Source organism: Aeromicrobium phragmitis, assembly GCF_003674095.1.
Lineage (GTDB): Bacteria > Actinomycetota > Actinomycetes > Propionibacteriales > Nocardioidaceae > Aeromicrobium > Aeromicrobium phragmitis.
This window is the reverse complement of the sequence record NZ_RDBF01000013.1, coordinates 1-54,964: the sequence shown is the minus strand read 5'-3', so window position 1 is coordinate 54,964 and position 54,964 is coordinate 1. Positions and strand designations below refer to the sequence as shown.

Annotated in this window: 57 protein-coding genes and 3 tRNA genes; 20 read left to right on the top strand and 40 right to left on the bottom strand. The window is 69.1% G+C overall.

All coding sequences use genetic code 11. The features are described from left to right. The first annotated feature begins 36 nt into the window (after positions 1 to 36). Positions 37 to 222, top strand: coding sequence for a 50S ribosomal protein L28 (gene rpmB / locus D9V41_RS14600; protein WP_087624033.1), 186 nt, complete (start codon positions 37 to 39; stop codon positions 220 to 222). 66 nt (positions 223 to 288) lie between these two features. Continuing rightward, positions 289 to 1,710 (top strand): amidase, encoded by a 1,422-nt coding sequence (locus tag D9V41_RS14595; RefSeq protein ID WP_121795315.1) that lies wholly within the window; start codon positions 289 to 291, stop codon positions 1,708 to 1,710. A gap of 1 nt (position 1,711) precedes the next feature. On the opposite strand, the gene D9V41_RS14590 is transcribed toward D9V41_RS14595, so the two are convergent. From D9V41_RS14590 to D9V41_RS14570, 5 genes are read right to left on the bottom strand one after another with little or no spacing between them, the layout of a single operon-like run. After that, complete coding sequence (locus D9V41_RS14590) at positions 1,712 to 2,338, bottom strand: alpha-ketoglutarate-dependent dioxygenase AlkB (protein ID WP_121795314.1); 627 nt, start codon at positions 2,336 to 2,338, stop codon at positions 1,712 to 1,714. 32 nt (positions 2,339 to 2,370) lie between these two features. Next, the gene (locus D9V41_RS14585) at positions 2,371 to 2,661 is read right to left on the bottom strand and encodes a hypothetical protein (RefSeq protein ID WP_121795313.1); all 291 of its coding nucleotides are present in this window, start codon (positions 2,659 to 2,661) and stop codon (positions 2,371 to 2,373) included. Further along, entirely contained in the window at positions 2,658 to 4,076 is a 1,419-nt protein-coding gene (locus tag D9V41_RS14580; protein WP_121795312.1) for a wax ester/triacylglycerol synthase family O-acyltransferase, read from the bottom strand. Before D9V41_RS14580 ends, D9V41_RS14585 begins: the two co-directional genes overlap by 4 nt. A gap of 1 nt (position 4,077) precedes the next feature. After that, positions 4,078 to 5,220, bottom strand: a complete 1,143-nt coding sequence (locus tag D9V41_RS14575) for a CpaE/TadZ family protein (protein ID WP_121795311.1) — start codon at positions 5,218 to 5,220, stop codon at positions 4,078 to 4,080. Then, on the bottom strand, positions 5,217 to 5,852 hold the full coding sequence (locus D9V41_RS14570) for a hypothetical protein (protein WP_133434206.1): 636 nt from the start codon (positions 5,850 to 5,852) through the stop codon (positions 5,217 to 5,219). Before D9V41_RS14570 ends, D9V41_RS14575 begins: the two co-directional genes overlap by 4 nt. Before the next feature lie 91 nt (positions 5,853 to 5,943). Here D9V41_RS14570 and D9V41_RS14565 point away from each other — a divergent pair, with 91 nt between their 5' ends. Further along, on the top strand, positions 5,944 to 6,186 hold the full coding sequence (locus D9V41_RS14565; protein WP_121795309.1) for a helix-turn-helix domain-containing protein: 243 nt from the start codon (positions 5,944 to 5,946) through the stop codon (positions 6,184 to 6,186). On the opposite strand, the gene D9V41_RS14560 is transcribed toward D9V41_RS14565, so the two are convergent. Then, positions 6,140 to 6,631, bottom strand: a complete 492-nt coding sequence (locus D9V41_RS14560; RefSeq protein WP_121795308.1) for a hypothetical protein — start codon at positions 6,629 to 6,631, stop codon at positions 6,140 to 6,142. The two genes, D9V41_RS14565 and D9V41_RS14560, sit on opposite strands and share 47 nt — an antisense overlap. A gap of 98 nt (positions 6,632 to 6,729) precedes the next feature. Between D9V41_RS14560 and D9V41_RS14555 the strand changes: the two genes are divergently transcribed. Both D9V41_RS14555 and D9V41_RS14550 read left to right on the top strand, forming a co-directional pair. Continuing rightward, entirely contained in the window at positions 6,730 to 7,284 is a 555-nt protein-coding gene (locus tag D9V41_RS14555; RefSeq protein WP_121795307.1) for a LysM peptidoglycan-binding domain-containing protein, read from the top strand. Continuing rightward, a complete protein-coding gene (locus tag D9V41_RS14550) occupies positions 7,284 to 7,739 on the top strand; it encodes an Rv3235 family protein (protein WP_121795306.1) in 456 nt (151 codons plus the stop codon). Before D9V41_RS14555 ends, D9V41_RS14550 begins: the two co-directional genes overlap by 1 nt. Before the next feature lie 3 nt (positions 7,740 to 7,742). On the opposite strand, the gene secA is transcribed toward D9V41_RS14550, so the two are convergent. From secA to D9V41_RS14500, 10 genes are all read right to left on the bottom strand, one after another. After that, positions 7,743 to 10,505, bottom strand: a complete 2,763-nt coding sequence (gene secA, locus D9V41_RS14545; protein ID WP_121795305.1) for a preprotein translocase subunit SecA — start codon at positions 10,503 to 10,505, stop codon at positions 7,743 to 7,745. Positions 10,506 to 10,525: 20 nt separating this feature from the next. Then, positions 10,526 to 11,743: a winged helix-turn-helix domain-containing protein gene (locus D9V41_RS14540; RefSeq protein WP_121795304.1), complete on the bottom strand. Its 1,218-nt coding sequence runs from the start codon at positions 11,741 to 11,743 to the stop codon at positions 10,526 to 10,528. A gap of 3 nt (positions 11,744 to 11,746) precedes the next feature. Further along, positions 11,747 to 12,409: a response regulator gene (locus D9V41_RS14535; protein WP_243697287.1), complete on the bottom strand. Its 663-nt coding sequence runs from the start codon at positions 12,407 to 12,409 to the stop codon at positions 11,747 to 11,749. Positions 12,410 to 12,501: 92 nt separating this feature from the next. Next, the gene (gene hpf, locus D9V41_RS14530) at positions 12,502 to 13,134 is read right to left on the bottom strand and encodes a ribosome hibernation-promoting factor, HPF/YfiA family (protein WP_121795303.1); all 633 of its coding nucleotides are present in this window, start codon (positions 13,132 to 13,134) and stop codon (positions 12,502 to 12,504) included. Between the two features lie 46 nt (positions 13,135 to 13,180). Beyond that, positions 13,181 to 13,873 carry a ComF family protein gene (locus D9V41_RS14525; protein WP_121795302.1) on the bottom strand — a complete coding sequence of 231 codons (693 nt, stop codon included), beginning with the start codon at positions 13,871 to 13,873 and terminating at the stop codon, positions 13,181 to 13,183. Between the two features lie 70 nt (positions 13,874 to 13,943). After that, positions 13,944 to 15,617 carry an LpqB family beta-propeller domain-containing protein gene (locus D9V41_RS14520; RefSeq protein WP_121795301.1) on the bottom strand — a complete coding sequence of 558 codons (1,674 nt, stop codon included), beginning with the start codon at positions 15,615 to 15,617 and terminating at the stop codon, positions 13,944 to 13,946. Beyond that, positions 15,614 to 17,140: an MtrAB system histidine kinase MtrB gene (mtrB, locus tag D9V41_RS14515; RefSeq protein ID WP_121795300.1), complete on the bottom strand. Its 1,527-nt coding sequence runs from the start codon at positions 17,138 to 17,140 to the stop codon at positions 15,614 to 15,616. The genes D9V41_RS14520 and mtrB overlap by 4 nt, the downstream gene beginning before the upstream one ends. Next, a complete protein-coding gene (mtrA, locus tag D9V41_RS14510; protein WP_121795299.1) occupies positions 17,140 to 17,856 on the bottom strand; it encodes an MtrAB system response regulator MtrA in 717 nt (238 codons plus the stop codon). The genes mtrB and mtrA overlap by 1 nt, the downstream gene beginning before the upstream one ends. Before the next feature lie 3 nt (positions 17,857 to 17,859). Further along, the gene (ahcY, locus tag D9V41_RS14505; protein ID WP_121795298.1) at positions 17,860 to 19,290 is read right to left on the bottom strand and encodes an adenosylhomocysteinase; all 1,431 of its coding nucleotides are present in this window, start codon (positions 19,288 to 19,290) and stop codon (positions 17,860 to 17,862) included. A gap of 49 nt (positions 19,291 to 19,339) precedes the next feature. Then, complete coding sequence (locus D9V41_RS14500) at positions 19,340 to 20,497, bottom strand: PrsW family intramembrane metalloprotease (protein WP_121795297.1); 1,158 nt, start codon at positions 20,495 to 20,497, stop codon at positions 19,340 to 19,342. A 195-nt stretch (positions 20,498 to 20,692) separates the two neighbouring features. Here D9V41_RS14500 and D9V41_RS14495 point away from each other — a divergent pair. The 3 genes from D9V41_RS14495 to D9V41_RS14485 all read left to right on the top strand — a co-directional run bounded on the left by D9V41_RS14495 (position 20,693) and on the right by D9V41_RS14485 (position 21,494). Beyond that, positions 20,693 to 20,769: transfer RNA gene (locus tag D9V41_RS14495), tRNA-Arg, on the top strand. Between the two features lie 24 nt (positions 20,770 to 20,793). Next, positions 20,794 to 21,159: a fluoride efflux transporter FluC gene (locus D9V41_RS14490; RefSeq protein WP_208006880.1), complete on the top strand. Its 366-nt coding sequence runs from the start codon at positions 20,794 to 20,796 to the stop codon at positions 21,157 to 21,159. Continuing rightward, positions 21,156 to 21,494 carry a fluoride efflux transporter FluC gene (locus D9V41_RS14485; RefSeq protein ID WP_121795296.1) on the top strand — a complete coding sequence of 113 codons (339 nt, stop codon included), beginning with the start codon at positions 21,156 to 21,158 and terminating at the stop codon, positions 21,492 to 21,494. Before D9V41_RS14490 ends, D9V41_RS14485 begins: the two co-directional genes overlap by 4 nt. A 61-nt stretch (positions 21,495 to 21,555) precedes the next feature. On the opposite strand, the gene D9V41_RS14480 is transcribed toward D9V41_RS14485, so the two are convergent. Then, positions 21,556 to 22,323, bottom strand: a complete 768-nt coding sequence (locus tag D9V41_RS14480) for a DsbA family protein (RefSeq protein WP_121795295.1) — start codon at positions 22,321 to 22,323, stop codon at positions 21,556 to 21,558. Positions 22,324 to 22,408: 85 nt separating this feature from the next. Here D9V41_RS14480 and orn point away from each other — a divergent pair, with 85 nt between their 5' ends. From orn to D9V41_RS14455, 5 genes are all read left to right on the top strand, one after another. Then, positions 22,409 to 23,026: an oligoribonuclease gene (gene orn, locus D9V41_RS14475; protein WP_121795294.1), complete on the top strand. Its 618-nt coding sequence runs from the start codon at positions 22,409 to 22,411 to the stop codon at positions 23,024 to 23,026. A 46-nt stretch (positions 23,027 to 23,072) separates the two neighbouring features. Further along, positions 23,073 to 23,145: transfer RNA gene (locus D9V41_RS14470), tRNA-His, on the top strand. A gap of 208 nt (positions 23,146 to 23,353) precedes the next feature. Beyond that, the gene (locus D9V41_RS14465; RefSeq protein ID WP_121795293.1) at positions 23,354 to 23,716 is read left to right on the top strand and encodes an ArsR/SmtB family transcription factor; all 363 of its coding nucleotides are present in this window, start codon (positions 23,354 to 23,356) and stop codon (positions 23,714 to 23,716) included. Next, positions 23,713 to 24,183 carry an SRPBCC family protein gene (locus D9V41_RS14460; protein ID WP_121795292.1) on the top strand — a complete coding sequence of 157 codons (471 nt, stop codon included), beginning with the start codon at positions 23,713 to 23,715 and terminating at the stop codon, positions 24,181 to 24,183. Before D9V41_RS14465 ends, D9V41_RS14460 begins: the two co-directional genes overlap by 4 nt. 3 nt (positions 24,184 to 24,186) lie before the next feature. Continuing rightward, entirely contained in the window at positions 24,187 to 24,624 is a 438-nt protein-coding gene (locus D9V41_RS14455; protein WP_121795291.1) for a VOC family protein, read from the top strand. Positions 24,625 to 24,649: 25 nt separating this feature from the next. Here D9V41_RS14455 and D9V41_RS14450 read toward each other — a convergent pair whose 3' ends face one another. The 4 genes from D9V41_RS14450 to D9V41_RS14435 form a co-directional block, all read right to left on the bottom strand. Beyond that, positions 24,650 to 25,852, bottom strand: coding sequence for an MFS transporter (locus tag D9V41_RS14450; protein WP_121795344.1), 1,203 nt, complete (start codon positions 25,850 to 25,852; stop codon positions 24,650 to 24,652). 63 nt (positions 25,853 to 25,915) lie between these two features. Then, positions 25,916 to 26,320, bottom strand: coding sequence for a MerR family transcriptional regulator (locus D9V41_RS14445; protein WP_208006879.1), 405 nt, complete (start codon positions 26,318 to 26,320; stop codon positions 25,916 to 25,918). A gap of 309 nt (positions 26,321 to 26,629) precedes the next feature. After that, positions 26,630 to 27,502 carry a saccharopine dehydrogenase family protein gene (locus D9V41_RS14440; RefSeq protein ID WP_121795290.1) on the bottom strand — a complete coding sequence of 291 codons (873 nt, stop codon included), beginning with the start codon at positions 27,500 to 27,502 and terminating at the stop codon, positions 26,630 to 26,632. 155 nt (positions 27,503 to 27,657) lie between these two features. Further along, the gene (locus D9V41_RS14435) at positions 27,658 to 28,461 is read right to left on the bottom strand and encodes an aminoglycoside adenylyltransferase domain-containing protein (RefSeq protein WP_121795289.1); all 804 of its coding nucleotides are present in this window, start codon (positions 28,459 to 28,461) and stop codon (positions 27,658 to 27,660) included. Positions 28,462 to 28,612: 151 nt separating this feature from the next. On the opposite strand from D9V41_RS14435, the gene D9V41_RS18615 reads away from it, so the two are divergent. Continuing rightward, positions 28,613 to 30,343 carry an Ig domain-containing protein gene (locus D9V41_RS18615; protein WP_166376057.1) on the top strand — a complete coding sequence of 577 codons (1,731 nt, stop codon included), beginning with the start codon at positions 28,613 to 28,615 and terminating at the stop codon, positions 30,341 to 30,343. Between the two features lie 9 nt (positions 30,344 to 30,352). Further along, complete coding sequence (locus tag D9V41_RS14420; protein WP_208006878.1) at positions 30,353 to 31,687, top strand: APC family permease; 1,335 nt, start codon at positions 30,353 to 30,355, stop codon at positions 31,685 to 31,687. Here D9V41_RS14420 and D9V41_RS14415 read toward each other — a convergent pair. From D9V41_RS14415 to D9V41_RS14395, 5 genes are read right to left on the bottom strand one after another with little or no spacing between them, the layout of a single operon-like run. Continuing rightward, positions 31,675 to 32,211: a nucleosidase gene (locus tag D9V41_RS14415; protein WP_121795288.1), complete on the bottom strand. Its 537-nt coding sequence runs from the start codon at positions 32,209 to 32,211 to the stop codon at positions 31,675 to 31,677. The genes D9V41_RS14420 and D9V41_RS14415 overlap by 13 nt on opposite strands. Further along, entirely contained in the window at positions 32,208 to 33,935 is a 1,728-nt protein-coding gene (locus D9V41_RS14410) for a glycerol-3-phosphate dehydrogenase/oxidase (RefSeq protein WP_121795287.1), read from the bottom strand. Before D9V41_RS14410 ends, D9V41_RS14415 begins: the two co-directional genes overlap by 4 nt. Positions 33,936 to 33,987: 52 nt before the next feature. Next, a complete protein-coding gene (locus D9V41_RS14405; RefSeq protein WP_121795286.1) occupies positions 33,988 to 34,800 on the bottom strand; it encodes a MerR family transcriptional regulator in 813 nt (270 codons plus the stop codon). Between the two features lie 45 nt (positions 34,801 to 34,845). Continuing rightward, positions 34,846 to 36,360 carry a glycerol kinase GlpK gene (gene glpK, locus D9V41_RS14400; RefSeq protein WP_121795285.1) on the bottom strand — a complete coding sequence of 505 codons (1,515 nt, stop codon included), beginning with the start codon at positions 36,358 to 36,360 and terminating at the stop codon, positions 34,846 to 34,848. A 29-nt stretch (positions 36,361 to 36,389) separates the two neighbouring features. After that, positions 36,390 to 37,667, bottom strand: a complete 1,278-nt coding sequence (locus D9V41_RS14395) for an Nramp family divalent metal transporter (protein ID WP_121795284.1) — start codon at positions 37,665 to 37,667, stop codon at positions 36,390 to 36,392. A 120-nt stretch (positions 37,668 to 37,787) separates the two neighbouring features. Here D9V41_RS14395 and D9V41_RS14390 point away from each other — a divergent pair. The 5 genes from D9V41_RS14390 to D9V41_RS14370 all read left to right on the top strand — a co-directional run bounded on the left by D9V41_RS14390 (position 37,788) and on the right by D9V41_RS14370 (position 41,384). Further along, a tRNA-Lys gene (locus tag D9V41_RS14390) sits at positions 37,788 to 37,863 on the top strand. A gap of 198 nt (positions 37,864 to 38,061) precedes the next feature. Further along, positions 38,062 to 38,382 (top strand): DUF503 domain-containing protein, encoded by a 321-nt coding sequence (locus D9V41_RS14385; RefSeq protein ID WP_121795283.1) that lies wholly within the window; start codon positions 38,062 to 38,064, stop codon positions 38,380 to 38,382. A 73-nt stretch (positions 38,383 to 38,455) separates the two neighbouring features. Further along, positions 38,456 to 39,361: an aldo/keto reductase gene (locus D9V41_RS14380; RefSeq protein ID WP_121795282.1), complete on the top strand. Its 906-nt coding sequence runs from the start codon at positions 38,456 to 38,458 to the stop codon at positions 39,359 to 39,361. 89 nt (positions 39,362 to 39,450) lie between these two features. Then, complete coding sequence (locus tag D9V41_RS14375; protein ID WP_121795281.1) at positions 39,451 to 40,500, top strand: HpcH/HpaI aldolase/citrate lyase family protein; 1,050 nt, start codon at positions 39,451 to 39,453, stop codon at positions 40,498 to 40,500. A gap of 11 nt (positions 40,501 to 40,511) precedes the next feature. Continuing rightward, entirely contained in the window at positions 40,512 to 41,384 is an 873-nt protein-coding gene (locus D9V41_RS14370) for an HpcH/HpaI aldolase/citrate lyase family protein (RefSeq protein ID WP_121795280.1), read from the top strand. 71 nt (positions 41,385 to 41,455) lie between these two features. Here the strand turns inward: D9V41_RS14370 and D9V41_RS14365 are convergent, their stop codons facing one another. The 14 genes from D9V41_RS14365 to D9V41_RS14300 form a co-directional block, all read right to left on the bottom strand. Then, entirely contained in the window at positions 41,456 to 42,652 is a 1,197-nt protein-coding gene (locus tag D9V41_RS14365; protein WP_121795279.1) for an ABC transporter permease, read from the bottom strand. Next, positions 42,652 to 43,566: an ABC transporter ATP-binding protein gene (locus D9V41_RS14360; protein ID WP_121795341.1), complete on the bottom strand. Its 915-nt coding sequence runs from the start codon at positions 43,564 to 43,566 to the stop codon at positions 42,652 to 42,654. The genes D9V41_RS14365 and D9V41_RS14360 overlap by 1 nt, the downstream gene beginning before the upstream one ends. Before the next feature lie 33 nt (positions 43,567 to 43,599). Then, positions 43,600 to 44,256 carry a helix-turn-helix domain-containing protein gene (locus tag D9V41_RS14355; protein ID WP_121795278.1) on the bottom strand — a complete coding sequence of 219 codons (657 nt, stop codon included), beginning with the start codon at positions 44,254 to 44,256 and terminating at the stop codon, positions 43,600 to 43,602. Positions 44,257 to 44,290: 34 nt separating this feature from the next. Further along, a complete protein-coding gene (locus D9V41_RS14350; RefSeq protein ID WP_208006875.1) occupies positions 44,291 to 45,394 on the bottom strand; it encodes an FAD-dependent oxidoreductase in 1,104 nt (367 codons plus the stop codon). Then, positions 45,384 to 46,721 carry an FMN-binding glutamate synthase family protein gene (locus D9V41_RS14345; protein WP_121795277.1) on the bottom strand — a complete coding sequence of 446 codons (1,338 nt, stop codon included), beginning with the start codon at positions 46,719 to 46,721 and terminating at the stop codon, positions 45,384 to 45,386. Before D9V41_RS14345 ends, D9V41_RS14350 begins: the two co-directional genes overlap by 11 nt. 11 nt (positions 46,722 to 46,732) lie before the next feature. Continuing rightward, on the bottom strand, positions 46,733 to 47,437 hold the full coding sequence (locus D9V41_RS14340) for a protein glxC (protein WP_121795276.1): 705 nt from the start codon (positions 47,435 to 47,437) through the stop codon (positions 46,733 to 46,735). Continuing rightward, a complete protein-coding gene (locus D9V41_RS14335) occupies positions 47,425 to 48,321 on the bottom strand; it encodes a class II glutamine amidotransferase domain-containing protein (protein ID WP_121795275.1) in 897 nt (298 codons plus the stop codon). Before D9V41_RS14335 ends, D9V41_RS14340 begins: the two co-directional genes overlap by 13 nt. Positions 48,322 to 48,332: 11 nt before the next feature. Beyond that, positions 48,333 to 49,649 (bottom strand): type III glutamate--ammonia ligase, encoded by a 1,317-nt coding sequence (gene glnT, locus D9V41_RS14330; RefSeq protein WP_121795274.1) that lies wholly within the window; start codon positions 49,647 to 49,649, stop codon positions 48,333 to 48,335. A gap of 196 nt (positions 49,650 to 49,845) precedes the next feature. After that, a complete protein-coding gene (locus tag D9V41_RS14325) occupies positions 49,846 to 50,184 on the bottom strand; it encodes a P-II family nitrogen regulator (protein ID WP_121795273.1) in 339 nt (112 codons plus the stop codon). Positions 50,185 to 50,194: 10 nt separating this feature from the next. Next, positions 50,195 to 51,403: an ammonium transporter gene (locus tag D9V41_RS14320; RefSeq protein WP_208006874.1), complete on the bottom strand. Its 1,209-nt coding sequence runs from the start codon at positions 51,401 to 51,403 to the stop codon at positions 50,195 to 50,197. Between the two features lie 97 nt (positions 51,404 to 51,500). After that, positions 51,501 to 52,016: a dimethylamine monooxygenase subunit DmmA family protein gene (locus tag D9V41_RS14315; protein WP_133434205.1), complete on the bottom strand. Its 516-nt coding sequence runs from the start codon at positions 52,014 to 52,016 to the stop codon at positions 51,501 to 51,503. 102 nt (positions 52,017 to 52,118) lie between these two features. Next, the gene (gene eutC, locus D9V41_RS14310; protein WP_121795270.1) at positions 52,119 to 52,847 is read right to left on the bottom strand and encodes an ethanolamine ammonia-lyase subunit EutC; all 729 of its coding nucleotides are present in this window, start codon (positions 52,845 to 52,847) and stop codon (positions 52,119 to 52,121) included. Continuing rightward, complete coding sequence (locus tag D9V41_RS14305) at positions 52,844 to 54,256, bottom strand: ethanolamine ammonia-lyase subunit EutB (RefSeq protein WP_121795269.1); 1,413 nt, start codon at positions 54,254 to 54,256, stop codon at positions 52,844 to 52,846. Before D9V41_RS14305 ends, eutC begins: the two co-directional genes overlap by 4 nt. Before the next feature lie 68 nt (positions 54,257 to 54,324). Next, the gene (locus D9V41_RS14300) at positions 54,325 to 54,612 is read right to left on the bottom strand and encodes a hypothetical protein (RefSeq protein WP_121795268.1); all 288 of its coding nucleotides are present in this window, start codon (positions 54,610 to 54,612) and stop codon (positions 54,325 to 54,327) included. Positions 54,613 to 54,964: the final 352 nt, after the last annotated feature.

The following is a 54,964-nucleotide window of genomic DNA, read 5'->3' as shown; positions in this document are numbered from 1 at the left end:
TCGAGTACAACAACGTGATTGTCAGGAGTGGTCGCTGTGGCAGCGGTCTGTGATGTGTGCGGTAAGGGACCCGGCTTCGGCCACAACGTCTCCCACTCGCACCGACGCACGAAGCGTCGTTTCGACCCCAACATCCAGCGCGTGCGCGCCGTGGTCGACGGCACCCCCACGCGTCTGAACGCCTGCACCGGGTGCATCAAGGCGGGTAAGGTCACCCGCTGACGCATCGGTGAGACACGAACGGCGATCCCGCTCCGGGATCGCCGTTCGTGCTTTACGCTCGGCCTCATGTCACCGCGCGTCCACGCTTTCACGACCGACGACGTTCTCGGCGATCTCGACGCGGTCGGGCTCGCCGCCGCCATCGCCGCCGGAGACGTCAGCCCCCGCGAGGCGGCCGAAGCGGCACTGGCCCGCGCCGAGCGCGTCGCTTTGGCGCTGAACCCGATTGCCTTCGATGACGGGGAGCGCGCGCTCAAGCGCGCCGTCGACGCGCCCTGGTCCCCCACCGCGCCCTTCGCCGGAGTGCCGACGTACATCAAGAACAACACCGCGTTCGCCGGCATCCCCACCCGACACGGGTCCCACGCCACCCCACGACGAGCCTCCGTGGAGAGCGAACCTTTCACCGAACAGTTCTGCGCGACCGGCGTGAACGTCCTCGGCGCCAGCACCCTCCCCGCGTTCGGCTTGACCGCCACCACCGAGTTCGCCGACGACGAGCCGACGCGCAACCCCTGGAATCCGGAGTACTCCAGCGGCGCGTCCTCGGGCGGTTCGGCGGTCCTGGTCGCCGCCGGCGCCGTCCCACTCGCGCACGCGAACGACGGCGGCGGCTCCATCCGGATCCCCGCCGCCGCGTGCGGGCTCGTCGGCCTCAAGCCGACGCGCGGCCGTCTGGTCACCTCCGAGATGGGCAAAGGGATGCCGGTCGACCTCGTCGCGAACGGGGTGGTGACCCGTTCCGTCCGCGACACCGCCCATTTCCTCGCCGCCGCCGAGCGTTTCCGCCCCACCACGCAGCTGCCGTTCATGGGACTGGTCGAGGGGCCGTCACAGCGGCGGCTCCGCATCGGCCTCATCGACACTCCCATCACCGGAAACGCCCTCGACGCCGATACCGCCCGAGCGGTGCACGAGACGGTCGAGCTGCTGACGGATCTCGGTCACGATGTCGTCCCCGTTCCCATGCCGGTCACCAAGGCCTTCATCGGCCATTTCACGCACTACTGGAGCCTGCTCGCCTTCGCGATCCAGCGCAATGGCCGCAAGATGTTCGGCACCGCGTTCGACCCGACCCTCCTCGATCCGTTCACGCGCGGTCTGGCCGGGCAGTTCCTGCGCGGTGCCTGGCGTACACCCGGCGCGATCGCCGCGCTCGCGAACAGCAAGAAGCGCTATCACCGCGCGTTCACCGACGGGATCGACGTCGTCTGTTCCCCCACCCTCGCGCACACGACACCCAAGATCGGCTACCTCGATCCCGCCGGCGACTTCAAGGAGATCTTCGACCGGCTGGTGCGCTACGTCTCCTTCACACCGCTCAACAACGCCGCCGGTGGTCCGGCGATCAGCCTGCCGCTCGCCCAGAGCAGCGAGGGCCTCCCGATCGGCATCCACTTCTCGGCCGACCACGGTGATGAGCGCACCCTGCTCGAACTGGCTTACGAACTCGAAGCGGCCGAGCCGTTCGCCCGGATCCAGGACTGAATCACAGCACACCCCGTGGGCGGAACTGGACGCTGATGCGCGGACCGGCGGGCTTGGCGGTCTTGAGGATCGCGTGCTCCCACGTGCGCTGGCACGAGCCGCCCATGACGATGAGGTCGCCGTGGCCGAGGGTGTAACCGATCTGCTCCCCGCCTCCGGCCGGTCGCAGGCTCAGCTTGCGATGCTCGCCCAGCGAGAGGATGGCGACCATCGTGTCCTCGCTGCGGCCACGGCCGATGCGGTCGCCGTGCCACGCCACGGAGTCCCGGCCGTCGCGGTAGTAGCACAAGCCGGCGGTGACGAAGGGCTCACCGAGTTCCTCGGCGTAGTGATCATTGAGAGCATCGCGACACCGCTCGAGTGCCGGATCGGGCAACGGGTCGTGAGCACCGTAGTGGCAGAGCAGACGTGGGACGTCGACCACGCGCTCGTACATCTCGCGCCGCTCGGCCCGCCAGGGCACCTCGCTCTGCAACGTCTCGAACAGCGCGTCTGCACCCTGGAGCCAGCCGTATCGTAGATCGATCCAGGCGCCCCGGGAGAGCTCAACGCGCTCGACCTGCGCTCCGAGCGGGCCGACCTCGGCCCGGTCCGTTCCGCCGTCCAGCAGCGACCCCTGAAACCACATGCCGCCACGATACGACGGATCGAACAGATGTTCTAGTGACGCAGCTGGTCGAGGACCGCTTCCAGTTCGGACGGGGCGAACCACGCGAGATCGCCCGAGCCGTCGACGTCGGTGTGCAGGGCGACCACCTCGCGCAGGGTCACCGGCTGGTCCTCGTGGTCGATCTCGGCCACCACGACGACGGGTCCGTCCTCGGCGGCCGCCAGCATCGCCTCGTACTCGTGCTGCTCGTCCTCGGACTCCGCGAGCACCGCGGCCGCCTCCAGCTCGCCCGAGCGCAGAGCGTCGAGTCCGTCGGCGTCCGTGCCGATGTAGATCCTCATCGCTGCCCGCCCTTCTCCGGTCGTTGACGTCCCCGCGGTGCCCGGCGGCGAGGACTCGTGGCCTCGACGAGTTCCTCCACCGCCTCGTCGACGCACTGGGCGAGGACGTCGACGTCCGGCACCGCTTCGCGATCGGCGACGATACCGAAGTAGGCCCGTCCCTGATACGTCGTGATGCCGATCGCGATCGGCCGCCGTCCGGTCAGCGGGATCGCCGGATAGACCTCCGACAACTGCTGCCCGCCCATGAACACCGGTTCCTGAGGGCCGGGCACGTTGGTGACGACGAGCTGGTAGCCGCGCGAGGCCTCGTTCTCGGCCACGCGCGCTCCGACGGCGTGGAACGTGGACGTGGCGAAACCCGGGAGGTCGGCCAGCGTCTGCGCCGCGACCGCGTCCCCGGTCTCGCGATGCGCCTTGAGGGCGTACGACACCTGGTGCAAGCGCACCACGGCGTTGGTCTCCCCCACCGGCAGCGACAACAGGTGACCGCGCACCCGCGAGCCGAGCGAGGTAGGCAACGAGTCGTCCTCGGCACCCTTGAGCCGCACCGACATCGGCACCATCGCGCGAAAGCTCGTGGACGCGGAGACCGGCTCGGCCCGCGTCAGCAGCCAGCCGCGCAGAGCCCCGGCGATGGCGGCGAGAACCACGTCGTTGACCGTGCCGCCGTGCTCGTCGCGCACCCGCCGCAAATCGTCCAGCGAGGCCGACGCCGTTGCGAACCGGCGGTGCCGCGACAGCGGCGCATCGAGCGCGCCGATCCGCGACGGGTCGGGCCGCGGCATGGGGACGCGCGAGAGCAGGCGCTCGGCCCGGAAGGCGGCGTTGCTGACGATGGTCGCCGGATGAACGACCTGGTCGCGGACGGAGGCCAGCGCGAGGGCCACACCGTTCGGCGTGCTTCGCGGCGTCCACTCCTGATGGGGCAGGTCGCGGATGTCCGCGGAGTCCTCCAGGAGGACTTGAGCGAGGTCGACGGTGTGCGAGCCGTCGACCAGCGCCTGATGGGCCTTGAACAGCAGCGCCGTGAGGCCGCCTTCCAGCCCCTCGATGAGGTACAGCTCCCACAGCGCGCGGTCGTGATCGAGACGCCGGGCGATGAGTCGTCCGACCAGATCGTGAAGCGCCTCCATCGTGCCCGGACGTGGCAGCGTCGATCGCCGCACATGCAGCGAGACGTCGAAGTTCTCGTCGTCGACCCACACCGGCAGGCCGAGCGCTCCGGGAACCGGCCGCGGCACCTGGCGGTAGCGCGGGACGAGGTCGAGCCGCTCGGAGATCAGCTGCACGAGCGTGTCGTAGTCGAGCGGACGCTCACCGGGCTTGAGTAGCACGAGCGAGGCGATGTGACGGGGGGACTCAGGAGAGTCGCGCTGCAGGAACAACGCATCGAGCGGGCTGAGTCGTCGCATGTCACTTCCTGGTCGAGATGCTCGCGACCCTATCACCGAGGTCGCTCCACAGCTCCCGAGCCAGCCGGTCGATGCGTGCCACCCACGGCGAGGTGGGCACAGCCTCGCGGACCGGTATCCCGTGCACGACGGCGGCGTCGTGAGCCGCCGCGTCCGACGGCAGGAAGGCCCTCACCTGGTGACCGCTCACCTCACGCACCATGGCCGCGATCTCGCCGTCGCTCCAGCCGAGCGAGCTGCGCGCGTGATTGACGACGACCCACGGCGGAGCGGGCCACGGACCTGCGTCGTCGAGACTTCGCAGCAGCCGCGCGAGCCCGAGTGGTTCGGCGCGGCCGACGACCACCGTGGCGTCGGCACGCTCCAGCGCCGCGATCGTGGCTTGGTCCCGAGCCGGCCCGGCACCCACGGCGCCCTCCTTGCCGAAACCGGTGTCGAGCACGACGAGCTCGTGGGTGGCGGCGATACGGTCGAGCACAGCGTGAAGCGCCGCCGGACGGATCTGTGTCCACATCTCCGCTCGGGGCAGACCGGTGAGGACGTCGAACCCGGGAGCGACCGACGTGACCGCCGCGTCCACGTCGCCGGGACGCCCCGCGTTCGCGCTGCGACACGCCGCCGTCAACCCGCTGACCTCGTCGAGGAGCCCGAGCGCCTGGGCGACGGCTCCCCCGTGAGTGTCGGCGTCGACCAGGACCGTCCGGGCGTGTCGTGCGAAGGACGCTGCGAGCTCCACCGCGACGCTCGTGCGTCCGGGCGCGCCCGTCGGGCCCCAGACAGCCAGAACCGGCGAGGCGGTCCGCGGACTCGGCGCCGGTTCCGGCGAACGATGGAGCCCCTCGCGGGCCAGCTCGTCGAGGGCACCGGGGCGTACGGCAGCGACGATGCCGAGGTCCGGTTCGGGGCGACCGAGCCCGACGACGGCGACTCCGCCTTCCCGAAGCCGGCTGACGGCGTCGAGATCGAGGCCGCCGAGCTGCGGGTCCACGATGGCGACCTGAGCACGACCGGTGTCGCGCAAGGCGAGCAGATCGGCGGCGTCGACGCAGCGCCGGGCCAGCGCCAGGACCGGGGACCGCTCGATCTCCTCCAGGACCCCGGCCTCCCAGCCGGCACCCCCGGCGGCGACGGCGACGGCGATCACGAGCGGCGCACCACGGTGACGTGGCCGGCACCGATGGCGGCGACCGCGGTGCCCGAGGGCGGCTCTGCCCCGAGTCCGACGACGACGGTCGCGGCGCCGCCGGTGGGTGCCGGGTCGACGCCCTTCACCTGGACGTCGGCCAGCACTCGCTCGGCGGACTGGCCTGTCGCCCCCTCCTGGGGCCCGGGCCCCACCCACACGTCGACGCGCTCACCGCGGGCGAGATCGCCGGGCATGGCGCCCTCGCGTACCGCCATCGGCAACTCGTGGTCCGCGACGCCGTCGAACCCCCAGGCGCCGTCGGGGACGATCGCCCCTGCGTCGAGATCGTAAGCCCATACCGAACCGGGCTCGATCGAGGTGTCCGCACCGAGGACGGCTGCTGCAGCCGGGCCTTCGAGCCGGGCTCGGGTAGCGACAAGTTGATCCTCGCGCACCGGCTCCCCGGCCCGAACTCCCGACCTCACCGACCAGTAGAGCTCGTCGTCCGCGAGTCCCGCGACGAGCCACCCTCCGAGCGCCGTCGCCGCGAGAACGAGTGCGATGCCGAGCATGAACCGCGGTGAGCGCCACGGACCGGACCGCCACCGACGAGCCTTCCTCGCCGCCGTACCACCACCCCGAGTGCGCATGGGACAGTCCTAGCGGATCGGGACGGGATCGTCCAGATCCGCTATCCACACGGTGGACAACCCGTGCCCCTCGCCGTGCGAGAATGCCGACATGTCCTCGCAGCAGCGGTTCATGTCGATCCCGGACGTCGCCGAGGTCCTCAACGTCAGCGTCCGCCAGGTGCGGGCGCTCCTGACGTCCGGAGAGCTGCGCGGCATTCAGATCGGCGGCCGCGGGGTGTGGCGGATCGAGCATGACGAGCTGGAGCGGTTCATCGCCCGGCAGTACGAGCGGACCGCCGAGCAGCTCAACGCCGACGGCGCACGAGAGCGATCGCGGACCACGGAATCGTGACGTCCCGGCCCGAAGGCGTCCGCAGCACGACGGCATCGGCCGCCGCCGCGATCACCTCTCCCTCCACCTGCTGACCGTCGCGGCGCAGCACCCTGACCGGGTCGCCGTCGTCACGCGCCGCCCGGAACACGCCGCCCCAGCCCACCCGGCTTCTCCGCGCGGATCCGCGGCCGGCACCACTCACGGCCATCACGGCCGACCGGGCCACGAGGACGTCTTCGTGGCCGGTCTCGAGGTGGACGAACTCCTCGGCCACCCCGGCGACGGCGCCCTCGACGTCGCCCGCACCGTGCACCGAGACGAGCACGGCCCCGGCCAGGCCGTCCGCCCACGATCGTTCCGCGAGCAGTTCATCTCGCAAGTCGTCGGCCAGGACGTCCCGCTCGTCGCGCACGACGTCCTCGGCTGAGGCCTCGAGATCGTCGAAGAGCCGGTCCCATCGCATGGCGCCACGGTACCCAACCCCGAGCGTCGACGGTTGACAAGCGGACCCGAACGACATCAAATGGCATCAAACGACACCTTCTGCCCACGGGGGAACTCATGACATACCGGTCCATCGCCGTCGCCGTGCTCTCGACGGCCATCACGGCCACCGCGCTACCTCAGGTGCCGCGATGGCTTCGCCTAGCGGGCGAGGGCGACCTCGAGGCTGTGGTCAGCTACGGCGCCGCAACCGGCGCCACACTGCTCCTGGCGTGGTGCGCCGTGCTCTCGCTCCTCGCCCTCGTCGACGTGAGGCTCGTACGTCGCCTGGCTCCCCGGTGGGCACTGGCGCTACTCCTCGGCGGAGTCGCAGGCGGGCTCGTCGCCGGCCCGGCCTCGGGCTCGAGTGAGCTCGACGGGCTCCGGCTGCCGGAGCGGCCGCTGGGGGCCACCGCTGCCAGCACCGAGGCGTCGCCGGCGGTCCAGCATCGGGTCGTCGCCGGAGACTCGCTGTGGACGATCGCTTCGCGCCATCTTCCGCCCGGCCACGACGTCGCGGACGCGGCAGCGGCCACGACGGCGTGGTACGAACACAACCGCGACGTCATCGGCCCGAACCCGGACCACATCGTCCCCGGTCAGGTTCTGCTCGCGCCGGAGGCGAACCGATAATGCTCACCGCCACCGCTTTCGTGACCGATCCGCACCCGGAGCACCGCCACCTCGACGACCAGATCCCGCTCCCGTTTCCGCCGGCACCGCCGGTCCTGCCTGTCCCGGTGGAGCGCGACCACAGCGGCGACCTACGACACCGGTCGGCCCGCTTCGTCCAGGCCGTCGCCGAGGTCATTCACGGTCACCGGCCCGTGCGTCAACTCGGTCCGTGGATGACCGCCGACGTCTTCGAGCATCTCCAGGACCATCTCCACCGCCGCCGCGTGCGCGCCAGTCGACACCGCGCCCGGCTCGCGTCCGTGCACGTGTCGATGGTGCACGCCGGGGCTGCCGAGATCGCCGGACGCATGGTGCACGACGGCCGCTCCCACGCGATCGCCTTACGCCTCGAGCGCGACGACACCGCACCGCGCGGCCCCCTGTGGCGCTGCACGGCCCTCACCTGGGCCTAAGACTCAGCGGTTGCGCTTGCGCGACTGGCGCTGCTGCTTGGCCTTCTGCCTGGCCTTGGCCTTCTGCTTGTTCTGACGGGCGCGCTCGGCATCGTCGTCCTCGCCGACCGGCTGCACGGCATCGGTCTCGTCCTGGACGGGGGTGCCACCGCGACTGGCGATCGCCGAGCCGTCCTCGGACGGTGCCGAGTACTGCAGCTGCTTGGGCGGTGCGCTCTGGACGCCCAGCCCCTTGGCCTGGACCGCGAGCTGATCCTCGTCGGACTGCGGTGCCTGCACCTGGACCTCGACGTTGAACAGGTAACCGACCGACTCCTCGGCGATGCCGTCCATCATCGCGCTGAACAGGTCGTAGCCCTCGCGCTGGTACTCGATCAGCGGGTCGCGCTGGGAGTAGGCGCGCAGACCGATGCCCTCACGCAGGTAGTCCATCTCGTACAGGTGCTCGCGCCACTTGCGGTCGAGCACACTCAGCACGACGCGGCGCTCGAGCTCACGGACGACCTTCTCGCCCAGCTCGTCTTCACGCTTGTCGTAAGCGGCGAGGGCATCGGCGACGACGGTCTTCTTCAGCTCGTCGCGGTCGAGGTGGTCGACGCCACCGGCGCCCTCGACGACCTCGTCGACCGACAACGACACGGGATACAGCGTCTTCAGCGCCGTCCACAGCTGCTCGAGGTCCCACTCGGCGGGAGCACCGTCGGTGGCCCCGTCGACATAGGCGCCCGTGACGTCCTCGATCATCGTGCGAATCCACTGCTCGAGATCCTCGCCCTCGAGCACCCGCCGGCGCTCGGCGTAGACGACCTCGCGCTGGCGGCTCATGACGTCGTCGTACTTGAGGATGTTCTTGCGGGTCTCGAAGTTCTGCGACTCGACCTGGGCCTGTGCCGAAGCGATCGCTCCCGTGACGCGCTTGTTCTCGATCGGCACGTCGTCGGGGATCTTCATCGTCTGGAGGATCCAGTTGACCCAGTCGGCCTTGAACAGGCGCATGAGGTCGTCCTCGAGCGAGAGGTAGAACCGCGTGGCACCGGGGTCGCCCTGACGGCCGGACCGTCCGCGCAGCTGGTTGTCGATGCGGCGCGACTCGTGCCGCTCGGTACCGATGACGGCCAGGCCGCCGGCCTCGCGGACCGCTTCCTTCTCCTTCTCGACCTCGGCCTCGAAGTGCTTGACCATCTCGGGCCACTCGGCCTCGTACGCCTCGGAGTCCTCGAGCGGGTCGAGGCCCTTCTTGCGCAGCGCCTGGTCGGCCAGGAACTCGGGGTTGCCGCCGAGCATGATGTCGGTGCCTCGGCCGGCCATATTGGTGGCCACGGTGACCGCTCCGCGGTGACCGGCCTGGGCCACGACGGCGGCCTCGCTCTCGTGATGCTTGGCGTTGAGCACCCGGTGCGGGATGTTGCGCTGCTTGAGCAGCGCCGAGAGCCGCTCGCTCTTGGCGACGCTGGTCGTGCCGACCAGGACGGGTTGTCCGGCGGCGTACCGCTCGGCGATGTCGTCGGCGACCGCGTTGAACTTGGCGTCCTCCGTGCGGTACACGAGGTCCGGAAGATCCTCGCGCTGCACCGGCTTGTTGGTGCGGATCGGCACGACCCCGAGCCCGTAGATCTTGTCGAACTCCGCGGCCTCGGTCATCGCGGTACCCGTCATCCCCGCGAGCTTGTCGTAGAGGCGGAAGTAGTTCTGCAACGTGACGGTGGCGAGCGTCTGGTACTCCTCGCGGATCCGCACGCCCTCCTTCGCCTCGATCGCCTGGTGCAGGCCCTCGTTGTAACGGCGACCGGACAGCAGGCGGCCGGTGTGCTCGTCGACGATGAGGACCTCGCCGTCGATCACGACGTAGTCCTTGTCCCGCTTGAACAGTTCCTTGGCCTTGATGGCGTTGTTGAGGAAGCTGATGAGCGGCGTGTTGACGGCGTCGTAGAGGTTGTCGATGCCCAACTTGTCCTCGACGACGTCGATCGCCTTCTCCGTCACCGAGACGGTGCGCTTCTTCTCGTCGACCTCATAGTGTTCGTCGATCCGCATTCCGCTGACGATGCGGGCGAACTCGGCGTACCACTTGACCTCGTCCTCGGTGGGACCGGAGATGATGAGCGGCGTGCGCGCCTCGTCGATGAGGATGGAGTCGACCTCGTCGACGATCGCGAAGTGGTGTCCGCGCTGGACGCAGTTCTCCAGCGAGTCGGCCATGTTGTCGCGCAGGTAGTCGAAGCCGAATTCGTTGTTGGTGCCATACGTGATGTCGGCGGCGTAGGCGACCTTGCGCTCTGCGGGCGTCTGGCCGGCGACGACGACGCCGACAGACAAGCCGAGGTACTGGTACACGCGTCCCATCCACTCGGCCTGGTACTTGGCGAGGTAGTCGTTGACGGTGACCACGTGGACGCCCTTGCCGGTGAGCGCGTTGAGATACGACGGGAGGGTCGCGACGAGCGTCTTGCCCTCACCGGTCTTCATCTCGGCGATGTTGCCCAGATGCAGCGCCGCGCCACCCATGATCTGCACGTCGAAGTGCCGCTGGTTCAGCACGCGCGAAGCGGCCTCGCGGACGGTGGCGAACGCCTCGGGCAGCAGGTCATCCAGGCTCTCGCCGTCGGCGAGGCGCTCCTTGAACTCGGCGGTCATGCCACGGAGCTCGTCCTCGCTCATCTCGCGGAACTCGTCCTCGAGTGCGTTCACCTGCTTGGCGATCGCCTCCAGACGGCGGACGATCTTGCCTTCGCCGGCGCGGAGGATCTTGTCGATGATCTTGGGCACCTGCTCATCCTAGGGTGTCGTCACGCCACACCCAACGCCTCCGCCAGAGCCGGGGCCAAATCACCGCGGGTCGGTGGACGGACATCCGAAAGTCCGAGCCAGTCGGCGAGCAGCCGCAACTCCGCGCTCAGGTGCTCGGCGACATCGCCCGGCGCGTGCGGCTCGGCCCACGCCCCGACGACGACCAGCACGCCGCCCGCGCGGTCGGCCTTGAGGTCGACACGCGCCACGATCTGATCGCCGAGCAGGAAGGGCAAGACGTAGTAGCCGTACTCGCGCCTGGCTTCGGGGACGTAGATCTCGATGCGGTAGCGGAAGTCGAACAGCTGCTCCGCCCGGGTGCGTTCGAAGACCAGCGGATCGAAGGGACTCAGCAGGGCACGGGCCTCGATACGTCGCGGTTGACGTGCTTCGGCGTGCAGGTAGGCGGGGCGCTCCCAACCCGCGATACGCACCGGCCGCAGCACCCCGTCCTCGACGAGTTCGGCGACGGCGCGCCGGGTGGGAGCGGGGGCGGTGCGGAAGTAGTCGCGCAGGCAGGGCTCAGTGGCGATGCCCAAGGCGCGGGCGGCGTGATCCAGCAGGTGCCGGTGTGCCGCATCGACGTCGAGGGCGGGGCGAGCGAGCACCTCGGCCGGGATCACTCGCGCGGTGAGGTCGTACACCCGCTCGAACGCGCCGTTGCGTCGCGCCGCGGTGATCTCGCCGATGAAGAAGAGGTACTCCAGCGCCTTCTTCGTGGCCGACCAGTTCCAGCCCCAGTGGCTGCGGTCGCGCGTGACGTTCTCTCCGTGGAGAAGGGCGTCGGCATCGCGGGCCGTGATCGGGCCGTGGTCGCGGACGAGCTCGAGAACGGTCTCGACGAGCCCGGGATGGGCCTCGGCCACCTCGCGCATCGAGCCCCACATGCCGTGCCGCTCGATCATCCGGTGCTGCATCGCGGGCCAGAGGTCGATGTCGACGTACGTGGCGACGTGCGCCCAGTACTCGAACACGCGTCGCGGCGGTCGTTCGGCGGCGCGAGCCAGCAGCGCGGTGTCGTACGGGCCGCAACGCGAATACAGCGGCATGAAGTGAGCGCGCTGCAGCACGTTGACCGAGTCGATCTGGAAGAACCCCAGCCGTCGGACCGTGCGAGTCAGGTGGCCGAGGGTCACCGGGCCGGTCGGGCGAGGGGCGCCGAATCCCTGCGCGGCCAGCGCGATGCGCCGCGCCTGCGCGGTGGAGAAGGTGCGCACCGACTACGGGATGTCGTCGATGAGTTTGCTGCGGACGGCGAACATCGCCGCTTCCATCCGCGACTTCATCTGGAGCTTCTCCAAGATGTTGCGGATGTGGTTCTTGACCGTGTTCTCGCTGATGTACAGCTCCTGGGCGATGTCGCGGTTGCTCTTGCCGTGCGCCACGAGGCGCAGCACCTGAAGCTCGCGCTGCGTCAGCGTGGTGGCCGGAGCGGCGCCGCGCGACATCTGCACGAATTCGTCGAGCAGCTTGGTGGCCATGCTCGGGCTGATGAGCGACTGACCGGCCGCCACGAGACGTACCGCCTCCCCCACCTGGGCGTACGTGGAGCCGTCCTTAAGCAGATAACCGGAGGCGCCGGCCTTAATCGACTCGTAGAGGTCGACCTCCTCATCACTGGCTGTGAGCATGATGATGCCCGTCGAGGGAGCGATCTCCTTGATGGCCGCGCACGTCTCGACGCCGCCACGCCCGGGCATGCGGATGTCGAGCAGCACGACGTCGAACGGCTCCTCCGCGATGCGCTCGAGTGCGGCATCGCCGTCGTCGACGTCCTCGATCTCGAAGGCGGGGTCGGCACCCAGAACCATCGTCACACCGCGACGAAAGAGCTCTTGGTCGTCGACCAGCAGGAGCCGGACGGCATCGGATCGAGAAGTCACAGTCCGAATGATGCCACTAGTGACCCCCAAAAACCGAGGGTCCGCACAATGCGGACCCTCGGTTTCACCGACCTGCTCGGCGGACGCTCGCGTCACTCCTCGCGGACGTCGAGGTGAAGGACGCCGTAGTCGTAGCCCTTCCGCCGGTACACGACCGAGGGCTGCATCGAGTCCTTCTCCATGAAGAGGAAGAAGTCGTGGCCGACGAGTTCCATCTCGTACAGGGCCTGCTCCAAGGTCATCGGCGCCGTCGGGTGCGTCTTCTCGCGCACGACGAGCGGACCGTCACCGTCGACCTCGATCGGTCCGCTCGGCGAGGCCTCCTCCTGCGGGTGCTGACCGTCGAGTTCCTGCAGCAAGGAGTCAGGAACGGCCGAGGTGGCCTCGGCGAGCGAGGTGGGGCGCTGCTGCCCGCGGTGGATGCGCTGACGGTCCACGGCCTTGCGGACCTGGCGGACCAAACGGTCCAGCGCGAGGTCGAGCGCGGAGTGCTGGTCGACCGAGACCGCCTCGGCGCGCGCCACCGGCCCGCGCGAATGCACGGTCATCTCCACCCTGGCGGCGGTGGCAGGATCGCGGGGGTTCTTCTCGTGGCTGACGACCACGTCGACCCGGTTGATGCGCTGACGTGTGTCGAACTTCGCCACTCTCTGGAGCTTCTCAGCCACGAGTTCGCGGTAGCGGTCCGAGATCTCACTGTTGCGACCCTTGACGACGATTTCCATCAGAACCTCCTCGGTCGACGGACGACCCTTTCGCCCTGTTTCGACGTTAGCCCTCGCTCGCGCCGATCACCACCGCTGCACGGTGGTCGCCCGGAGGTGGGGTGGCGAGCGCTGCGACGCCGCCCTCGACGTTCCATCCGGCGACGGCGAGCGCGACCGCCACCGCCTGCATGGTCGCGCCCGTGGTGACGACATCGTCGACGATCACCACGGGGCGCAGCCCGGTCGCCCGACGGGCCGCGAACGCGCCCCGAGTGTTGCGTGACCGCTCGATCAGCCCGAGGCCGCGCTGATCTGCGGTCTGCCGACGGAGCCGGACGAGATGCGCGACGGAGGCGTCCATCCGCGCGTGGCGTCTCAGCAGCGCGGATGCATCCCGCGCGAGATCGTCGACCAGCCATGTCCCGCGTCGGCGCCGTGATCGCCGCGTCGCCGGCACGGGGACGAGGAGAGGCGACTCGACTCCCAGCTCCACCACGCAGGTGGCGACTGCGTGCGCCGCCCACTGCGCGGACGGCCGATGGCCCGCTCCCTTCCAGCGCCGGACGACCCGCTCGCCGACGCCGCGGTACTCCCCCGCCGCCACCACGGTCAGCCCGGCGCCGGCCACGGGCACACGCCGGGGCACCGGACGCAGCCGGTCGGCACACCTCCGGCAGATGCCGAGCCCGGGCCGTGCGCATCCGGGGCACTGGGCACCGATGACCAGGTCGGCGGCCGCGTCCAGCCAGCTGCGCATACCCGCATCGTCGGCCGGAAAGCGGCAGGACCGCCACCGGCCGGAGACCGGGCTGTGGACAGCGCCCAGGTCAGCCGATCGCGGTCACGGATTCGGCGTCGACCCGTTCCCATCCGCGCGGGCTGAGCAGGCGCACCCTGCCCTCGACGTCGAGGACGTAGAGCCGAGGTTCCTCACCGAGTCCGACGGCGAGCGACACCGGCTCGATCCGCGGCAGCAGCGTGGTGAGTCCAGGAAGTGAAGGCCGCAGGTCGGAACCGTCGATCCGCACCGAGTAGACCTGCTCCCCCGCGGAGCCCTCGGCCAGGAGCGCGAGACGAGTACCGGTCACCCACGTCACCGACCGCATGGCCGCGAGAGACGCGGTGGGCACGCGCATCGGGGTGCCGAGCCGCTCGACCGCGCCGTCCTCGCGCAGCACCGGACCGACGAGCAACTGCTCGGTTCCTTCCGTCGTGCGGGCCGTGACGGCGTACCGCGCCGCGTCTGGGGAGACGGCGAACGACGTGAGAGCGACACCGGCGAGCACGCTCGCGTCGATCGCCCGCACGTCTCCGTCGCTGACCACTCGGACGGCCTCGCCGTCGACGGCCCACGTCGTACCGTCGCGGTCGACGAACGGGTCGAGGAATGCCTGGCCGGTCAACTCGGTCGGCTCCCCCTCCTCGCGGACGGTGAGCGTGGAGCGGTCCGGCCCCACCGTCGCGACCACGGTCTGGTTCGAGGCCACACCGGCGACCTCGCCCACCACACTCACCCCGGGAACCGCCCGCTGCGTGTCCGCGTCCAGCCGGCGCAGCCGCTCGTCGACGACCGCGGCGATCCGCCCGTCGGAGGAGACCGGAGCGAACGAGGCGTAGGCCGCCGTGTCCTGGACGACCTCACCGCCGATCGCGAGCACGCCGTCCGATCCCGAGATGCGTACCGCGCCGACGCCGGGTGCCCCGTTCAACGTCCAGACGATCTGTGCCGCGAGCCGCTCACGTTCGTCGTTGGGCAGGTCGCGCAGTGGCACCGTGAACTCGACGTCGGCGACCCGTTGGGCATCGATCGGCACCGATCCGCGGAGCCGCTCTGCCGCGGGCACCTCACTGCGGGTGCTCGCGGCTCGAGCACGTTCCGGCCCCTCGGCCACACTGGCAAGCAGGGCGGTGGGCAGCTGATCGCCGACGACGCGGAAGACCGGATCGGGCACGACGTGCGAGGCGGTCTGATCCAGGAAGTAGACGTCGAACGGCCGGAAGTAGTCCTCGAAGTACTCGTCGGTCACGAGCATGCCGTCCGGTGCCTCCGCGATCCGCCACTGCCCCTCGACGCGCTCGAGCCGCCACTGCTGCTCGACCCGCTCGTTCATCGGTGTGTAGTGGCCCTGTTCATCGAGTCGGGCCGTGGCTCGCCAGCCGACCCGGATCTGTCGGCTGAACCCCTCCGGCGCGCTCTGCCCGAACCGCACGTCGGTGTAGACCGTCGTCGACTCGCTGGGGCGCCACTCCCGGGCGGCCTCGGGGGTGAGGTACTCCGAGGCGATCTGCGAACTGACCGGGTACGCGAGCATCGCCTCGAGGAAGCCGCGCACGATCTGGTCGGGCGTCGCACCCGGCGCCGGACCTGCCGGCGTGTAGCGCGCGGTGCTCTCGCCCAGTCCGCGATCGTCCTCCACCTCGGTGACCGGCCCGCTGGCGGGGATCGAGGCGCAGGCCGCGAGCACGAGCGCGGTCAGCAGTCCCACGACGGCGCGCCTCATGCGAAAACCGATCGGAGCGCCGGTCCCTCGACCGTGCGGCCGGGCTTGGGCAGCGTGAGCACGAACTCGGTGCCGAGGCCGCGACGGGACCAGACCTGCAAGGTGCCACCATGCAGTTCCGCGTCCTCGCGGGCGATGGCGAGGCCGAGGCCGGTGCCGCCCTGCGATCGCGCGGGATCGGCACGCCAGAAGCGGTCGAAGACCCGCACCTGCTGCTCGGCGTCCAGGCCGACCCCGAAGTCACGGACGGCCAGGGACACGACGTCCTCGTTCTGCCCGACGACGATGTCGACGCGGCTGGCCTTGCTGTACTTCGCCGCGTTGGCGATGAGATTGCGCACGATCCGATTCACCCGGCGCGGATCCGCCTCCACGATGGCCGGCCCCCGGGCGCCACGAGTGCGAGCGGAGATGCCGGCCCGGGCGAACGCCTCGTCGGCCGCGGTCCGGTCGGCGACCTCGCGCAGGTCGATGCGGTCCAGCTCGAGCCGCGCGGCGCCCGCGTCGAAACGGCTGAGGTCGAGCAGGTCGGAGAGCAACGACTCGAACCGCTGCAGCTCGCGGTGGAGCAGTTCGGCCGAGCGAGCGGTGTGCGCGTCGAAGTGCTCCCGGTCGGCGTACAGGACCTCGCTGGCCATCTGCACCGTGGTGAGCGGCGTACGCAACTCGTGGGACACGTCCGAGACGAATCGCTGCTGAAGCCGCGAGAGGTTCTCCAGCCGACGGATCTGTCGCTGCAAGCTCTCGGCCATCTGGTTGAACGACGACGAGAGCCGGGCGATGTCGTCCTCACCGCGCACGTGCATCCGCTGCTCGAGGTGACCCGCCGCGAATCGTTCGGCGATGCGTCGGGCGAGCCGCAGCGGGTCGACGACCTGCCGTGCCACCAGCCAGGCCACGAGGCCGACGAGGAGCACCATGACGCTGCCGCCGGCCAGCAACGCCTGGCGCACCAAACCGAGCGTCTGCTCCTGATCGCGCATCGAGAAGACGTAGAACAAGGCGTACGACTCCCCCGCGTTCGGCGCCGTGAGCCGGCTCCCCACCACGACCGACGGTGCCGGGCCGCCGCCGAAGACCGGGAGTTCGCTGTACTGCCAGACGACGCCCGGGTCCGAGCGGACGCGTTCGACGAGGTCGGCAGGCAGGGCCGAGAGCGCGATCTCTCCCGAGGACCGCACAGGAGCGGTGGTGTCGTCGTCGCCGAGCGGGCCTTCGAGGACGAGTTCGTACGTGCGCGTCTCACCCCGGGTCGCGGCGAGGCTGTCGACCAGCTGGGTGAGTGTCTGCGCCTGCGCGGTCGCGTCGGAGTCCACGGCCGCGTCGAGCTGCGATTGGGCGAGGTCGAAGCCGGCGCGGGCCTCGGCGACGGCCACGTCCTTGCGTGAGTCGGCCAGACCGTCCGCGACCGCGCGCAGCAGTGCCCATCCGGTCAGCAGGATGACGAGCGAGGTGAGCACCATGGTGCTCACGACGACGCGGAACCGGATCGAGCGACGCCACAGTCCCGCGACGCGCCGCATCACGCCTCGTCGGGGTCGATCGCCTGGTAGCCGACACCGCGGACCGTGCGGATGATCCGGGGGTTGTCGGCGTCGTCCTCGATCTTCGAGCGCAGGCGGGTCATGTGGACGTTGACGAGCTTGGTGTCGCCGGGATGGTGGTAGCCCCACACCTTCTCCAGCAGCACCTCGCGGGTGAACACCTGGGAGGGATCGCTGAGCAGGCAGGCCAGCAAGTCGAACTCCAGGGGTGTCAGCGGCAGGACCTTGCCGTCGCGCGTCGCCTGGTGAGATGTCGGATCGACGGTGATATCGCCGAACACGATCGGCTGCGACACCGGGCCGACTCGGCGCAACCGCGCGCGGATGCGGGCGACGAGCTCGTTGTTTCGGAAGGGCTTGGTGATGTAGTCGTCGGCGCCCGCCTCGAGACCGGCGACGACATCGGGAGTCTCGGACTTGGCCGTCAGCATGATGATCGGGACGGCCGAGATCTGCCGGATCTGGCGGCACACGTTCATGCCGTCCAGACCCGGCAGCATCAGATCGAGCAGAACGAGATCGGGGCGGAACCGCTCGAATGCCGTCATGACCTCCGCGCCGGAGGACACCACCTCACTGCGCAGGCCCTCACCGCCGAGGACGATGCCCAGCATCTCCGCCAGGGACGGGTCGTCGTCGACGATGAGGACTCGGTCGCGTTTGGACCGGCGGAAACTCCCGCTCGCGGCCGCCATCGATCAGTAGCGGTAGTGGTCCGACTTGTAGGGACCGGCCACGTCGACGCCGAGGTACTCGGCCTGCTCCTTGCGAAGCTCGGTCAGCTCGACACCGAGCGCGGCGAGGTGGAGTCGGGCGACCTCCTCGTCGAGGTGCTTGGGCAGCACGTGGACGCCCAGCTCGTACTGGTCGGCCTTGGTGAACAGCTCGATCTGCGCCAGCACCTGGTTGGTGAACGAGTTCGACATGACGAACGACGGGTGGCCGGTGGCGTTACCGAGGTTCAGCAGCCGGCCTTCCGATAGCACGATGACCTTGTGGCCGTCGGGGAAGGTCCAGACGTCGACCTGCGGCTTGACCGTCTCGCACTTGATGCCGGGGTACTGCTCGAGCCCGGCCATGTTGATCTCGTTGTCGAAGTGGCCGATGTTGCCGACGATCGCCTGGTTCTTCATCTTCTCGAAGTGCTCGACCCGCACGACGTCGAAGTTGCCCGTGGCGGTGATGATGATGTCCGCCTGGTCGATGACCGACTCGAGCGTGGCGACCTGGTAGCCGTCCATGGCGGCCTGCAGCGCGCAGATCGGATCGATCTCGGTGACGATGACGCGAGCGCCCTGGCCGCGCAGCGACTCAGCGCAGCCCTTGCCGACGTCGCCGTACCCGCAGACCACGGCCACCTTGCCGCCGATGAGGACGTCGGTGGCGCGGTTGATGCCGTCGACGAGCGAGTGACGGCAGCCGTACTTGTTGTCGAACTTGCTCTTGGTGACCGAGTCGTTGACGTTGATCGCCGGGAAGAGCAGCGTGCCCTCCTTGAAGCGCTCGTAGAGACGCAGCACGCCGGTGGTGGTCTCCTCGGTGACGCCCTTGACGCTCTCGGCGATCTTGGTCCAGCGGCCCGGATCGTTCTCGAAGGCGCGGCCGAGGACCCGCAGGACCTCCTTGAACTCCGCGTTTTCGGTGGTGTCCGGCGAGGGGACGGCGCCGGCCTTCTCGAACTCGACGCCCTTGTGGAGCAGGAGGGTGGCGTCGCCGCCGTCGTCGAGGATCATGTTCGGGGTCTGGCCGTTCGGCCACACGAGGATCTGCTCGGCGAGATCCCAGTACTCGGCGAGTGTCTCGCCCTTCCACGCGAAGACCGGGACACCCTGGGGGTCCTCGGGGGTGCCGTTCTTGCCGACGACGATCGCGGCGGCGGCGTGGTCCTGCGTGGAGAAGATGTTGCAGCTGGCCCAGCGCACCTCGGCACCGAGCTCGACGAGGGTCTCGATGAGCACCGCGGTCTGAACCGTCATGTGCAGCGAGCCGGCGATCCGGGCGCCGGCGAGCGGCTTGCTCGCGCCGTAGCGCTCGCGCATGGCCATGAGGCCGGGCATCTCGTGCTCGGCAAGGGTGATCTCGGCGCGGCCGAATTCGGCCAGCGACAGGTCTGCGACGCGGTAATCCATACCCGCCATCGTAGCGACGAAACCCTGGTGGTCGAGAATCGGCGCAGGGTCAGCGCACGCCTGGCGGCAGCGCCGGTGGAAGCCGCAGCTCAGGACGCAGCGCGTGCATCCGGTCGAGCAGGTCGTAGGTACGCGTCACACCGTCGCGCGGCGCTCGTCCGCGCATCACCTGGTCGTGCAGGAAACCGAGTTCGGTCGCCAGCGCCTGGTACTGCTCGACGACCTTCTCGGCGCGGCGGCCGCCGCGTTGCTTGGCGTACGTGCGAGCCTGACGGCGACGGCCGAAAGCGACGAGGTACGGCACCTCGGCGGGATGGATCCAGCCGCGCTGGCCGATGTAGTTCAGCGACCGCCACAGCGTCCCGATCTGCCGTGAGCGCAGGATCACCGCGAGGCAGCCCAACGCCACCAGGAGGCCGCCGAGGGTCAGGTAGACGAGCAGGTAGGCGGCAGGTACGCCGATCACGAGCGAACCGTTCCACAGCGCGTGGAGGATGATGCTGATCACGCTGCCGGTGGCGACGAGCGCCCAGCGCGCGGCACGTGACCGGCGACCCGCGGCGAGCCCCATCGCGATGCCGATCGCGGAGGTGAAGAGCGGATGCGCGAACGGGCTGAACAGGCCGCGGACGACGAAGGTGAGCGTGGCCCCCTCGGCCCCGGCGATCTCGTTGCCGTCCTCACCCAGCCCGAAGTAGCTGGCGGCGTAATAGCCGGTGTTCTCGACCGCGGCGAAGCCGATCGCGACGAGCCCGGACACGATGAGCCCGTCCAGCACGCCGTCGATGATGCGGCGGGCACGCAGCACCGTCAGGAACAGGAAGAGCCCCTTGGCCAGCTCTTCGACGACGGGTGCCACGACCGCGACCAGCACGTCCTCCGGCACGTCCAGCCACACCGCCGCCGCGCCCTCGAGAACCAAGGAGATGGCGACGGCGACCACGGCACCCCAGATGAATGCCGCCCACTTGTAGCGCAGCGGCTCGGGCTCGACCCGGTCCAGCCACCAGTACATGAGCAGCAGGAGCGGCAACGGGACGACGGCGAACACGATGGCGAGGGCCGCCCCGGGGACGTCGCCTGCCTGGGCGGCGAAGAAGACCGCCGCGCCCGCGCCGAGGAAGCCGGTGATCCACGTCAGCACGACCAACAGCAGCCGACCGCGTTGAGGTCGGTAGGCGACGGGCGGCGCGGCGTAGGCGGTCACGAGGGCCAGCCTAGGGCTCGGCACCGACCACCGCCCTCGAGCGGTGACCTTTCCCGCACTCCCCCAGGGAGCGGTGAGCTGACACGCACGTGTGCGCTCACCGTGCGTGATAACTCACCGCTCGACGACGAGGCCGCGCGCCCGATGCTGTGCCGCGCCCACGCCTGCGCTCGTCCCGTACCCTGTTGTCGCCAAGCCTCCGTAGCTCAGCTGGATAGAGCATCGGCCTTCTAATCCGACGGTCGCAGGTTCGAGTCCTGCCGGGGGCGCCACCCTGCGGTGTTACGGTGACCGCCGTGTCGCAGCGTGTGCCGGAGTCGTTCGTCCTCGTGTTCCTCGGGGGTGCGATGGGAACCGGCCTTCGGTATGCGGCCGATGTCTCGGTCGGGACCATCGGCGACTGGCCCGCGGCGACCCTCCTGGTCAACGTGCTTGGCGCGTTCGCCCTCGGCTGGCTCTACGCGAGGACCAGCAGCCAACGCTGGCGACTCCTCATCGGTACGGGCGTGCTCGGCGGCTTCACCACGTACAGTGCGCTCGCCGTGCAGACGCAGGAACTCCTCGAGGACGCGCCCCTCGCCGGCATCGCCTACGCGGCGGTCAGCGTGGCCGTCGGGGTCCTCGCGGCGCTCGCGGGATCGCGGCTCGGGGAGCGCCGATGATCGCGTTGCTGGTCGTGCTCGCGGGCGGCGTGGGCGCGTGCCTGCGCTACGCCGCGGTCCTGGCCGCGGGCTCTCGCCCCCTCCGCGCCACGTGGGTCGTCAACCTGATCGGTTCCTTCGCGCTCGGCCTGCTCGCCGCTCAGCTGGGCGATCGCGGATCGTTGCTCGTCGTGGGTACGGGCCTGCTCGGCGGCTTCACGACCTTCTCGACGGCGGCCGTGGACAGCGTGCACATCACGCGCGAGCGAAGCACGGTCGTCGGCGCGGCGCACGCGATCGGGATGCTCGTCGTGTGCGTCACCGCCGCCTTGCTCGGCGCGCTCATCGGCCGCTGAGAACGAGAACGGGGAGTCCCGCCGCCTGGCCGGCAGCGGAACTCCCCGTCACTCGCGTCGATCAGCCCTGGCGCGCGGCCTCGATCGCGTCGGCGATCGCCTGACCGGTGAGGTCCTCGACCTCCTCGCCGTCGACGAACACGGTGGGCGTACCGCTCACACCGCGCTCGTCCTGACCGTGCTCACGTGCCGCCTTGACCCACGGGACGAAACGCTCCTGCTTGACGCACTCCTCGGGCACGTTGACCCCGGCGTCCTCGGCCAGCGTCAGCAGCTCGTCGTCGGACGGGCCGGCGCCACCCTCCGAGGGCTGGTTGGCATACAGCGCGTCGTGGACCGCCTGGAAGGCCTCCGGGCCCTCGTTGTCCAGCGCGCACATGGCGAGGTTGGTGGCGCGGAGCGAGTACTCGTTAGTGCTGCCGCCCATCGCGTCGAGGAACGAGAACGGGCGGTAGACGAGCTCGATCTCACCCGCGTCGGCCTGCGCACGGAGCACCTCACCGCTCGTTTGCTCGAACTGCTGGCAGTACGGGCACAGGAAGTCCTCGAAGATCTCGACCGTCGGAACGTCCTCGGCGGGAGTCTCGGCGCCGGCGGGAACGTACGGCACGCCGAAGTCCTCGAGGGCGCCCTCGGGCTGGATGACCTCGGTCTCCTTCGGGTTGGCGTTCTGCGCGGCGGTGACCGCCCACGCCCCCACGCCGATGAGCACCACCACGATGGCGACGATCACCACCGAGATGATGTTGCGCTGGCGGCGCTCGGCCTTCTCGCGCTCTTTGCGCATCTGCTCCGCGCGAGCGGCGCGGTTCTTACGGTCGTTCGTCACTGAGGCTCCTCGGTCGAAAGGTCCGCCAGAAGCGTAGCGAGTCCACCCCACGTCCCGTGACGGTTACCCGCAGTAAGGTTGCGGGGTGAACGACAAGCTGGTGTGGATCGACTGCGAGATGACCGGGCTCTCTGTGGAGCACGACGCCTTGATCGAGGTCGCGGCCCTCGTCACCGATTACGACCTTCAGGTGCTCGGAGACGGCGTCGACCTCGTCATCAAGCCCCCACAGGAGGCCCTCGAGCAGATGAACGAGGTCGTCACGCAGATGCACACGACGTCGGGTCTCCTCGACGAGCTGGACGGCGGCATCACCCTGGCCGAGGCCGAGGAGCGCGTTCTCGACTACGTCCGGGAGTTCGTCACCGAGCCGCGCAAGGCGCCCCTGGCCGGCAACTCCATCGGGACCGACCGGGCATTCCTCGCTCGGGACATGACCGAGTTGGAGTCCTACTTGCATTACCGCGTGGTCGACGTCTCCAGCATCAAGGAGCTCGCCCGCCACTGGTTCCCCCGCGCCTACTTCGCGGCGCCGGCCAAGGGCGGGAATCACCGCGCCCTCGCGGACATTCGCGAGAGCATCGACGAGCTGCGCTACTACCGCCGCGCGGTCTTCACCCCCGACCCCGGCCCTGACTCGGAGACCGCGAGGAGCATCGCCGCGGAGATCCTCGGGCAGGAGACCCCCGCAGACGGCTCCTGACCCACCTTGCGGTAGACTCGCGGTCGCGCAGTTTCGCTGCGCCTTGGTGGGTGTAGCTCAGTTGGTAGAGCCCCGGCTTGTGGTGCCGGTGGTCGCGGGTTCAAGTCCCGTCATCCACCCCGATGTGGCGAGGTTCGAACTTTCGACCAGAAGAACGGCTCTGGTCCCGGGTTCGAACCTCGCCACTTTTCTTCTCATAGCCGCCGCCCATGGTGTCGCTGTGCCCGGCGACGACCGCGACCGCTTGGTCCTCGGCGAAAGTGCTTCTTGACAGCCGGACCGATCTCTGCCCTAATGAAGAGGTCCCTTAACTAAGGAATAAATGAAATGGCTGCTTCCGACCCCCTGAGTCTCGTGTTCGCTGCGCTCGCCGACCCGACGCGCCGCGCGATCCTTGCTCGGCTCGCGCAGGGACCCGCGACCGTCGGCGAGGTGGCCGAACCCTTTGCGATGAGCGCCCCCGCGATCTCTCAGCATTTGAAGGTGCTCGAGCGCGCGGGTCTCGTCAGCCGCACCACGCAGGCGCAGTGGCGAACTCTCACGATGCAGACCGAGCCTCTCGATCACGCATCGGCCTGGGTGGAGCAGCGCCGCCGCGAGTGGAACCTGCGCTTCGACGCCCTCGAAGCACACCTGAAGACCATGCAGGCCCGACCCGAGACCGACAACTCACAGGAAGCAGGATCATGAACACGACAGACGCATCGGCAACGCAAGCCCCTGAATTCTCGATCACCCGCGTCTTCGACGCGCCCCTCGATCTCGTGTGGCGCGCCTGGACCGAGGACGCCGAACTGGCGAACTGGTTGCACCCCTTCGGCGTGACAACCGACAGCGTGTCGTTCGACGTGCGCGTCGGCGGCCGTTACCGGTACACGATGACGAACGACGAGACCGGTGAGCAGTTCCCGACCGGCGGCGAGTATCTCGACGTGCAGCCGATGGAGCGGCTCGTCTTCACCTGGGGCGAACCCGACGCCCCCGTCGAGGGCACGCCCGTGATCACCCTCACCCTCACCCCGCAGGGCGATCGCACCGAGCTCGTCTTCCACCTGCGCGGACACGCGGGCGAACCCGGCGACGGATACGTCTACGACGGGTGGGACGAAGCGCTCGCGAACTTCGGTCGGCACCTCGCCGGCGAAAGGCTGCGCTGAGCCATGGCGACCACGTTGGACAACGTCGGCATCGTCGTCGAGGACCTGACTTCGGTGATCGAGTTCTTCCGCGACCTCGGCCTTGAGCTCGAAGGCCGAGCCATGACCGAGGGCGAGTGGGCCGGGCGCTGCACCGGCCTCGGCGATCAACGGGCCGAGGTCGCCATGATGCGCACGCCCGACGGTCACGGCCGCCTGGAGCTCTGCCGATTCCTCGAACCGGAGATCGTCGAAGACCACCGGAACGCCCCGGTCAATGCGCTGGGCTACCTCCGCGTGATGTTCAACGTGGACGACATGGACGAGACACTCGCCCGACTCAGGCCGCACGGCACCCAGCTCGTCAGCACCGAGGTCGTCCAGTACGAGAACGTGTACAAGCTCTGCTACGTCCGCGGGCCCGAGAACATCCTCGTCGGACTCGCACAGAACCTGAGTTGAGCACACCACGGCACGACCGTGCCGCTCATGCCGTGGGAGCCGACGGATACCGGCGGACGAACCCAGCGATGGCCGCAAACGTCACGGCCGCCATTCCGGCGGCCGTGACAGCTGCGCCAACGCCACCGGCCGCAGCGACGGCCGCACCACCGACCGCTCCGCCCACGGCGATCCCCACATACAGCCCACTGGTGTTCAGCGCGAGAGCCTCCGTACCCCCGTCGCCCGCCAGTGCCAGCATCCGGGCGTTCATCGGCGGATTGAAACCCCATCCGGCGAAACCGTAGAGTGCCAGCGCACCTGCCAGCAGCCATACCGGCACGCCGCTGGGAACGACCGCACCGAGTGCCGCCAGACTGACCAAGCTGATCGCCATGCCCCCGAAGGTCGCGAGGAGCGCGCGGTCAGCGCCCCATCGATCAGTCAGCCGTCCCCCGACGAGGGTGCCCGCTGCCCCAGCGACGCCGACGACAGCGATGAAGAACGCCAGTATCGGTCCGTCGTATCCACTCATTGCCCGCGTGATGGGGCCGATATAGGTGTAGACCAGCAAGCCTCCGCTCGCTCCCATCACGGTGCCGATCACGGTGGTCAGCACTGCGGGACGGCTGAGGATCCGCAGTTGAGCCCGCAGTCCGATCTCCGGTGCGCCCGGTGCGGCGGGCAAGTAGTGCGCGCTCGCGGCGAGCACGATCGCTGTGAACAAGGCGACGGCCAGGAAGGTGGAGCGCCAGCCGAAGGCAGTGCCGAGCAATGAGCCCAGCGGCACCCCGACGAAAAGCGAGACGGTGAGTCCCGCGGCCACGACACCGATGGCACGGCCGACACGTGCCGGCGATGCGAGCTGGGCCGCTAGCGCGAACACCGCGGGCGTGATCGATGCAGCAGCCAAGGCGGCCGCGATACGCAGCGCCATCATCGTCCCGTAATTCGGCGCGAACGCCGTGACCACGTTGATCATGGCGAAGGCGGTGAGCCCGAAGAGGACCACGGGTTTGCGCGGGAATTGCGCCATGGCCACGGCCAGGGGCGGAGCAGCTAAGGCGTAACTGACGGAGAATGCGGTGACGAGCTGTCCGGCGGCCGCTTCGCTCACGCCTTGGTCGCGGGCGATCTCGGGAAGAAGGCCGGCGATGATGAAATCATCGGTGCCGATGGCGAAGGTGATGAGTGCCAGGCAGGGCAGCCAGCTTGCCGTACTTCGTCGTTCGGATGTCAGAGTTCGCATGCCGGGACGGTAGAAGCCTGACGTCAGCGTCAGAGTCAAGCGACGTTCGCGGTACCCGGTCGATCAGCCCGCCAGGTCACTTTCGTCCACCTGGCTGGCCAGGGACGCGTGATGGTGAGCGAGCCGCTCGCGCGTCTCCTGCAACCGCGCGAGCAGATCATCAAGGTGCTCGATACGGTTCTGCGCGGTCGCGAGCTCCTCCGCGCACCGAGGTGAATCGGTCAACGGCCGGTCCAGGCATCCTTCCTCGAGGTACTCCGACACGTCGGCCGTCGTCAGGCCCGCAGCCAGCAGCGCCTTGATGTTCGCGGCACGCACCACAGCGACCTCGTCATAGACGCGGTAGCCGTTGCGCTCACGCGTCGGGGCGAGAAGTCCCTGCTGCTCGTAGTGCCGTAGGGCGCGAGGGGTGCTGCCGATATGAGATGCAAGCTCACCAATCCGCATACGAGTCTCAGCGCCTGACATGAACGCCATGGTATCCGTTCGCTTTCGGAGGCGGCGTCGATCATGTCCTCCGTGGCATGTTCTGACGTGAACGGGACCGCGGCCCCGCTAGCCCCTGACGCCTTGTGTGCAACGGCGCGGGAATGTCGGTGCTCGGTTCTAGATGAGGAGCATGATCGAGAGCACGGTTGAGCGTGGACTGGCTACCCGCCCCCTACGGGGCGGATGCTTCTGCACTAGCTGGGAGGGTGCGGGCCAGTGCAGTGCCCCGCTCTGCGTCGCCGGTCCAGCCGTCCATCCCGCCCAATGGGTTCGGACCTCGTTTTCGCATCACGACTCGAACGAGATCCCGACGAAGTGGCGCGTGAGATCGTCGAGACCGAACGCCTCCATCGGAACCTGCACCCCCGTCCATCGGTGGGGTTCTCGGAGGATTTCCACCGCCGTCGCGGCCACGACCTCCGCCGTCGCACCGTAGTCGCTGTCGGCGCTGACGCGGAACCGGCGCGTTGTAGCCCGCCCCTGCGACGTTCCCTCCGCTTCGACCGTGAGATGCACCTTCTCGGGGCGTGCCGGTCGGTGTTTCGGGGTGATAGCAAATCTGCTGTCTACCAACGCGCGGAGCAGTCCGACCGCGTTGAGACCGGCGACCGTTCTCGTGAAGAAGCGGTTCGACCACGCCGTGTAGTACTCCACCTGGGCCGCCGGGATGCAGTCCGTCACGAGCCCACGTTCGTCGTAGTCCATCTGTCGGACGGTCACGTCTCGATGGTCGAAGCGCATCCGGCGCTTGACCGTGAATCCCCGCCTTGTTCCCTCGATGGTCGAGACTGGGCGCGACAGCGCTCGCAACATGTCGTTCACTCCTGAGGGTCCCACCGCTGCGTTCGTGCTCTGCAACAGCCCGACGCGGATCTCGCGAACCTCGTCCAGCCCGGCGGAAGCTTCACGAGCGAGTAATCCGCTGAGTCCCGGAAAGAAGCCGCACATCGTGAGGACGGGCGACCCCGCGTTCACCAGCTCGGGATAGTTGGCGAGGCGAAGATCACTGCGGGGTGAGACGTCGATGCACGCGATGCCCTGCGCCGCGCACGCGAGTTGTACGGCGGGCGTGATCGAAGGAGCTGCAAGGATCAGCAGATCCGGGCTCTGCGCTGCGAGAGCCGCACGGACGCTGTCCCGGCTGCGCGCGTCGATCCGCACATCTGCGTCGGTCGGCGCCCGTGACCCAATCGCCACCTCCAGGCCTCCGGCACGGGCGAGGGCCGCACGAATGCGTGACCCCAACGCTCCCCGGCCTCCGACTACCAGCACACGATGCGACATCACCACGATCCTAGGAGAACGGTGGAGCCACCTCAGCGCGCACAGGCGCCGATGCGGTCCGCGAGCTTGTGTGCGAGGCCGGTGACGCGCTCGACGTCACCGGTCCAGTCGTCGGGTGCTTCGCCGAGATAACCGGCACGAGCGCGCTGCAGCAGCTCGCGTTCGCTCGCCCCGAGCGTCGCCGCCACGAGATCGGCCGCCTCGTGCTTGGCGACGATCCTCCCGGTCCGCAGCGTCACGAGACTCCGCGCCAAGGCCAGTAGGGTGTTGCGTTCGTCGCCTTCGATCTCAGCGAGGATGTCCGGAATCGCGGCGAGGATCGCCCGCCGGAGTCGCTCGTGCGTGACCGGTGGCAGGAGATCGGCCAGGTCGGCCCCCTGGACTACCCGGTGCGCGGCCTGCGCCATCGCGAGCAGGGTGACGACATCAGGGTCGTCCTCCGGCTCGATCAGTCGGCCAGCGGCGATCTCCTCGCGCAGCCACTCGCCGTACTGGAAGTCGCGCCGCGGTGGCGCGCGCCCACTTTCGACATCACTCAACACCAGGCTCGTGAGTTCGATCGGACGGCGGTGGGCGACCTCGGGGAAGCGGCCCGCATGGCCACTCCATCCCGATGCGTCCAGCAGTACTGCCACGAGGCGGGCGCGCTCGTGGTTCGTCAGCGATCGCTGCGTGATGAGCATCAGGTCGACATCGCTGTCCGCCCGCAATTCGGCCGCGACGGCCGAGCCGTAGAGATACAGTCCGAGGACGCCGCCGGGATCGTCACGGCGCACGTGGTCGACGACGGGAGCGATCACGTCGTCGACCTGGGGCGTTCCTCGTCGGGTCGTCATTCGGGCTCCATGATGCACCTGATCGTCGACACCGTGCGTTCAGCGAACTGCTTCCGGCAGTTCTCGTGATGTGCTGGCGCCGGTCCTCCCAGCTGAGTATTGTCGCGTGACAGTGACCGAGCTGGTTGGGTATCCGAGAAGAGGTATACCGATGCGTCGTGAGACCCGGACCGCTACGGCTGTCCTGCGGACCCACCTACTCGTGCTCGGGAGCGCAGCGGTCTGCGCCCTCGCGACGCTCGCCGGCACCGGTGCACCCGCCGAGGCCGCGCCGGCCTCCGATCCGGAGTGCACGGCGACCACGTGCACGGTCGGCTTCGCCCACACCGGGGGCGAGCAGTTCTGGACGGTACCGGCAGGAGTCACGCAAGCCACCGTGACCCTGCGCGGCGCCTCGGGCGGCGCTGGGGCCGGAAGCTCCTTCACACCGAACCCTCCCGGCGGCGCCGGAGCCGAGGTCGTGGCCACCATCCCGGTCACCGCCGGTACCACCTACCAAGTCAGGGTGGGCGGAGCGGCTCCTGGGTACGGGAGCCAGGCGGGCGGCTACAACGGTGGCGGCGGCGGCCGTTTCATTGGCAACGTCCACGACCTCGCCGGCGGCGGAGGCGGAGCCTCGGACCTACGATCGGGCGACTACACACTGGCCGACCGCTTGCTCGTGGCCGGTGGCGGAGGCGGAGGCGGCGCCAACGGCCGCGGCACCGGGCCGTCCGGAATGGGTGGTCCCGCAGGTGGCGCAGGCGGAGGCGGTGGTTCCGGTCCCGTCGCCACAGACGGGACGGCGCAACCGTTGCCGGCTCAGGCCGCTGGTGGCGGGGCCGGAGGACAAGGGACAACGTCCGGTGGCGCCGGCGGTGCCGGCGGCGCCGGGGAAGACGGGTCGTCCTCGAACCAGGGCGTGCCCGGCCTGCCCGGCACGGAAGGTCAAGGCGGGGCGATCGTCGACCACTCAGGACTCCTGGGAGCTCCCGGCGGCGGTGGTGGCGGCGGCTACTTCGGCGGCGGGAGCGGGGGCGGCGGCGGGAGCACCATGAGCGCTCTCGGCGGCGGGGGCGGCGGCGGGGGCGGCGGCTCGAACTACGTCACGCCCGCGGCGAGCGACGTGCAGATGAACGACGGCGTGCATCGGGGCCACGGCGAGGTCGTCGTCACCTACGAGGCCGAGTCCCCGGCCATCACGAGCGCAGATACGACGGCTTTCACGGTCACGCAGAGCGGTTCGTTCGCCGTGGCCGCGACGGGAACGCCTACCCCGGTGGTGACCGCCACGGGCGCGCTGCCCGCGGGCGTCACGATGGGCGCGGACGGCGTGCTGTCCGGGACCCCGGAATCGGGCACCGCAGGGTCTTATCCGCTGACCCTCACCGCGGACAACGGCGTGCCCCCGGTGGCCGTCCAGTCCTTCACGCTCGTCATCGAGAAGATGTCGCAGACCATCGAGTTCACGTCCAGCCCACCTGAGAATTCGGTGGCCGGGTCCACGTACTCACCGACGGCGACCTCCACGTCGGGACTCCCGGTCACGTTCTCGGTCGACCCCGATTCCGGTTCGGTCTGCACTATGGATGACGAGGGCATCTCGTTCATCGGCGCGGGCACCTGTGTGCTCCACGCCGACCAGGCCGGTGATGCGGACTACCTCGCTGCCGCGCGAGTCTCCCAATCCATCACGGTGAGCCAAGCGGCGGACGCGGGCGGTGGGGCCGGTCCCAGCGTGTCGCGCTCGGCCGCGCCCGCGGCCACCCTGCCCACCATCGGTTCCGCTGCTCCCGTCGGTCTCCTGGGCGCAGTCGGTGCCCTGCTGGCCGCTGGAGCGAGCCTGCTGCACGCGTCTCGGCGTCGTGCCGCTCGACAGGAGAAACGGGCGATAGCGTCCTAGCCTGAGCAGGTGGCCGAGCCGACACACGCACCCGCCGCCGATGGCGCGCTGAAACGGAACATCACGGGAACGATGCTGTTCCTGTTCATCCTCGGTGACGTTCTCGGAGCGGGCATCTACGCGCTCGTCGGCGAGATCGCCGGCGAGGTCGGTGGCGTGACGTGGGTACCGATGCTCGTCGCGCTCCTCATGGCACTCCTCACCGCGGCCTCCTACGCCGAACTGGTCACGAAGTACCCGCGCGCGGGCGGTTCGGCAGTGTTCGCCGAGCGGGCGTACAAGCGTCCGGTCGTCTCGTTCCTCGTCGGCTTCTGCATGCTCGCCGCCGGTGTCGTGAGCGCCTCGGGACTGGCGCTCGCGTTCTCCGGCGATTACCTCGGCACGTTCATCGACGTTCCGCCCGAACTCGGTGCGATCGTCTTCCTCGCGCTCATCGGCGCACTCAATGCCCGGGGCATCAAGGAGTCGGTGAGCGCCAACCTCGTCATGACGATGATCGAGACGAGCGGTCTCGTGCTCGTCGTCGTGGCCGTCGCCGTCTTCATGTCCGGAGGCGGTGGCAACGTGAGCCGGGCGGTCAGCTTCGACGCGGATTCCAGCCCGGTCGTTGCCGTCTTCGGGGCCGCGTTACTGGCCTACTACTCGTTCGTGGGCTTCGAGACCAGCGCCAACGTGATCGAAGAGGTGCGAGATCCCTCCCGCGTTTACCCGAAGGCGCTGTTCGGTTCGCTCGCCGTCGCCGGCGTGTTGTACATGCTCGTCGGCACCGCCGCGTCCATCGCGCTGTCCTCGGACGAACTCAGCGAGTCCAGCGGACCGCTGCTCGCCGTCGTCGAGGAGACCGGTGTGGCGGTCCCGGCGTGGCTGTTCAGCCTCATCGCGCTCATCGCGGTCGCCAACGGTGCCCTGCTGACGATGATCATGGCGAGCCGGCTGGCCTATGGCATGGGCAACCAGGGACTGCTTCCGTCCGCGGCCACCAGGGTGCTGCCGAACCGTCGCACGCCGTGGGTGACGATCGCGTCGACGACCCTCGTCGCCATGGCGCTCACGGCGACCGGGAGCGTCGCCACCCTGGCCGAGACGGTGGTGCTCCTGCTGCTGTTCGTGTTCGTCAGCACCAACGCCGCCGTCCTGGTCCTGCGCCGCGACCCGGTGACGCACGAGCACTTCCACGCCTGGACCGCCGTACCCGTCCTGGCCGTCATCTCGTGCCTCGTGCTGCTCAGCCAGCAGAGCGCGGACGTCTGGCTGCGCGGCGGGCTCATCATCGCTGTCGGAGTCGCGCTGTACGCGCTCACGAAGGCCATGCGCACGCGGGACCGGGCGGCTCAGAGCGACTGAGCGAGCCACTCCCCGAGCTGCCGCGCGCAGCCGTCGACGACATCGGGCCAGTCGAGCGCACTGTCGTCCGCGGTGTCGCTGACCACCTTGACCAGTCGCGCTGGCACGCCCATTGCCGCAGCGACTCGGGCGACGGCAAACCCCTCCATGTCCACCAGGCCCGCCCGCTGAGCGAGCACGTCGCGCAGGGCCGCGTCGCTGACGAAGCGGTCACCCGTGGCCAGCACCGACCCGTCCCCGTCGGCGATCGCCACCTCGTCGATCGCCTCAGCGCCCAGCGCGCGGATGGACGGCGCGTCGAGATCGTGATTGATCGCCAGCGACGGCAGGAAGATGCCGCTCATGCCGGTCCGCAACGCGCCGGCCGTTCCGACGTTGAGGACGACATCGGGCCGGTGCTCGCCGATCGCCAGCGCGGTGACGGCAGCCGCCTCCACTTTGCCGATACCGGTGATGACGGTCGCGAGCCCCTCGGGCACGTAGGCCGCTTCGGCGGCGGTCGCCGCGACGACCAGCGGCGTCATCGCGCGACCACCGGCACGACGTCCGGCGCGCCCATCCGCGCCGCGTCGGCGGTCTCGTCGTCGGGCATCGTCTGGCTCTCGTGTTCGGCGGCCACGCGCTTGAGGTAGTGGTCGACCTCGCGTTCGCGCTGCTCGTCGCTCCAGTCCAGCTCAGCGCCCATCAGTTCGGCGACCTCGCGAGCCACCTCGGTGCCGCGGTCGAAGGTCTCGATGGAGATGCGGGTGCGGCGGGCGACGACGTCGTCCACGTGCCGCGCCCCTTCGTGGGTCACGCCGTAGACGACCTCGGCTCGGAGGTAGTCGTCGGCACCGGTGAGCGCGCGGCCGAGGTCGGGCCGCTCGCGGATGAGGTCGAGCACTTCCAGTGCCAGGGAGCCGTAGCGGTTCAGCAGGTGCTCGACCCGGCCGACCCCGAGGTCGTGGTCGTCGGCCAGGGTCGTGCGTTGGTTCCACAACGCCTCGTACCCGTCGGCGCCCAGGAGCGGAACGTCCTCGGTGCAGCTCGGCGGCACCTTGCGGTCCAGCTGCACCGCCATCGCGTCGACGGCGGCATCGATCGCGTCCTTGGCCATGACCCGGTAGGTCGTGTACTTGCCACCGGCGATGACGACGAGGCCTTTGACGCCGGTGGAGACGGCATGCTCGCGCGACAGCTTGCTCGTGGCGTCGGACTCTCCGGCCAGCAGCGGCCGCAGTCCCGCGAAGACACCCTCGACGTCATCGTGCGTGAGCGGCTCGACGAGGACCTTGTTGACCCGCTCGAGGAGATAGTCGATGTCCCTGGCACTCGCGGCAGGATGATCCCTGCTCAGCTCCCAATCGGTGTCGGTCGTCCCCACGATCCAATGCCGACCCCAGGGGATGACGAAGAGCACCGACGTCTCCGTGCGCAGGATGAGCCCGGACTCGCCGCGGATCCGGTCTCGGGGGACGACGAGGTGGATGCCCTTGCTCGCCCGGACATGGAACTGCCCGCGCTCCCCCGCGAGGCTCTGCGTCTCGTCGGTCCACACGCCCGTCGCGTTGACGACCTGTTTGGCGCGCACGTCGTACTCCTCGCCCGATTCGAGATCGGCAATCCGGGCGCCGACGACACGGTCGCCCTCGCGGAGCAGATCGACCACGCGGGTGCGGCTCGCGACGTGCGCTCCGTAGGCCGCCGCCGTGCGAGCGAGGAACATCGTGTGCCGGGCATCGTCGACCTGGCCGTCGTAGTACTGGATCGCGCCGACGAGCGCGTCCTTGCGCAACGCCGGCATGCGCTTGCGTGCTCCGTGGCGGGTGAGGTGCGAATGCCGCGGCACGCCACGCGCCCGGCCCGACAGCTTGGCCATCGAGTCATAGAGGGCGACCCCAGCACCGGCGTAGAACCGCTCCCACACGCGGCGCGTGAGTGGGTAGAGGAACGGAACCGGCTTCACCAGATGCGGGGCGAGCTTGTCGATCAGCAGACCGCGTTCGCCCAGCGCCTCGGCGACGAGCCGGAAGTCCAGCATCTCCAGGTAGCGCAAGCCACCGTGAATGAGTTTGCTCGACCGGCTGGAGGTGCCGGACGCGAAGTCGCGAGCTTCGACGAGGCCGACCGACATCCCGCGAGTGGCGGCGTCGAGGGCCGCCCCGGCGCCCACGACGCCACCGCCGAGCACCAGGATGTCGAGGGGCTCGGAGGCCATCGCGGCGATGGCGTCCGTGCGGTACTGGGGGGACAGGGCTACCGATCGCATGCCCCCAGTCAACCAGCGATCGGTGCGCCCGTCCGCCCGAGATGACCGCGATCTAACGCAAGGGCCACTGGATCTCGGTGACCCAAGACGCGGGGTCGTCCATTGGCATCACCCGATAGACCTCACGCGCGAGACTGCCGTCGCCGGGCTGTTCTCCCACCGCCTCGATCCACTCGCCGAGCGCCTGCCAGGTCGCCGCGATCGTGTCCATCGCGCCGATGTGGGTCGTGACGGCGGCCCGCTCGACGTGGGGCAGGTCCAGGACCTCCACCCCGTCGACCTGCACATCGGAGCCGACGGGGAATGCCGCTCGCACGGTCACGACGCCGCCGTCGTCGAAGCCGTACGTTGCTATGGCCGCCTGATTCAATGCGATGCCGGCGCGGGTCAGTGTGGTGGACAATTCCGCGAACGCCCCTTGAATGGCCGGGCCGATCAGCTCGGCGGACTCGGCGGTGGCGGCGACGGTCGCGACGCGCACGGCCGGCAGGCTCGTGATGGTGAACTCGTGTTCAGACATGTGTGACTCCTTCTCGATGAGTCGGAGACGTTGCTCGACCCGCCGCAAGCGCTCGGCGTCGGCCGCGATCTGGGCCGAGAGCTCCGCGTGCCGCAGGCGCAGCATGCCGCGAAGCTCCTCGGTCGACACCGCGGCGTCGAGGATCGGCCCGATCTGGTCGAGCCGGAACCCGAGGTCTTTCAGCACCACGAGTCGGTTGACCCGAGGCAACTGCGCCGCCGAGTACCGCCGGTACCCCGTGAACGGATCGACTTCCTCGGGCGTGAGCAAGCCGAGTCCGTCGTAGTGCCGCAGCATCCGGACCGAGACACCCGCGAGCCGGGCGAAGTCTCCGATGGTGAACATGTCCTCAGCCCAGTCCCTGACACCGTGTGAGAGTCAAGCGCGACGTCAGTGCGCCCATCCCAGCGTCCGCTCGACCGCCTTCTTCCACTCGCGGTAGCCCTCCTCGCGCTGCGTGTCGTCCCAGGTCGGACGCCAGCGCTTGTTCTCCGTCCAGTTGGCCACGAGCTCGTCGGTGCTGGACCAGAACCCGACCGCGAGGCCCGCCGCGTAGGCCGCGCCGAGGCACGTCGTCTCGATGACTTCGGGACGGCTGACCTCGATGTCGAGGATGTCGGCCTGGATCTGCATGCACAGGTCGTTGGCGGTGATGCCGCCGTCGACGCGGAGCACCTCCAGATCGAGGTCGGCGTCGGCGATCATCGCGTCGACGACGTCCTTGCTCTGGTAGCAGATCGCCTCGAGCGCCGCGCGAGCCACGTGGGCGAGGGTGTTGAAGCGCGAGAGGCCCACGATGACGCCGCGCGCGTCCGGGCGCCAGTACGGCGCGAACAGCCCCGAGAACGCCGGGACGAAGTACACACCGCCGTTGTCGTCGACGGTGGAGGCGAGCCGCTCGGAGTCGGCGGCCTCGTCGAAGACCTGCAGCTGATCGCGCAGCCATTGGATGGCCGAGCCGGTGACGGCGATCGACCCCTCGAGCGCGTAGACCGGCTCATCGTTGCCGAACTGGTACGCCACGGTGGTCAGCAGGCCGCGTTCGGAGCGCACGATCTCGGTGCCGGTGTTGAGCACGAGGAAGTTGCCCGTGCCGTACGTGTTCTTGAGCATCCCGGGCTCGAAGCAGGCTTGGCCGACCAGCGCGGCGTGCTGGTCGCCCAGGTCCCCGGCGAGGACGACCTCGGCGCCGAACGGGCCGTCACCGCGCGTGGTGCCGTACTCCTCCGCCGAGCTGCGGATCTCGGGCAGCATCGACGCCGGAACGCCGACGGCGGCGATGAGCTCGTCGTCCCATTGCAGGGTCTCGAGGTCCATGAGCATCGTGCGGCTCGCATTGGTGACGTCGGTGAGGTGGACACCGCCGTCCGGGCCGCCCGTGAGCCACCACAGCAGCCACGTGTCGATCGTTCCGAACAACGCGTTGCCCTGCTCCGCCGCGTCGGCGACGCCCTCGACGTTCTCGAGGATCCACCGCAGCTTGCCGCCCGCGAAGTACGAGGCGGGCTGGAGCCCGGCCTTGCGGCGAATGAGATCGCCGTGCTCCTCGTCGAGGGCTGCGGCGAGGGCAGCGGTGCGCGTGTCCTGCCAGACGATCGCGTTGCCGAACGCCGCACCGGTACGCGGATCCCACACGACCGTGGTCTCGCGCTGATTGGTGAGGCCGACGGCGGCGAGGTCCGTCGCCGCGACCCCGGCGTCCTCGAGCCCCTGTTCGACGACCGTGCAGGTGTTGCGCCAGATCTCGGCGGGATCGTGCTCCACCCAGCCCGAGCGGGGCAGGAGCTGTTCGTGCTCGACCTGATGCCGGCCGACCTCACACCCGTCGCGGTCGAACACCATGAAGCGGGTGCTGGTGGTGCCTTGGTCGATCGCTCCGACGTACTGTCGCGTCTCGCTCGCCATGGCCGTCACCCTAGGGCATCTCGGGCCGGTCAGGCGCCGGTCACGACCTGATACAGCTCGTGCACACCGATGGCGACGAAGAGCAGCGCGCACACGCCCAACGCGATGTTGCCCAGTGCTCCGTTGCGCCATTCGCGCGGGACTCGATCGGTGTTGAGCAACCCCAGCAGGGTGAGTGCCAGGAACGGCATGAAGATCGATCCCAGTACGCCGTAGGCGAGGATGACCGCGACGGGTTCGTTGAGGAACAGCAGGAGCATCGGCGGGAACGTCAGCCACACGAGGTAGCCGCGGTAGTAGGTGCCGCCCGAGTGCATGCGCGGGTCGTCGGCGGGCAGACCGCGAGAGGTGCCGAGGAAGTCGGCGAACATGAGCGCCACACCGTTCCAGACTCCGATGAGCGAGGACATCGAGGCGGCCCAGAAGCCGACGAGGAAGACCGTGCCGTAGACCTCGCCGTAACGGTCGTCGAGCACGTCGGAGAGGCCGACGAGCGCCTGATCGCCCGAACCGAGCGCGACGTTGACGCTGTAGAGCAGCTCCGCACCGACGATGAGCATCGCGATCACGAAGATGCCGGTGACAACGTAGGCCACGGAGTTGTCGATGCGCATGACGCGCATCCACGCCGGCGTCGACCAGCCCTTCTCACGCAACCAGTAGCCGTATGCGGCGAGGGTGATGGTGCCGCCGACACCGCCGGCCACTGCGAGGGTGTTCACCAGACCGCCTTCGGGGATGTGGGGCACGAGCCCGCCGGCGATGTCGAGAAGGTTCGGCGCGGCGAGGATCGCGGCCCCGACCACGGTGACGAACATGACCCCGACGAACAGCGCCATGAGCTTCTCGACCAGCGCGTAGCGCCCGAGCCACACGAGGGCGAAGCCGATGAGTCCCATCGCCACGGCCCAGACCTTCAGATCGGGGCCGCCAGGGAACAGTGCGACCAGCGGCAAGGCCGAGGACGACATCGCCGTGGCGCCGTACACGAGTCCCCAGATCACGATGTATGGGCCGAAGTACCAGCTCGTCCACGCGCCGAGCGATCGCCAGCCCTGGAAGATCGTGCGTCCACTCGCCAGGCTGTACCGCCCGGCACCCTCGACCAGGATGATCTTGAAGACCGTGCCGAGGACGACCGCCCACAGCAACGCATAGCCGAAGCGCGCACCGGCCGAGAGCGTAGCGACCAGGTCACCGGCGCCCACGCCCGTGCCGGCGACAACGATGCCCGGACCGATGATCTTCCACTTCGCCCGACGCTCGTCCGCCGTCGGCGCATCCCTGTTCTTCCCCGAATCGGACATACCGGTCATCGTAGGAAGCGGGCAGGGGCTTCGCCCAGGGATGCGAGCCCCGCGTCGCCACACCCCGATTTCCGGCGTTGGGTGCTGTGCGGTAGAGTTCTTACTCGCGCGCCGCGCACTGCACCCCTAGCTCAATTGGCAGAGCAGCTGACTCTTAATCAGCGGGTTCAGGGTTCGAGTCCCTGGGGGTGTACCACGACAAGCCCCCGCTCCGGCGGGGGCTTTCGTCATTGTCCGAGGCCTCAACGTCAGCGGTGGATGAAGCGCGTCGTGGGGCGGAGCGCGTCCGATCAGCGTGGGCGGTGAGTGATCCCGCATTCGGCCGCCTCACGTGCGGGATAACTCACCGCCCGCCCACCGGTTACAGCTGACGGCGAGTTGGCAGACTACGGGCATGTGGATCGGCTGGATCGAGTTCGACGTGCGCCTCGGCGACGTCCACTCGCTCAAGGAGAAGCGCAGCATCGTGCGGCCCATCGTGAATGAGCTGCAGCGACGCTTCGCGCTGTCCGCGGCCGAGACCGACAGCGTCGACCTGTACCGACGCGCCGGCATCGGCGGGAGCCTCGTGTCGATCGACCGGTCACACGTGGTGGAGGTGCTCGACAAGGTCGAGCGTTTCATGGCCGAGCGTCCCGAGATCGAGCTGCTGTCGGCGCACCGGCACCTCTCCTCCAGCACCGACGACGATCAGGACGAGCTTCCGTTCGGCTGAGGTGGACCGCGATGTGACGCAGCGCACGTTCCGTCGAGGAAGGCGTGCCACGTCCGGGACGTTGACCCTCCGTATGAGCAACCTCGACCTCGGCCCCCTCGTCCTCGGCGGCAACACCTTCGGCTGGACCGCCGACCGCGAGCAGAGCTTCGCGGTCCTCGACGCGTTCGTCGCGGCCGGTGGCACCACCATCGACACCGCCGACGTGTACTCGGCTTGGGTGCCCGGCAACCGCGGCGGCGACTCCGAGACGATCATCGGTGAGTGGCTCACCAGCCGTGGCGTGCGCGACCGCGTGCAGATCGCCACCAAGGTCGGCATGTGGAACCAGCAGCCCGGCCTCTCGGCCGCCAACGTCCGCGCCGCGATCGACGGCTCCCTGCGCCGCCTCAAGACCGAGTACGTCGATCTCTACTACGCCCATCAGGACGATGAGAACGCGACGCCCGACGAGATCTCCGAGGTGTTCGACTCGCTCGTCCAGGAGGGCAAGGTCCGCGCGCTCGGTCTCTCGAACTTCTCCGCCGAGCGCCTGCGTGCCGTCGTGGAAGCCGCCGATACCGCCGGACGCGCTCCCTTCTCCGTCAGCCAGGACCACTACAACCTGGTCGAGCGCGGCTTCGAGCAGTCGCTGGCTCCGACACTCGCCGAACTCGGCCTCGTCGAGGCGCCGTACTACTCGCTCGCGAGCGGGTTCCTGACCGGCAAGTACCGTCCCGGCACGTCGGTGGACTCGCCGCGCCAGGGTGGCGCGGCGGCGTACGCGGACGACCCTCGCAATCTCGACCTCCTCCTCGTCCTCGAGCGCATCGCCAAGGAGAACGGCCTGAGCATCGCCGCCGTATCGCTGGCCTGGTTGCGCCAGCAGCCGACGGTGGCCGCGCCGATCGCCAGCGCACGGACACCCGAACAGCTGGTGTCCCTCGTCGAGTCGTTCGCCCTGACGCTCAGCCCCGAGGAGCTCGACGCGCTCGCCTGAGCGCTGTGCGGCATCGCGGCCCCCGGCGTGCCCTCCGTCACGCCTTCGGCATACTGAGCGGTAACCAGCCGCCTCACGAAGGGTTCAGCGTGCGTAGTCCTCGAGCGTTCTTCCGTCCTCTGGCCGTCGGCGCCCCGGTCCCGAACGTGGACATCCCGTTCAAGCCGAGCCGGATGATCCACTTCTTCGATCCCAGCAACGAGAAGATGGCGGCCAAGGTCCCCGACATCGCCGCGAAGGTCGACATCCTCCTCGGCAACCTCGAGGACGCGGTCAAGACCGACAAGAAGGAAGCCGCCCGCCAGGGCCTCGTCGACATCGCGAAGGCGAACGACTTCGGTGACACGCAGCTGTGGACCCGGGTGAACAGCCTCGACTCGCCGTGGGTGCTCGACGACCTCATCACCCTGGTGACCGAGATCGGCGACAAGCTCGACGTCATCATGGTCCCCAAGGTCGAGGGGCCCCAGGACATCCACTACGTCGACCGCATCCTCGCCCAGCTCGAGGCCCGCGCGGGGCTGGACCGTCAGATCCTCGTCCACGCGATCTTGGAGACCGCCGAGGGCGTCGCGAACGTCGAGGAGATCGCCGCCGCCAGCCCCCGCATGCAGGGCATCAGCCTCGGTCCCGCCGACCTCGCGGCGAGCCGCCGGATGAAGACCGCTCGGGTCGGCGGCGGCCACCCGGGATACCTCGTCCGGCAGGACCCGACCGGCGACGACCTCACCGAGGGCCGCGCGATCTACCAGCAGGATCTGTGGCACTACACCATCGCCCGCATGGTCGACGCGTGCGCGATGAACGGCATCCTCCCCTTCTACGGGCCGTTCGGCGACATCAAGGACGTCGTCGCGTGTGAGGACCAGTTCCGCAACGCTTTCCTGCTCGGCTGCGTCGGTGCCTGGAGCCTGCACCCGGTGCAGATCGACATCGCCAAGAAGGTCTTCTCCCCCAGCCCCGAGGACGTCGCGCACGCCAAGCGCGTCGTCGAGGCGATGGGTGACGGCTCCGGCGCCGTCATGATCGACGGCAAGATGGAGGACGACGCGTCCTGCAAGCAGAACATCGTCATGCTCGACCTCGCCAAGGCCCTGGCCGAGCGCGATCCCGAGCTCGCCGCCGCCTACGACCTCTGAGGAGCCCGCCGATGACCAACGCCGCACTGCGTCCCCGTCGTTCCGTCCTGTACATGCCGGGCGCCAACGAGCGCGCCCTGGAGAAGGCCAAGACGCTCGACGTCGACGCCCTCATCCTCGATCTCGAGGACTCCGTGGCGCCGGACGCCAAGCCCCAGGCCCGCGACCGCGTCGTCGCCGCCGTGAAGTCCGGCGAGTACGGCCACCGCGAACTCACCATCCGCGTCAACGGCCTCGGGACGCAGTGGCACGAGGACGACATGGCCGCCGCCGCTCAGGCCGGACCGGACGGCATCGTGGTGCCGAAGGTCAACTCGGCCGAGGAAGTGCGCCAGCTCGTCGCAGCGATGGAGAACGCGGGTGCTCCCGAGCACACCCGCCTGTGGGCGATGATCGAGACGCCGATCGCGATCCTGCACGCCGAGGAGATCGCCGCCGCATCGGATCGGGTTGCGGTCTTCGTCATGGGAACGAACGATCTCGTCAACGAGACCCATTCGCTGCACGTTCCGGGCCGCGCTCCGCTCATCCCCTCGCTCACCTGGGCGCTGCTCGCGGCCAAGGCGCACGGCGTCGTGATCCTCGACGGCGTCTACAACAACGTCAAGGACGCCGACGGCTTCGTTGCGGAGGCGCGTCAGGGCCGCGAGATGGGCTTCGACGGCAAGACGATCATCCATCCGAGCCAGATTGAGCCGACGAACGAGGCGTTCGCCCCCTCCGAGGCCGACGTCGAGCACGCCCGCGCCGTCATCGAGGCGTTCGAGACCGCGCAGGCCGAGGGCAAGGGCGTCGTCACGGTCAACGGCAAGATGATCGAGAACCTGCACGTCCGCGACGCGCAGCGCATCCTCGCCTTCCACGAGGCGCTCGCCGCCCGCTGACCCTCCCGTCGCCTAGCGTCATACGTTCGGTGGCCCAGGGGCCACGAAACGTATGACGCTAGGCGCGCGCGTCAGGACCGACGCAACGCCTGCCGGAGGGAGACGCGGGCGCCGGTGCGCAGGATCGCATTGGAGTAGATCCGTCCCGAGAGCCACACGAGCGCAGGGATCAGCACGACCGAGAGCGCGAGAGCGATGAACACGTCCCCCGTTCCTGCCGTGCCGAGCGCGACGCGGATCGGCATGATGAACGGCGAGCAGAACGGGATGTACGACAGCACCTCGACGATGGGGCTCTCGGGGTTCCAGGGCGCGATCGAGACGCCGACGATGTACGGCACCATCATGATCCCGATCACCGGCGAGATCACCGAGCCCACGTCCTCCTGACGGGACACCAGCGCGGCGAGACTCGCCAGCAGCAGCGCGTACATCACGAAGCCGACGAGGAACCAGACGAGCATCCACACCGCAACGCTGCCGAGATTGAGCGCGCTGGCATCGAGGAGGTCGAAGCCCCACGCCGTCGCGAGCGCCGCCACGACGATCACACCGATCTCCAGCAGGCCCACGATCACGTTGCCGAGCACCTTGCCGGCCATGAGCTGCCAGGGCCGCATCGTGGCGAGCAGCAGCTCGACGACGCGACTGGACTTCTCCTCCACGACGCCCTGCGCCACGCGCTGTCCACCCCCCATCAGCGCGATGAAGATGAGGATGCCCGAAACGAAACCGGCGATCATCTGCGCGGGATCGCGCTCCTCCTCGTCGTCGAGGCTGGCGATCTGCGGTTCGGCCTCGGCGACCTGTTGCGCGACCGCGGCCGGGTCGCCGCCGAGCTCAGCGATCTCGCCGGCGAGCGCCTCCTGCTGCACGACCGCGACGATGACCGTCTGCAGGGCGGAATCGAGGTCGGACTCCACCGTCACCTCGACATCGGGCAGGCTCCCGCTGAGGACCGCGTCGAGGCCGCCGTCCCGAATCTTCTCCTCGACCGCATCGTCCTCGACCCGCTCGATCTCCACGTCGGTCCCACTCGCCTGCGCGACCGTCATGAGCGCCGGCTCGAGCGCCGCCGCGTCAGACGTCACGCCGAGCCGCGAGGCGTCCTGCGAGTCCGGGCCGAAGAACGCGAAGAACGCCCCGCCACCGACGATGGCGAGCACGAACAGGCCCGACGTGAGGACGAAGACTTTGGACAGCACGCGCGTCCGCACCTCGCGCATGGCGACGAGCCAGACCATGGACCATGTCGACGAACGCGGCATCACCGCTCCCCCTCCTTCGGGTCGTCGCTGCTGACGACATCGCGGTACAGATCGGTTAACGAGGGGCGTGCGGGCGCGAACTCGCGCACCGGCCCGAGCGCGAGGGCGGCCTGCAGTACCTGTTGCTCGGCGCCTGGGCGTCGCACCTCCACGGTGGTCCGCGAGCCCTCGTTGGCGATCACCCTGGCTCCCTCGATATCCGTGACCCACGATGTACCGGCCGGGCCGTCGAGAATCCACTGCGGGTGCTCGGTGCGGCGAAGCTCGTCGAGGGTGCCGCTGGCCACCATGCGGCCGTTCTTGATGATGCCGACGCGATCGCACAGCCGTTCCACGAGATCGAGCTGGTGCGAGGAGAACAGGACTGGCGCGCCGCGCGCGGATTCCTCCCGGAGCACCTCGCTCATCACCTCGACGGCCACGGGGTCGAGGCCGGAGAACGGTTCATCGAGCACGAGGATGTCGGGCGAGTGCGTCAGCGCCGCGGCCAGCTGCACCCGCTGCTGGTTGCCGAGAGAGAGCTTCTGCACCTCGTCGCCGACTCGCTCGCCGATACCGAGGCGGGTGGTCCAGCGCTCCATCGCCTGCTGGGCGGCGGCGGTGTCCAGGCCGTACAACCGGGCGAGGTACACGAGCTGGTCGCCCGCCTTCATGCGCGGATACAGGCCGCGCTCCTCGGGCATGTACCCGATGCGCCGCCGCACCTCCCGGTCGAGCGGACGGCCCTGCCACCGCACCTCACCGGCGTCGGGCTCGAGGACGCCGAGCATGATGCGCATCGTGGTCGTCTTACCCGAGCCGTTGGAGCCGACGAAACCGAACACCTCCCCCGCCTCGACCGCAAAACTCGTGTGGGAAAGAGCCTGCACGGAGCCATAGGACTTCGTGAGGGAGTCGACCTCCAGTCTCGCCATGACGATCACGCTATCGAAGCGCCACGACGTTCCTCAGCCGGGAGTGTGATCGGGGAACGCGATGATCGAGAGGAAGCGGATCGGCAGCTCGACCAGCTGCGTCGGCCCGTGAGCGGCCTCTCCGTCGAACTGCAGCGAGTCACCCGGCCGCAGCCGATAGGTGCGCATGCCGTGACCGTACTCCAGCACGCCCTCGAGCAGGTAGATGAACTCGGTGCCGGGGTGTTGGAACAGCGGGTAGGTCTCGCTGTCCTCCGTCAGCGTGACGAGCAGCGATTCGAGGCGCTTGTGCTGCCCGCGCAGCGCGCCGAGAAGCTCGTACTCATGGCCCGCCTTGGTGCCGTTGCGCGTGATGATCGGCCCGGTGCCGGCCTCGGTGTAGACCGCCTCGCGCTCGGCGTCCGCGCCGCGGAACAACGAGGTCACCGGGACGTCGAGCCCCTGGGCGAGGAGGCCGAGTGTCGCGAGGCTGCACGCCGTCTGCGCGTTCTCGATCTTGGACAGCATCGCCTTGGAGATGCCGATCCGCGTCGCCATGTCCGACACCGACAGCTGATTCTGCATCCGCAGGGCCCGGACGTTCGACCCGATGATCTCGGCGAGCGAGCCGCCGACCGGCTCCTCCTCGGACCGATCGCGGGCACTTCCGGTCACGTTGCGCAGCAGCGGTTCCGGCGGCGGGGACGTCATGCCCTCATCCCATCACGATCCGCCCCGCGGGTCGTCATCCGCGGAAGGCAAATCGCGGGAGGGGCGCCTTGCCCTCGACGAGGTCGGCGATCAAGGCACCCGTCAGGGGGGCGAACTTCGCGCCGTGTCCCGAACACGGCGACGCCACCACGATCGGCCCCTCGCGATCGAGGACGAAGTCTTCGTCGGCGGTCATCGTGAACAGGCAGCTGGCCGCCGCCACCGGCTCGGGATCCAAGCCGGGGAACGTCCGGCGGACGTGGTTGACGACGACCTCTCGAGCTCGAGGATCGATGGTCCCGTCCCGCCGGCTCGCGGTGGTGACGGTGTCGCTGTCGAACTGCGCGATCTTCATCGCCGGCCGCGGCCCACCGTCGGAGCCGGACGCCAACCCGTAGATCTGGGCGTCGCCCTTGTGCACGATCGTCGGGTAGACCACGGACGGGTCACGCTGCCGGAAGTGGAAGACCTCCTGCTGCCGCACGGTCAGAGTAGGAAGCGGCGGCGAGACCGGCAGACTCGATAGAAGCTCGGGCAACCAGGCTCCGGCCGCGACGACCACGCTTGCCGCCGACCAGCTCCCGGTGTCGGTGTGGACGCGGGCCCCGGAGGGGGCCACCTCGATGCGATCAACGGTGGCACCCGACACGATGCGGGCGCCCATCCGCTCGGCGGTGGCGAGCAGCGCTCGGACCGTCGCGTCGGCGTCCAGGTGGCCGGCGTGCGGATGGAACATCACGGGTTCAGGCACGTCGAGCCCCGGCCAGCGTTCGGCCACCTCGGCCGGCTGGAGGACGTCGGCGGGGACGCCAGCCTCCGCCAGCCGCCCGGCGAGATGCGCCGGATCGCGACGATCACCGGTGTCGAGGCCGCCGGTCTGCGTCCGCAGCCGCGTCCCGGACTCCTGCTCCAGCTCCTGCCAGGCGAGGTCGGCGCGTCCGGTCAGCTCGAGATAGAACGGGTCCTCGTAGGCGCGCCGGTAGATCCGCGAACTGCCATGCGAGCTACCGCGCAGATGGCCGGGGGTGAACTGTTCGAGCAGCACGACATCGTGACCGCGCCGGGCCAGGTGCCAGGCCGCTGCGGCGCCGGCCAGACCAGCACCCACGATCACGGTGCGGGCGCGCTCAGAACCCACCCTCGCCTCCGGGAATCCACGAGGTGCCTGCGAGCGGCACGCGGGCCATCGCCGCGGCCTCGACCGTCAGGGCGACGAGGTCCTCGGGCTCGAGATGCTGCACGTGCGATTTGCCGCACGCCCGGGCGATCGTCTGCGCCTCCAAGGTCATGACTCGAAGGTAGTTCGCCAACCGTCGACTCGCGGCCTCGGGGTCGAGCCGGCTCTGCAGGCGCGGATCCTGCGTCGTGATGCCGGCCGGATCGCGTCCGTCCTGGTAGTCGTCGTAGAACCCGGCGGCGGTGCCGAGAGCTTCGTAGTCGCCCTCCCAGCGAGGGTCGTTGTCACCGAGCGCGATGAGGGCGGCCGTCCCGATCGCCACCGCGTCCGCGCCGAGGGCCAGCGCTTTGGCGACATCGGCGCCGGTGCGGATGCCGCCCGAGACGATGAGCTGCACCTGTCGGTGCACACCCAGCTCCTGCAACGCCTGCACCGCTTGGGGAATCGCGGCGAGCGTCGGGATTCCGACGTGCTCGATGAAGACGTCCTGTGTCGCCGCGGTGCCGCCCTGCATGCCGTCCACGACCACCACGTCGGCGCCGGAGTGCACCGCGAGTTTCACGTCGTAGTACGTGCGGGAGGCGCCGACCTTGACGTAGATCGGCTTCTCCCAGTCGGTGATCTCGCGCAGCTCTCGGATCTTGATCGCCAGGTCGTCCGGTCCCGTCCAGTCCGGGTGCCGGCACGCGCTGCGCTGGTCGATACCGACGGGCAGCGTGCGCATCGAGGCGACGCGCTCGGTGATCTTCTGTCCGAGCAGCATCCCTCCGCCGCCGGGCTTGGCACCCTGCCCGAGCACGACCTCGATGGCGTCCGCCTGCCGGAGGTGATCGGGGTTCATGCCGTAGCGCGACGGCAAGTACTGGTAGACCAGGTGTTTGCTCTGCCCGCGTTCCTCGTCGGTCATGCCGCCGTCGCCGGTCGTCGTCGACGTGCCGGCCTCGGAGGCCCCCCGGCCCAGCGCTTGCTTCGCTCGACCCGACAGGGCACCGAAGCTCATCCCGGCGATCGTCACGGGGATCGCGAGGTGCAACGGAAACGTGGCATGCCGTGTCCCGAGGACAACATCGGTGTCGCAGCGCTCTCGATACCCCTCAAGGGGATAGCGCGACATGCTGGCGCCGAGGAAGAGCAGATCGTCGAAGTGCGGAACGGCGCGCTTCGCGCCGCCCCCGCGGATGTGGTAAACCCCGGTGCGCGCCGCCCGCTGGATGCCGTGGATGGTGGCGCGATCGAACGTCGCCGACTCGCGCAGTCCTCGCGTGGCTCGAAGGTCAGCCGTGTCCATCGTGCGTCCTCTCAGTAGCTGCCGACGTTGTCGACGTGGAAGTGGTACAGACCTCGCGCTGAGCCGTAGCGGGTGTAGCTCGCCGTGTCGTCGTTCTCATAGCCCGCCGCTTTGAGCAGCCTCGCCAGTTCCTCGTGGTGTTCGGCACGCATCGGCTTGGCGACGCAATCCGCGCCGAGTGAGGCCACCCGGCCGCGGACGTAGAGGCGGGCCTCGTAGATCGAGTCGCCCAGGGCCTCCCCCGCGTCACCGCGCACGACGAGCGTTCCGGCCTGCGCCATGAAGGCACTCATATGGCCCACGTCACACCCGACGACGATGTCGACGCCCTTCATGGAGATACCGCACCGAGCGGCGGCGTCTCCTTCGATGACGAGCAGTCCGCCGTGTGCGGTCGCCCCAGCCGACTGGGACGCACTGCCGCTGACCCAGACCGAGCCGCTCATCATGTTCTCGGCAACGCCGACGCCGGCGTTGCCGTAGATCGTCACGTCGGCCTGCTGGTTCATCCCGGCTGCGTAATACCCGACGTGACCGTCGACGACGACGTCGAGGGGCGCGTCGAGCCCGGCGGCCACGGCGTGGGCCCCGGCCGGATGCGTAATCCGGACGTGCCGCGAGCCGAGGCCGCCGGGAGTGTGGAGCGCCGCGTTGACGCGGCGCAAGTCGGTCGTCGCCAGATCGAACTCGACGACGTCGGTGGTCAGCGGGTCCATGCGTAGATCCGTTCCGGAGCGGGTTCGAAGAGGTGGGCGGACTCGATGCCAGGCAGCTCGACGAGCGCCCGGTACTCCGAGGCGATGGCGACCCAGTCGTCGGTCTCGGCGATCACCGCGGGCTTGCACGCGATCGCGTCGCGAACGACGGCGAAGGAGTCGCGATGGGAGACGACCAGCGTGTAGAAGCCGTCGAACTCCGCACACAGGTGCTTGAGTGCGGTTTCGATGTCGTAGCCGTCCGCCAGCGCCTGAGCCACGAACCGGGCGCCGACCTCGGTGTCGTTCTCGCTGTCGAACGCGATACCGCGACGCTGCAGCTCGCGACGGATCGTCGCGTGATTGGCGAACGATCCGTTGTGCACGAGGCACTGATCCGGGCCCACCGCGTACGGGTGGCAGCCGGCGGGCGTGACGGCGGACTCTGTCGCCATGCGGGTGTGCCCGACCCCTTGCCACCCCTGGGCTTGCGGCAGTCCATATGCCATGGCCAGTTCGCGCGGGTGCCCGACGCCCTTGAGCACCGCGAGGTCCGCGCCGAACCCGGCGACCAAGGCGTGCGGCAAGGCCGCTGCGACGGCGTCGCGCAGGACCTCCACGTCACAATGAGCGCTCACCAGCTGGGTCGCACCCACCTCGTGCACGGTGATGTCACACGACAAGCGCGGCTCGAGCGCGTCCGCAAGTTCGGCGGGCGTCACACCCGTCTCCAGCAAGGACACGGTCGCCGAACCTGGAGGCGACCACACGGGATCGCCGTACACCGCGACGCCGGCCGAGTCGGCGCCGCGCTCGCTCATCTCGCAGAGCATGCCGGTGAGCAACTCGCCGAGCCGGGGATACAGCGTCGGTGTCCGTAGGTGCAATCCCACGATTCCGCACATGATCTGTCCTCTCAGAAGGCCCGCAGGTAGCGGTCGGTCTCCCACGGCGACACCGCGCCGTGCCACTCGAAGAACTCCGTGCGCTTCAGCGCGGCGAAGTAGTCGCTGACGCCGGGACGGACGGCGTCCAGCACCCCGGCGATCTCCGGATCCGCCTCCAACGCATCGATGGCGTGCAGCAGGGTGAGCGGTAGCGGCGTCGCAGTGTCACGGGACCCGCCCGGCTCGCCGGGGTCGAGGCTCCGTTTGATCCCATCGAGGCCGGCTCCGAGCGCTGCCGCCACCGCCAAGTACGGGTTGGCGGAACCGTCGCCGCCGCGAAGCTCCACGCGCTGATCGTCCGGTACCCGCACGTAATGCGTGCGGTCGTTGCCGCCGTACGTGGCGGTGCGAGGCGCCCAGCTCGCCCCGGATGTCGTCGAGACCGCTCCGGTGCGCTTGTACGAGTTGACCGTCGGAGCGAGCAGCGCTTGGAGGCCGCACGCGTGCTCCAGCACACCGGCGACGAAGCCGTACGCCGTGCGCGACAGACCCAGCCCGCGCGGGTCGTCCTCCTCCCCGGGAAATACGGGGTGACCGGCCGACCGCAGCGACAGATGCAGGTGGAGTCCCGAGCCGGTCCGGTCGGCGAACGGCTTGGGCATGAAGGTGGCGATCATGTCGCGCTGCTCGGCCAACATCGTGATGAGGTAGCGCAACGTCACGACGCGGTCGGCCGTCGTGAGCGCGTCGGCGTACTCGAAGTTCTGCTCGAACTGGCCGTTTCCGTCCTCGTGGTCATTGGCGTAGTTAGCCCAGCCGAGTTCGTTCATGGCTGCAGAGATCGCGGTGAGGTGCCCGTACATCCGAGTAACGCCGCGAGCGTCGTAGCAGGGTTGGTCGGCGGTGTCGCTGGCGTCGGCCGTCACCAGAGCGCCCTCGTCCGTGCGGCGGAGCAGGAAGTACTCGACCTCCGCCCCGACATACGGCTCGAATCCGGCATCCGCCGCGCGTTGCAGCATGGATTTGAGGATCACGCGAGGCGCGTACCCCCACGGCTCACCTTCCACGTGCGGGTCGCAGTGCACGAGCGCCAGACCCTCGCGCACGAACGGGATGGGGGTGAACGAGTCGGGGTCGGGGATCGCCATCAGGTCAGGGTCTCGGGGTTCCTGGCCCATCGCTCCCACGGCGTAGCCGGCGAAGCCGACGCCTTCTTCGGCCAGTTGATCCACGGCTTCGACGGGCACGAGCTTGGCGCAGGGCTTACCGCGCAAGTCCACGAAGAGAGCGAGGATGAAGTGCGTGTCGTGGGCCTCTGCCAGTTCACGCAGCCTGCTCGGTGCCATGACGATCCTTCCACTCTGGGGAATCTTCGTACACCATCAGTGAACAGCCCGCGTGTTTCGCGCGCGTGAACGTGCCATCTCCAGGGCGCAACACCCGTGATCGTGGGCGGCGCTCCTCAGCGCCCGAAGAGCACCGGCCGTGACGACGAGCAGATGCTCATCGCCACGGCCGGTGAAGCGCTGGTGGGCAGCGTCGTCAGAGGGCGGCTTCACCCCGCTCCCCGGTGCGCACACGCGCTACCTCGACGAGATCGGTGGCCCAGACCTTCCCGTCGCCGATCCGGCCGGTGCGCGCGGCGGCGATCACGAGATCGAGCGTCGCGTCGAGGTCCGCGTCCGCGACGACGACATCAATACGGATCTTGGGGCGAAAGTCGACCTGATACTCCGCGCCTCGGTACACCTCGGCGTGCCCCTTCTGGGCGCCGTACCCCTGCACCTCGGTGACGGTGAGTCCGGCGATTCCCGCGGCCGCGAGCGCCTCCTTCACCTCGTCGGCACGATGCGGTTGGACTATGGCGGTGATGAGCTTCATGCGAGCCTCCTCAGGCGGCGTCGTAGGCGGTCTCGGCGTGCTGCGACAGGTCCATGCCGTCGTATTCGTCCTCGTCACTCGCTCGCAGCCCGATGAGCTTGTCGAGGACCTTGGCGATCACGAACGTCATGACCAGGGCGTACCCGCAGGTCGCGCCGATCGCGGCGATCTCGGCAAGGAGGATCGACCAATCCCCGCCGAAGAGAATCCCCTCGATCCCGGCGGGCGATCCGGCGTACCCGAAGAGCACCACGCACAACGACCCGACGATCCCGCCGATGCCGTGCACCGCGAAGGCGTCGAGCGTCTCGTCGATGCCCAGCTTGGTCTTCCACGTGCAGGCCCACGCCACGACCGCTCCGGCGGCCAGCCCGAGCGCCATGGCGCCCAGGGCGTCCACGCCGTCGGCAGCCGGCGTGATGCCCACCAGACCCGCGATGACGCCCGAGCACATGCCCAACGTGGTCGCGCGACCGTCGCGGAGTCGCTCGACGAGGCAGAAGCCGATCATGCCCGTGCTCCCGGCGAGCAACGTGGTCAAGGTGACGTACTGCGCGAGGAAGTTGGCACCTCCCGCCGTGCCCGCGTTGAAGCCGATCCAGCCCATCCAGAGCATGGCGACCCCGACGAGGACCAGCGGGAGACTGTGCGGGCGCATCTGGGTGTTCCTCCGGGGCCCCAACACGAAGGCGAGGGCGAGAGCCCCCATCCCCGACGCCATGTGCACCGCCGTCCCTCCGGCGTAGTCGTGGAAATCGAGGTGTTCGCGCATCCACCCGCCGCCGAACACCCAGTGTCCGAGCGGCAGATAGACGAGCGTCACCCAGACCAGCGAGAACACCAGCCAGGCGGAGAACTTCATTCGCCCGACGGCGGCCGAGGCTACGATCGCCACGGTGATGGCCGCGAAGAGGATGTAGAAGGCGAACCAGAACGGATCGCTGACCATCGGCTCACCCGGGTCCTCGTAGATGCCCAGGAACCCCCAGAAACCGGAGGGGTTGCCGATGATCCCTCCGATCGAGTCACCCACGACGATGCCGTGGCCGAAGAGCACGTATACCACCGAGACAGTGGCCAGCGTGCTCATACACATCATCATCATGTTGAGCGCGTTCTTGGTTCCGGCCATTCCGCCGTAGAACAACGACAGGCCGGGGAACATGATCAGTACGACCGCGAAGGCGGCCAGCATCCAGGCAACGTCTGCTGCAGGCATCGATGCGCTTCTCCTTGTCGACGTGAGCACAGGGTGTGGTGCAGATGGCGGCATCGGGCCGCCGCCGGCCGCGGTCGCGCGGCCGGAGCTCAGGGGGCTATCCGGGGTGCGGAACGTCCGCGTCGTAGCCGAGGAAGCGGTCCGGTCGGCGCGAGACGTGCACCCGATGGACGAGACGCCGGCCGCATCCCCCGCACGGCGAGATCTCGCCCAGGCGCGCATTGCTCTCGGTATCGGCACTGCAATGCGCGCAGTGGACGACATGCAGCCCGGTTCCACTCGCCGCGATGGTGATGTCGTCTGCTGCGAATCCGACCGCGAGGGCACGATCACGGATACCGTGGACGGCCTCGGTCGGACCGGCGAGGAGAAGGCGTCGCTCAACGGCTCCGACCGTCTCCTCGACCAGCCGCTCCGCCTCGGCGACGTCACGGGCGCGGACCCACTCCACGAGGGCGTTCGACGGCAATTCGCCGAGCCACCGCTCGCAGTCGCTGGCACCTGAGGAGTCGAGCTGCACCATGAGGTACGACGCACCACGCCTGCGGGGGCCGTCACAGCGCGTCCGGGTCGCCTGCTCGCGCGCGCCGGCCACGTTTCGAGAAGAGTGCATCGGGAACTCACCGCTTTGCTTGTGAGGAAATGCCGCCACCTCACAAGAAACAGCGCGTCAGTTTCGGTGACGTATCGCCGATGTCTCAGCGGGGGAAATCCCTCAGCCCGTCACCTGGTGCGAGGAGTCCTTGAGGCGCACACCCGATTCACCCAGGAGCCGTGCCCCGTCCACGAGAGCGGCCACGGTGCGCGCTGCCGCCGCGTAGCCGAGCCCCTCGGGCGGGTGGATGTTGGAGAGGCAGTTGCGCTCGGCATCGCGCCGCCCCGGGCGCGGACGATGGGTCAGGTAGATCCCCAGGCTGTCCGAGACCGAGAGCCCCGGGCGCTCGCCGATGAGCACCAGCAGCGTGCTCACGCCGAGGTGATCGCCGACGTGGTCGCCGAGCGCGACCCGGGCGTTGGTCGCCACGACGACCGGCGCGAGCGTCAGGCGTCCGGCGAAGACCTCGCGCAGCGCGGCGAGCATCGGCACCGCGTGCGCGGCGACCGCGGTGGTGGAGAGGCCATCGGCGACGACGATGCCCACATCGGCGCCAAGGCCCTCGGGTACCGTCGTCAGGTCAGCCGGCCGGCGACCGAGATCCGGGCGCCGCAGGTACTCCTCGCGGCTTGCCGCCCGGCTGGCGACCACCGCCGCCGGCCCGAGTCCCAGCCCCTCGATGCCCTCCAGCAGCGACTGAACGTCGAGCGGCTGACGCACGGCGTCGCGAGCCATCGCGTGCGCGGCGCGGAACTGCAGCACCTCCGTGCTGGAGACCGTGTCACCGATACGGTCCTGACCGATCCGCGATTGCGTCACGGTGCGCAAGCGCTCCCACATCGTGCTCATGCGCTCGCCCCCAGCATCCGCAGCGGTGAGGACTCCGGGTCGAGATGCACGAGACGGCCGTCGGACTCGAGAAGGCCGCGGTCCTGCAGCCACTGCTCGAACTCCGGCGCCGGCCGCAGCCCGAGCACGTTGCGGGCGTACAGCGCGTCGTGGAACGACAGGCTCTGGTAGCCGAGCATCACGTCGTCCGCGCCAGGCACCGTGATGACGAAGCCGACCCCGGCGACGCCGAGCAGCGTGAGCAGGGTATCCATGTCGTCCTGGTCCGCCTCGGCGTGGTTGGTGTAGCAGACGTCGACGCCCATCTGCAGCCCCAGCAGCTTGCCGCAGAAGTGGTCCTCAAGACCCGCGCGGATGATCTGCTTGCCGTCGTACAGGTACTCGGGACCGATGAAACCGACGACGGTGTTGACCAGGAACGGGTCGAGCGCCCGCGCGACCCCATAGGCCCGCGCTTCCAGCGTCTGCTGGTCCACCGGGTGCCCGCCGACGCCGAGGTGCGCGTCGGCACTGAGCGCCGAGCCCTGTCCGGTTTCGAGGTACATCACCTGGTCCCCGACGTTGCCGCGGCCTAGGGACCGGGCCGCCTCCATCCCCTCACGCAGGACCGCGAGGTCCACGCCGAAGCCCGCGTTCGCCGCCTGAGTGCCGGCGATCGATTGGAACACGAGGTCGACCGGTGCGCCCGACTCGATCAACTCGATCGTGGTCGTGACGTGGGCGAGCACGCACGACTGGGTGGGAATCTCGTACCGCTGCCGGATCTCGTCGACGAGACGCAGGAGGTCGGCCGTCGCTTGGGGCGAGTCGCTCGCCGGGTTGATGCCGATGACCGCGTCACCGGCGCCGAGCAGCAACCCGTCGAGAATCGCCGCGGTCACGCCTCGCGGATCGTCGGTGGGATGGTTGGGCTGCAGCCGTGTCCCCATCCGGCCGGGCAGCCCCATCGTGGTGCGGAAGGCGCTGGTCACCTGCGCGGCCGCCGCCACTGCAATGAGGTCCTGGTTGCGCATAATCTTGCTGACCGCCGCCACCATCTCCGGGGTCAGCCCCGGGGCCACGCCGGCCAGCCGCGCCGCGGCGTCCGGGGCCACGGCCGTGGCGAGCAGCCAGTCCCGCAACTCGCCGACGGTCAGCGACGCGACGGGAGCGAACGCCTGCGTGTCGTGCGACTCCCAGATCAGCCGGGTCACCTCGTCCTCGTCCGGATCGACGACGGGCTCGGTGAGGAAGGTCGTCAGCGGGACGTCGGCGAGCACTCGCTGGGCCGCGGCTCGCTCGGCGTCGGTTTCTGCCGCACATCCGGCCAGCTGGTCACCGGAACGAGCCGGGCTCGCCTTGGCGAGCACCTCGACAAGGTGACCGAAGGAGAAGGTGTGCGGGCCGATCGTTTCGCGAAAGCGGGACACGACGCACGAGCATAGGGCCGGCGTTTTACGACGAGGTAAAACGCCGGCCCCCACTCAGGTGACCTGCCTCAGCGGGTCACTCGCGCGCGGTACACCTGCTCGTACACCGACCGCTTCGTCATCCGCTGCCGGCGCATCGCCTCCAGCACCATGGCGCGTTCGAGCGCGCGGTCCTGCGAGGCGCGCACACGCCGCTCGGGGCGGTTCAGGAACGCCATCGCCTTCACCCCCTTCCCCGTCTCGTGACGAACCGGGACCTCGAGGGTCGAGGTGGTCGTCCGTGGGTCGAGGGTGAAGTCGAACTGGGATGTGTCAGTCGTTGCGGGCATCTGGTCGGTGTGGTTCAGGGTGATCATGTGCGCGCCTCCTTTCTGAGTAGTGGGTGGATGGGCATGAAAAAAAGCCTCCCCGGGTGGAACCGGAGAGGCTGTGAAGCGAGGATCAGCGGTGGCTGATCACACGTAACGACAGACGAGACTCTCCGGAGAGCGAGCCGGGACGAGACGGAACGCGAACGTAGTCATGTTCGTCATGGGGCTCACCTCCAGAGGCTGGTCGTCGGGTATCCGCGTGGTGCGGCTTCGTCACAGTAGCGGATGTCGCACCACGATGTCGAGCGTCTCGCGCGAGCCTGTCAAGGTGTTTGTGTAAGTGGGTGCCGTCTCGGTTTCAGAGGTAGGGGTTGATCCGGTCGGGGTAGGCGATGGC

Excerpts from the sequence above, each read along its gene's own strand:
- D9V41_RS14450 (WP_121795344.1), bottom strand. The coding sequence starts at position 25,852 with ATGCGAACTCTGACATCCGAACGACGAAGTACGGCAAGCTGGCTGCCC.
- D9V41_RS14300 (WP_121795268.1), bottom strand. The coding sequence starts at position 54,612 with ATGATCACCCTGAACCACACCGACCAGATGCCCGCAACGACTGACACA.
- D9V41_RS14325 (WP_121795273.1), bottom strand. The coding sequence starts at position 50,184 with ATGAAGCTCATCACCGCCATAGTCCAACCGCATCGTGCCGACGAGGTG.
- mtrB (WP_121795300.1), bottom strand. The coding sequence starts at position 17,140 with ATGCGGCGCGTCGCGGGACTGTGGCGTCGCTCGATCCGGTTCCGCGTC.
- D9V41_RS14380 (WP_121795282.1), top strand. The coding sequence starts at position 38,456 with ATGAGCAACCTCGACCTCGGCCCCCTCGTCCTCGGCGGCAACACCTTC.
- D9V41_RS14550 (WP_121795306.1), top strand. The coding sequence starts at position 7,284 with ATGCTCACCGCCACCGCTTTCGTGACCGATCCGCACCCGGAGCACCGC.
- D9V41_RS14570 (WP_133434206.1), bottom strand. The coding sequence starts at position 5,852 with ATGCGCACTCGGGGTGGTGGTACGGCGGCGAGGAAGGCTCGTCGGTGG.
- D9V41_RS14455 (WP_121795291.1), top strand. The coding sequence starts at position 24,187 with ATGGCGACCACGTTGGACAACGTCGGCATCGTCGTCGAGGACCTGACT.
- D9V41_RS14365 (WP_121795279.1), bottom strand. The coding sequence starts at position 42,652 with ATGCCGCGTTCGTCGACATGGTCCATGGTCTGGCTCGTCGCCATGCGC.
- D9V41_RS14415 (WP_121795288.1), bottom strand. The coding sequence starts at position 32,211 with ATGACGCCGCTGGTCGTCGCGGCGACCGCCGCCGAAGCGGCCTACGTG.
- D9V41_RS14345 (WP_121795277.1), bottom strand. The coding sequence starts at position 46,721 with ATGGACACGGCTGACCTTCGAGCCACGCGAGGACTGCGCGAGTCGGCG.
- D9V41_RS14485 (WP_121795296.1), top strand. The coding sequence starts at position 21,156 with ATGATCGCGTTGCTGGTCGTGCTCGCGGGCGGCGTGGGCGCGTGCCTG.
- D9V41_RS14355 (WP_121795278.1), bottom strand. The coding sequence starts at position 44,256 with ATGACGTCCCCGCCGCCGGAACCGCTGCTGCGCAACGTGACCGGAAGT.
- D9V41_RS14520 (WP_121795301.1), bottom strand. The coding sequence starts at position 15,617 with ATGAGGCGCGCCGTCGTGGGACTGCTGACCGCGCTCGTGCTCGCGGCC.
- D9V41_RS14585 (WP_121795313.1), bottom strand. The coding sequence starts at position 2,661 with ATGAGGATCTACATCGGCACGGACGCCGACGGACTCGACGCTCTGCGC.
- D9V41_RS14395 (WP_121795284.1), bottom strand. The coding sequence starts at position 37,667 with ATGTCCGATTCGGGGAAGAACAGGGATGCGCCGACGGCGGACGAGCGT.
- D9V41_RS14580 (WP_121795312.1), bottom strand. The coding sequence starts at position 4,076 with ATGCGACGACTCAGCCCGCTCGATGCGTTGTTCCTGCAGCGCGACTCT.
- glpK (WP_121795285.1), bottom strand. The coding sequence starts at position 36,360 with ATGGCGAGCGAGACGCGACAGTACGTCGGAGCGATCGACCAAGGCACC.
- mtrA (WP_121795299.1), bottom strand. The coding sequence starts at position 17,856 with ATGGCGGCCGCGAGCGGGAGTTTCCGCCGGTCCAAACGCGACCGAGTC.
- D9V41_RS18615 (WP_166376057.1), top strand. The coding sequence starts at position 28,613 with ATGCGTCGTGAGACCCGGACCGCTACGGCTGTCCTGCGGACCCACCTA.
- D9V41_RS14335 (WP_121795275.1), bottom strand. The coding sequence starts at position 48,321 with ATGTGCGGAATCGTGGGATTGCACCTACGGACACCGACGCTGTATCCC.
- D9V41_RS14565 (WP_121795309.1), top strand. The coding sequence starts at position 5,944 with ATGTCCTCGCAGCAGCGGTTCATGTCGATCCCGGACGTCGCCGAGGTC.
- D9V41_RS14340 (WP_121795276.1), bottom strand. The coding sequence starts at position 47,437 with ATGGACCCGCTGACCACCGACGTCGTCGAGTTCGATCTGGCGACGACC.
- D9V41_RS14460 (WP_121795292.1), top strand. The coding sequence starts at position 23,713 with ATGAACACGACAGACGCATCGGCAACGCAAGCCCCTGAATTCTCGATC.
- D9V41_RS14590 (WP_121795314.1), bottom strand. The coding sequence starts at position 2,338 with ATGTGGTTTCAGGGGTCGCTGCTGGACGGCGGAACGGACCGGGCCGAG.
- D9V41_RS14465 (WP_121795293.1), top strand. The coding sequence starts at position 23,354 with ATGGCTGCTTCCGACCCCCTGAGTCTCGTGTTCGCTGCGCTCGCCGAC.
- D9V41_RS14560 (WP_121795308.1), bottom strand. The coding sequence starts at position 6,631 with ATGCGATGGGACCGGCTCTTCGACGATCTCGAGGCCTCAGCCGAGGAC.
- ahcY (WP_121795298.1), bottom strand. The coding sequence starts at position 19,290 with ATGGATTACCGCGTCGCAGACCTGTCGCTGGCCGAATTCGGCCGCGCC.
- eutC (WP_121795270.1), bottom strand. The coding sequence starts at position 52,847 with ATGAGCACGATGTGGGAGCGCTTGCGCACCGTGACGCAATCGCGGATC.
- D9V41_RS14320 (WP_208006874.1), bottom strand. The coding sequence starts at position 51,403 with ATGCCTGCAGCAGACGTTGCCTGGATGCTGGCCGCCTTCGCGGTCGTA.
- D9V41_RS14445 (WP_208006879.1), bottom strand. The coding sequence starts at position 26,320 with ATGTCAGGCGCTGAGACTCGTATGCGGATTGGTGAGCTTGCATCTCAT.
- D9V41_RS14315 (WP_133434205.1), bottom strand. The coding sequence starts at position 52,016 with ATGCACTCTTCTCGAAACGTGGCCGGCGCGCGCGAGCAGGCGACCCGG.
- D9V41_RS14595 (WP_121795315.1), top strand. The coding sequence starts at position 289 with ATGTCACCGCGCGTCCACGCTTTCACGACCGACGACGTTCTCGGCGAT.
- D9V41_RS14405 (WP_121795286.1), bottom strand. The coding sequence starts at position 34,800 with ATGTTCACCATCGGAGACTTCGCCCGGCTCGCGGGTGTCTCGGTCCGG.
- D9V41_RS14435 (WP_121795289.1), bottom strand. The coding sequence starts at position 28,461 with ATGACGACCCGACGAGGAACGCCCCAGGTCGACGACGTGATCGCTCCC.
- D9V41_RS14385 (WP_121795283.1), top strand. The coding sequence starts at position 38,062 with ATGTGGATCGGCTGGATCGAGTTCGACGTGCGCCTCGGCGACGTCCAC.
- D9V41_RS14370 (WP_121795280.1), top strand. The coding sequence starts at position 40,512 with ATGACCAACGCCGCACTGCGTCCCCGTCGTTCCGTCCTGTACATGCCG.
- glnT (WP_121795274.1), bottom strand. The coding sequence starts at position 49,649 with ATGGCACCGAGCAGGCTGCGTGAACTGGCAGAGGCCCACGACACGCAC.
- D9V41_RS14410 (WP_121795287.1), bottom strand. The coding sequence starts at position 33,935 with ATGCGATCGGTAGCCCTGTCCCCCCAGTACCGCACGGACGCCATCGCC.
- D9V41_RS14525 (WP_121795302.1), bottom strand. The coding sequence starts at position 13,873 with ATGCGCAGCTGGCTGGACGCGGCCGCCGACCTGGTCATCGGTGCCCAG.
- hpf (WP_121795303.1), bottom strand. The coding sequence starts at position 13,134 with ATGGAAATCGTCGTCAAGGGTCGCAACAGTGAGATCTCGGACCGCTAC.
- D9V41_RS14555 (WP_121795307.1), top strand. The coding sequence starts at position 6,730 with ATGACATACCGGTCCATCGCCGTCGCCGTGCTCTCGACGGCCATCACG.
- D9V41_RS14360 (WP_121795341.1), bottom strand. The coding sequence starts at position 43,566 with ATGGCGAGACTGGAGGTCGACTCCCTCACGAAGTCCTATGGCTCCGTG.